Origin of the sequence: Oceanicaulis sp. UBA6590, assembly GCF_002433705.1 — a bacterium.
In the GTDB taxonomy this organism is placed as follows: domain Bacteria; phylum Pseudomonadota; class Alphaproteobacteria; order Caulobacterales; family Maricaulaceae; genus Oceanicaulis.
Genome location: NZ_DJIQ01000022.1, coordinates 127,757 through 180,513, shown reverse-complemented (window position 1 = coordinate 180,513; position 52,757 = coordinate 127,757). Strand labels below are relative to the sequence as shown.

The window sequence follows — 52,757 nt, the reverse complement described above, 5'->3', positions numbered from 1 at the left end:
CCACCGGCCAGCTTTCCAGCACCGCGCCCTGGGAATCCAGAACACGCGCGCTCAGCGGCACGGTCGGGCGATCGCCGCCTGTAATGTTCTCCAGAACGCCTTCGACATGGAGACCGCCCTCTTCAAAGCTGGCGGTCAGCATGCCCACTTCCAGCCCGTAAGGGTTGATGTCCATGCCCACAGCGGCATAGGCGCCGGCGGTGCGCGGCCAGGTCTGCACGATATTGACGCGGAAGATCACCGCGCCGATCAGCGCCACGGCCAGGCAGGCGGCGACGCCGGCCCAGCCGGCGCCTTCCACGGCCTTGCGCTGTTTGAGGCGTTGCTGTTCGGCGCGCGCGCGCACGGCGGCGGCGGGCTTTTCACGAATCGATGGCGCGGGTTCGGCGTCAGCTTGCGGCTCGGCCTCTGACGGCGCCGGAGACGGATCGAAAGAGGGCTCGACCGGCTCGTTCAGGGTCAGCCCCTCATCCTCCACGACCCAGGAGTGCGCACAGGCGGCGCACTTCACCTTGTTGCCGCGCGCGGCCAGGGCGTCGGCATCCACGCGATACTTCGCCTCGCAGCTGGGACAGGTCACGATCATGGACGGACGCCTCGCTTGTCCTGCATAGTCGACTTCGAATTCACGCCAAGCTGCGGTACGCCAGACCCATGAGCTCACACCCGAATGATCCGGCTCCAAACGCGCCCGCCTTTGAAACGGCGGTGCGGTTTGATTCCGTGGGCATGCGCTATGGTCGGGGCCCGGAAGTGCTCAGCGACCTAAGCTTTGAGTTACCAAGTGGAAGTTTCCATTTCCTCACCGGACCGTCCGGCGCGGGAAAGTCTTCACTGCTGCGACTTATTTATCGCGCCGAGCGCCCGTCCCGTGGCCTGATCAATCTGTTCGGACGCGACGCCTCGCTTCTGCCGCGTGACGCCCTGCCGGCTCTGCGCCGCCGGATTGGCGTGGTGTTTCAGGACTTTCGCCTGCTAGACCACCTGACCGTCTTCGACAATGTCGCCTTGCCCCTGCGCGTCGCAGGCCAGGCGCGCTCAAGCTATGCCGAGGATGTGGCCGAACTTCTGGCCTGGGTCGGTCTGGGCGAGCGCATGGACGCCTTTCCCTCGACCCTGTCGGGCGGAGAGCAGCAACGCGCCGCGATCGCCCGCGCGGTGATCTCCAAGCCCGACCTGCTGATCGCGGACGAGCCGACGGGCAATGTGGACCCTGAGATGGCGCGGCGCCTGCTGCGCCTGTTCGTCGAGCTGAACCGGCTGGGCGCGACGATCCTGATGGCGACCCACGACCTGACCCTCGTGAACAGCCTGAACGCGCCGGTGCTGGAGCTGTCCGAGGGCCGACTGGTGGGCAAGGTGCGCGCCGCATGAGCCAGGACAAGTCCAAAGCCCAACGGGTCGCGCCGCTTCTGCCGCCTGATTCGGGGCGGGACCGACCGCTCTTCGCCGTGGCGGCGATCCTGGTCTTTCTGGCCTGCCTGTCCGCCTTTGGCGCCGCGGGCGCCTGGCGCGCGGCGGATGGCTGGACCGATCAGCTGACCGCCGAGATCACCGTCCAGATCCTGCCCGGCGAGGATCGTGATGCGGATGCAGACGCCGTCGCCGCCGCCGAAGCCATCGCCCGCCTGCCCGGCGTGACCGGCGTGATCGCCATGGACCGGGCCGAAGCCGAGCGCCTGGTCAGCCCCTGGCTGGGATCGGCGGACCTGCCCGAAGACCTGCCGGTCCCCCGGCTGGTGGCGGTGCAGATCAATGCCGACAACCCACCGGCCAATGGCGCCATCGAGGCGCTGTTGGCGGACGAGCCCTATGAGATACTTGTCGACGATCATCAACGCTGGGAAGACGCTGTGCAGCGCGCCGCGAACGCCGTGCGCTATTTCGCCCTCGGACTGGTGCTCCTGCTGACCGTCGCCGCCGCGGCCGTGGTGGCCTTCGCCGCGCGCGCCTCGCTCGCCGCTCGCTGGGACGTGGCTGAAGCCCTGCATCTGGTCGGGGCGCCCGACCGCTATGTCACGGGCCTGTTTCAGGAACGGTTCTTCTTTCTGGGCCTCAAATCGGGTCTGACCGGATCCATCGCCGCGGCGCTCGCCGCCCTGGGGCTGGCGCAGGCCGGGGCGGCCTCTGGCGGCTTGTTCTTTGTGCCCACGCTGGAGCTGGGCTGGAGCGCGCTGATGATCCCGCCCCTCGCCGCCCTGATTGCAGCGCTCATCGCCGCCGTCGCCGCGCGCACGGCCGTCTCCAGCGATCTGAAGGCGCGATGGTCATGAGCGGCGGGCGGTTTCTAAGGCTGACCGCCTTCATCCTTCTGACCGCCTTCGTGGTGGGCTTTGCGCTGTTTGTACGCCAGGCCCGCACCTTCACCCCCGACGCCTCCGTGCGCGGACAGGCGATTGTGGTGCTGACAGGCGGTCCCAACCGCGTGAGCACCGCCGCCGCCTTGTTGCAGGACGGCTCGGGGCGACGCCTGCTGATCTCCGGGGTCAATCCGGACAGTCCGCCGGCTGATATCGCCGCCGCGGCCGGGGCGTCTCAGGCGCTCTTCGAATGCTGCGTGGATTTCGGACTTCAGGCCGCCGACACCATCGGCAACGCCGCCGAGACCGCCGCCTGGGCCCGCCAGCACGGCTATGACCGGATCATCGTCGTCACCAGCGACTATCACATGCCCCGCGCGCTACTGGAGCTGCAGGCGGCGATGCCGGATGTCCGACTGGTGGCCTATGGCGTGCCGGCGCCGGCGCCCTGGAGCGGCGGCCATGAAGCGCGGCGATGGCTGGTGGAGTATGTAAAATACGCCGCCGTCTATGGACGCGAACGCGTTCGCACGCTTTAAGCCCATCTGAACTGTCTAGGAGAGCTACGTGGCCGCACTCAGGTCTGCAATTTTCGTCGTCTGGATGTACGGGCTGATGGTGGTGATGGGGATTGTCTGCGCCCCGTTCCTGCTCGGCCCGCGCAGCGGCGTGAAAGGCTGCATGCGCGTCTATCTGGCCCTGGTCTTCGGCGGCCTCAGACTGATCTGCGGCATTCGCTATGAGGTCCGTGGACGCGAGCATCTGCCGAAGGGCGGCGCCCTCGTCGCCTCCAAGCACCAGTCCATGTTCGAGACCCTGGCCTTCTGGGCGATTCTGGATGATCCGGCGATCATTCTGAAGAAGGAGCTGGCCTATCTGCCCTTCTTTGGCTGGTACGCCATGAAGCTCAAGAACATCAAGGTAGACCGCTCCGCGGGCGCCAAAGCCCTGCGCGACATGCTCAAACAGGCCAGCCAGCGCGCCGAGGAAGGCCGTCAGGTCGTAATCTTCCCGCAGGGCACGCGCCTGGAGCCGGGTGAAAGCGACAGCTACAAACCCGGTGTCGTGGGGCTATACAAGGCGATGAAAACGCCCTGCGTCCCTGTTGCGCTCAATTCCGGCCTCTACTGGCCGCCCCATGGCTTCGTGCGCAGACCTGGCGTGATCATTGTGCAATTCCTGCCCGCGATCGAACCGGGCCTGAGCAAGGACGCCTTCATGGCTGAACTTCAAACCCGGATCGAGACCGCTTCGGACGCGCTTCTGCCGGCCTCCCATTCCGCCGAGGCCGCAGCATGACCGCCCAACACGCCCCGGCTCGCCCCCATTCCCGGCTCGGCCTGTATCTTCCCTTTGGCGCGCTCGCGCTGGCGATCGTCATCCACGCGGCCTACTGGGTGATCATGTCCGGCCAGATCCACACCGCCGCCGAGGCCTGGATCGAGGACAAGGTCGAGGCGGGATACGCCATTGACTATTCCACGATGAAGGTGCGCGGCTATCCGTTCCGCTTCACCATCCATCTGAGCGAAGCGGAAGTCAGCGCGCCGGCCACGGACGGAGGCTGGCGGATTTCCATGGACGCCGCCGCCGCCAGCGCCCAGTTCTACAATCTTGATCACTGGATCGTCACGCTGGGCCAGAACGCCATTCTGGATACGCGCATTGATGGCGAGCGCTCTCAGTACGCCCTCGTCAGTGAAAAGGCGCGCCTCAGCCTCATCACCCGCAAGGGAGTCACGAGCCAGATCGGCGCGGAAATCAACGCCCTGTCCATTGAGGCCCTGTCCGGACCCGAACCGATGATCGGCGCCGTCGAGCGCTTTGCAATGAACGGGCGCATGGCCGAGACAGGCGAATTCATCAGCGGGTTCGAAGTCGAAGGCATGCGGTTTCATGACAGCCAGCTCGACAATCCGCTTCAGTCCGCCTTTGGCGACACCGTCACGCTTGTTCAGCTTGATAGCGTGCTGACAGAATTCGACACCCTGTCCCTGGCGGGAGACCCGCTGGCCTGGTCCCGCGCCGGCGGCCGTCTTGTCATCCGGCAAACCCGGCTTGACTGGGGCCCGGCCGCCCTGACCGGGTCGGGCGAGATCACGCTGGATCGCGAGATCCGCCCTGCGGGTCGATTGAGCGTGGTGGTCTCCGACCCTGAAAGTCTGATTTCGGCGCTGGAAGACGCCCGCCTCGTCTATGACGAACAGGGCGCTGCGCTGCGTCTGGCGGCCATGATGGCGCCGCGCCGTGACGAGGGCATCGCCCTGCCCTTCCTGTTGCAGGATGGCGGCCTGTTCCTGGGGCCCGCCCGGATCGGCGAAGTCGGCGCACTGGACTAGGCGCCGCCGCAGACACGCAAAAGCCCCGGACGCCTGGCGTCCGGGGCTTTTTTCGACCGTTGAGCGCTGGCGCGCTTACGCCTTGGCGAAGGCCTCGAGCGCTTCAACCACGGCGCGGTTGTGCTCTTCCAGCCCCACCGAGATGCGCAGCGCGTTCGGCAAGCCATAGGGCTGCACGCCCCGCACGATCAGGCCGCGCTCGGCGAGGAATTTGTTCGCGTCATCGGCGGTCTTGCCCGGCGTTTCGGGGAAATGCACCAGCACGAAATTGCACACCGACGGCGTCACATCATAGCCCAGACCGCCCAGTTGCTGGGTCAGGAAGGCCAGCGAGCGGTCATTGTGCTCTTTGGACTTCTTCAGGAAGTCGCGGTCCTGAATAGCGGCGGTCCCAGCCTCGATGGCGGGCAGGTTGACGTTGAACGGGCCGCGCACGCGGTGGATCACATCCACCACGTCCTTGGGACCATACATCCAGCCCAGACGCAGACCGGCCAGGCCGTGAATTTTCGAGAAGGTGCGGGTCACGACCACATTGTCGTACTCAGCCACCAGCGCCAGCGGGTCTTCGTACTCCGGCGCATCGACGAACTCGCCATAGGCGCAGTCGATCACCAGCAGGGTGGAATCCGGTAGCCCCTCCCGCAGGCGACGGATTTCCGAGCCCGGGATCCAGGTGCCGGTCGGATTGTTGGGATTGGCCAGGAAGACGATCTTGGCGTCATCACCCGCCGTCTCGATCAGCGCGTCCACATCGGCGGTATAGTTCTTTTCAGGCGCAGACACGATCCGGGCGCCGGACTGCATCGCCACCAGACGATAGACCAGGAAGCCATACTGGCTCTGGACCACCTTGTCCTCGGGGCCGAGATAGGCCTTGCCGATCAGCTGCAGCAGCTCGTCCGAGCCTGCGCCGCAGACGATCTGTTCGGCCTTGAGGTTTTCCATTTTCGCGATGGCTTCGCGCAATTCGGTCGCGCCGCCGTCGGGATAGATGTGCAGCGAACTCGCCGCCGCCTTGAAGGCGTCCGCCGCCTTGGGGCTGCAGCCCAGCGCGTTCTCGTTCGAGGACAGTTTCACCGCCCCTTCCGGCGCGGCTGCGCCCGGCACATAGGGTTTGATGTCGAGAAGACCGGGACGGGGTTGGAGCGTCATGGTGCGCCTTTCTGCTCATCTTCATGCGGTGTGCGATCTGACCGAGGAGATAGCGCGGGCCTTGTGACGCCTTCAAGCGCCTTTCTGCGCACCCGCTGCGTCGCGCCGCCCGCGCGCACCGCGCCCACATGCTTGACCGCTTCACTCAGGATCAGTCCGCCAAAGGCCGGCCAGAGCCGCTCGCCCGCACTTTCAAACGCCCGCGCCGTCTTGGGTCCGCAAGTGAACCGCCAGGGCGGCGTGAACAGGGCGCGCGACCAGGCGATCGGTTCGAACAGGGAATCGCTGAGCAGGCCGGTGAGCTGGCTGCGCGTAAACGGTCGGCCATGACCGAAAGGAGTGGAATCTGCGCGCGACCACAATCCGGTCCGGTGCGCCGCGATCACCAGCAGGCGACCTTCCGGCGCCATCACCCGCCAGACCTCGCGCAGCAGGCGGGCGGGATCAGCCGCCTCTTCCAGAGCATGCACGAGGATCACCCGGTCAAAGAGCGCTTCCTTGAAGGCGAACCGTTGCTCGTCGCCCAGCATGCTCAACCCGCCCTTGCCCACACCGGGGGCGGGCCAGGGCACCGCGCCCTGGGCGGCGGGCATGAAAGCGATGGTGCGCCGCGCCCGCCCGCGGAAGGGCTCCAGATAGGGCGGCGCATAGCCAAATCCCAGCATGTCGAGCCCGTCCACATCCGGCCAGAGCGCCAGAATGCGACGCTGCACCATATCCCGCGCGGCCCGGCCCGGCGGGGTGCGGTAGAAGCGGGCGATATCAAGGGCGTCGGTTCGCATCGGTCAGCTCATGGCAAGCGGGTCGAGCCCCATGCTAGGCTCTTGACCTGATAAGGGTAAGACCCAGCTCTCGTTCAAGGGTTACACATTTGGGAGGCGGCCTGATGGCGCTTGAAATCCGGCAGTTCCCCTGCCTTCAGGACAATTACGGCTTTCTGATCCGCTGTTCGGAAACGGGCGCGACCGCCTGCATAGACACGCCGGAAGCGGATGTGATCCTGAAAGAATCCCAGACCCTGGACTGGCCGATCCGCGCCATCTGGAACACCCATCACCATTGGGACCATGCCGGCGGCAATGAAGCGATCCGGCAGGCGACGGGCGCCCGCATTGTCGCGCCCAGGGCCGAAGCGGCCACCATCGGTCATGTGGACCAGCCTGTCGCGGCCGGTGACGCGGTCGCACTTGGAAACCTGACCGCCCGGGTCATGGATGTCGGCGGGCATACGCTCGGTCATGTGGCCTACTGGTTCGAGGAGGCGGGCGTCGCCTTTGTCGGGGACAGCCTGTTCGCCCTGGGCTGCGGGCGGATGTTCGAGGGCACGCCCCAGCAGATGCAGGCCGGACTGGCGCGGTTGCGCGGTCTGCCGCCGGAAACCGTGATCTATTGCGCCCATGAATACACCCAGGTGAACGCCCGGTTTGCGTTGAGCGTAGATCCGGAGAACGCCGCGCTTCAGAGCTACGCCCGGCGCGTGGATGAGCTCAGGGCCGAGGACAAGCCGACAATCCCCACGGTTCTGGCCGCAGAATGTGAAGCCAATCCCTTCCTGCGTTGGGATGACGAGGGTCTGCGCGCGCGGCTCGGTCTGCAAGCGGCCAGCGATGCAGAGGTGTTCGCCGAACTGCGTCGGCGCAAGGACAGCTTCTGATCAGGCGGCCTTGCGCTGCTCTTCAAAGCTCAGAACGCTGTCATAATCGAGCAGGAGGGCGCGGCCTTCCGCAACCGGAAGCTCTGACGCCTTGCGATCACCCTGCCAGAACCGCCAGGACGCGCAGACATGCTGGATGCGGCTGATATCGTCGCCCATCTCGACAAAGAGTTCCGGAGCCGCATTCAGGAAGGATGACAGGGCGCCGCCATCACCGTGATTCAGAAAACGTGCGAACTGATCATGGTACTGCTGAAGCTTGGTCTGAACCCGGGCCCAGCGCTGCTTGGCCTCGCTGGACACGCCCGCCACCAGCTGGCGGTACTCGTCCCGGTCTGTCGCATGCAGCTGGCCCAGATTGAGGGCGTTGATCGCGGTCAGGAAGTCTGACAGATCCTTGCCGCAGGCCCCGGCGCGCCAGCAATAATACAGCGTGCCCTTCCAGCCATTCATGCTCAGCCGGTACTGATCCGGCGTCATGTTCAGCGCGCTGCGCAGCACATCCAGCTTCTCGGATTCATGGTCCTCGAAGAGGGTGTTCGCCAAACGACGCGCCTGCAGGAGCGAGCCGTCCTGGGCCGTGTTGAGCGCACGGCGCACCAGCAGATTGATCTGGCCCGCAACGAACTCGCTGATCTGGGAAACCTCCTGTGCGCTCATCTGGAAATAGGCGTCAGACACCTTGCGCTTGGAGCGACGGAAATGATCATAAAGCAGGTAGGGATCGAAGGACGGCAGGGCGCAGAGCTCGCGCAGGCGCGCAATATCCTCCCGGAAACGCGGCAAGGTCTTGGCGACGCCCAGATGGGTGCTGAGTTTCTCGGCGAGTCCCGGATCCTCGACAAAAATGCTGTGTCCGCCTGAATCGAGATTCGTCTCGGACATCGGAATGATGATCTTGGTGGCCGAGATGCGGGCGCCGCTGACCTGCTCGCGCTCCCAGGCGCGCAGGGTGTGTTTCACAATGAAGCTGGTGTTCAGGCGTTTGGTGTTGAACATGGAGGTCTTGCTGGTCAGACCCAGAGCGCCGGCGCTTTCCTGAACAGACAGCAAATCCATCACGCGGCTTGTCGAGCCACCCGATTTGAGCAATTTCAGCTTACCAAAGGTATTCTGGGTCATGAACCTGCGCCTGTTCTGTTCCGGGAATGCCTTGCAAAAATCAGGCCAATAGGAGCGCGCCATGACGCCATCCGGAGATATGGGAGTCAACGAGATCATCCGGATGCTGGGCATGAAGCCCCATCCCGAAGGAGGACACTATGTCGAGACCTGGCGGGACGCACCCGGACCCGATGGTCGGGCCCGCTTCACGGCGATCTATTTCCTGCTGGCGGCGGATGAAGTGTCCCGCTGGCACAAGGTGGACGCGGCCGAAACCTGGCTGTGGCAGGCGGGCGCCCCCCTGTCGCTAAGCTGGAGCGAGGATGCGACAACCGCCCGCCATCAAAGACTCGGCCCCAATCTGCGCGCGGGCGAACGCCCGCAACAGGTCATTCCCGCTCATGCCTGGCAAACGGCGGAATCCCTTGGCGCCTGGACGCTGGTCAGCTGCCTGGTGGCGCCCGGGTTCGAGTTCGACGGCTTCGAGCTGGCGCCGGAGGACTGGCGGCCGGGGCCGGACGGCGCGCCTGGCTAGGGTCTAGCGCGGCGCCGGGTTTTCAAAACTGCGACGGATCAGGGCCGAGCTGGGTCGCCCCCCATATCCCAGCGACGGGGTGATGGAGACATCCAGCACCTGCCCGTCATAGCTGACCTGGGGCGCCTCGCCGATGCCCAGCCGAACCACTTCAAGCTCGCGCACCGTGCGGCGCGGCGCCAGATCAGCGCCCCGGCGCACCATGCGCATGGCGTCGGCCATATACGCATTGCCTTCCGGGTCGAGCGCCGTGAGCTCCGCCAGCACCTCCTTGCGGGAAATCTGGGCCAGAGCATGCGCCATCTCGGTGGCCACGCGCTCAAGCGCTTCGCCATCCATGGGTTCGGCGGCGAGCGGCTGGGCCTGTCCCACGGGTTCGACGATCACGCCGTCGGGCCGGTCAGACGGGAAATAGGTCCAGCCGCCCAGATTGGACTGGCGCAGCAGCATGCGTCCGGTATCGGTGATCCAGACTTCGCCGCCCCCGGCCGCCCGCACCTGATGAACAGCCATGATCTCGTCATCGTCATCCGCGCGGATGAGCGGCATGGAGGCCGAACGATCAAATGTGAAGCCGCCGCGTCCGTCCGCGCGCTCGAACCATAACGAACGCTCTACGGTCTGGACTTCCTGCCCCAGCATGCGCCGGAACGGGTTGCTCTGTGCGACGCCTTCTCCGGTTCCGAGCGCCCACAGACCGGCGCTGAGAACGAGAAGGACAAGAATTCCACGTTTCATGAAGGCACAGTGTAATCCGCTTCACGGCGATTTCGAGGCGTGAGCGCGGCTTGTCTGCGCTCGGCCCGACCCTGTTGCCCTCAGGTCATATATTGCCCGCCATTCGCGGTCAGCGTCGCGCCCGTGATGAAGCCCGCATCGTCAGAAGCGAGGAACACCACGCAGCGGGCAATCTCGTCTGCCTCGCCCAGACGACCGGCGGGAATGGTCGCGATGATCTGGTTGCGGATCTCCTCGGGCACGGCCATCACCATCTCGGTCGCCACATAGCCCGGGCAGATGGCGTTCACGGTCACGCCCTTGCGCGCGCCTTCCTGGGCCAGCGCCTTGGTGAAGCCCAGATCCCCGGCCTTGGAGGCGGAATAATTGGCCTGGGCGAACTGGCCTTTCTGACCGTTGATCGAGGAAATGGTGATGATCCGGCCAAAGCCGCGATCGCGCATCCCGGACCAGACCGGATGGGTCATGTTGAAAACGCCATTCAGGTTGGTGTCGATCACTTCGCGCCACTGCTCGGGCGTCATCTTGTGAAACGGCGCATCACGTGTGATGCCGGCATTGTTGACCAGCACATCGACCGGCCCCAGAGCCTGCTCGACCTGACGGACGCCTTCCGCGCATGCGTCATAATCGGCGACGGACCATTTGAACGCCGGGATGCCGGTCTCTTCCGTGAACTGCGCCGCAACAGAGTCATTGCCACAATAGTTCGCGCCAACGGCGTATCCGGCGTTTTTCAAGGCAATTGAAATCGCACGACCAATTCCCCGCGTGCCCCCTGTCACCAAAGCTGTTCGCCGCATCTCGATTTCCCCTTTGTCCTTCGGGCCAAACTCGGGTTATGCTGCGCAGCATAACAATATGGCGCTCGCAGCAATCATGATGGGAGCGCCTGCCTTCGAGCCTTCGCGCCGCACTTGATTAATGACGTTGAATGCCAGCTGAGTCGAGCCGGTTATTCCGGAGAGTTCGAAGCAAGAGACCAGGGACCGCAGGGAGGACAACGCGTGACCGAGACCAAGACGTCTGACGCCGTGATCATCAAGAAATATGCGAACCGGCGGTTATATGACACGTCCGCCAGCCGCTATGTGACGCTCGACCATTTACGCGAGCTGGTCCGGGAAGGACGCGACTTCAAGGTCATCGACGCCAAGTCCGGTGACGATCTGACGCGGGGCGTTCTCGCCCAGATCATCTTCGAGGAGGAGTCCAAGGGCGAGACTCTGCTTCCGGTCGAATTCCTGCGCCAGCTGATCTCCTTTTATGGCGACTCCATGCAATCCATGGTGCCGAGCTATCTGCAGATGTCGATGGAGACCTTCGCGCGCCAGCACCAGGCCATGCGCGACAAGATGGCGGGCGCAATGGGCGAGGCCATGGGCGGCAATTCCATGGCCATGCTGGAGGAACAGGCCAAGCGCAACATGGCGATGTTCCAGCAGGCCATGTCCATGTTCACCCCCTTTTCAACCGGCGCCTCCATGGGCGACATGCCCGGCGCGCCCTCTCAGGAGTCCTCGGCCAAGTCTGACGACGTGCAGGCGCTGCGTGCGGAGCTGGACGCCATGCGTCAGAAGCTCGATCAGCTGGCCTCCAAGGAGTGATCCGTCCCGAACTGAAACGCGATCACGGTTAATGGCGCGTTTAGAGACGTAAACGAAGCGTTAAAACTGGCCTGGACCTTGCTCGGTCCAGGCCATGTTTGTTTATGGCTCACACTCCGCGCGCCGCCCCGCGCTCCCGGCTCCGACCTCTTCGCGTTCGGTGCAGGTGCACCCGACCGAGCGCACGCACGAGCGGCAGGAAGACCGTCGCGGCCCTGCGACCTCGGAGCGTCGAGGCCGGCGTCGCACGGACGCACCGGTCGAACCGGCGGTCGCCCGCATCACCAGCGCAACCGGCGTTCAGCTTCAGGCCGATTTTCCGCACCCGCGCCGCGGTCTGCGCGCCGACGCCAGCGAACGGGCCCGCTACGCTCGCGCGTATGACAATGCGCAAAGCCTGAGCGCGCCCGCGCCGAAGCGCGGTCAGGAGCGGTCCGCATGAGCGCGTTGTTCACCCTGGACAATATCGAACACCGGTTCAGCCCCGTCTGGGACGGGGTGTGGGTTCTGGCATTCCTGTTCGTGATGATCTAGGCGCGGCCTAGTGCGCCGGACTGTCGCGCAGCGCCAGCACATCCTGCGCCTTGCGATTGGCCAGCCAGGCCGTCGTGATTGACCCGCCAGTCTGCTGGGCCTCGATCCGGATCGCGGTGATGTCCGCCTGCAGGTTCACCGCCAGCTGCGCCGGGTCATGATCACCGGACACCTCTCCGGCCTGCTGCGCCTGACGGAAGCAGGTCTCGAACGCTGCGCGCATCTTCAGAAGATAGGCCTGCGCCCGGTCGCGCAATTCCGGTTCGTCCTCCGTCGCCTCGAGGGCGGTCTTGACCAGCATGCAGACCCGCACGGGCGTCTCGCTGGCCAGATGCTCCCTGCCGAAGGCGCGGACAAAGTCCGCCAACGCGTCAAGCACGGTGGGCGAGGCCTCGAGACGCGCATCCAATGCGGCCACCGTCTCGTCGAAATAGCGTTCCAGGCAGGTCAGGTAGAGGGCGTGCTTGCTCTTGAACGCCGCGTAGATGCTGCCCGGCTTCATATTCAGCGCCGCCTCGAGATCCTTCAACGAGGTGGCGTGATACCCCTTGCGCCAGAACAGGTCCTGAGCGGCCTTCAGCGCTTCATTTCGATCATATGGCGCGGCGCGTTGCATGACAGGCCCCCTTTCGCCCCAGTCTACTCCGGGAAAGCCCGCACAGCATAGCTCACATTTGAGTGATTGCTCAAATTTATTATTGAGTGATCACTCAAAGAGTCCTAGCTCTCGCTGGCCCCTCCGCCGGGGCCAGCGAAAGGATCACGCCATGACCGAGTTCACCCTTCACACCGCCGCCACCGCGCCAGAAGCCTCACAGCCCTTGCTTGAGAAGTCTCAGCAAGCCTTCGGCATGGTGCCGGGCCTTCACGCCGTGATGGCGGAATCCCCTGAACTGCTGGACGCCTATCAGCGCGTGCATGCGCTGTTTCAGAACACCAGCTTCAATGCCGAAGAGCTGACCGTGGTCTGGCAGACCATCAATGTGGAAAACAACTGCCATTACTGCGTGCCGGCCCACTCCTTCATCGCCAGGAGCATGAAGGTCGATGACGCCATCAACGAGGCCCTGCGCAATGAAACTCCGCTGCCGGACGCCCGTCTGGAGGCGCTGCGGACCTTCACCCTGAAGCTGATCCGTCAGCATGGCGTGATGTCGGATGAAGACATGCAGGCCTTCTTCGACGCCGGCTTCTCCCAGCGCAATGTGCTTGAGGTGATCCTGGGCTACAGCCAGAAGATCATGTCCAATTACACCAATCATGTGGCGCACACCCCGGTGGACGCCCCGTTTGAAGCCTTCGCCTGGTCGCGCAGGGACTGAGGTCCGGCTTCTCGCGCCAAAACGAAAACGGCCGGCTCGAGGATCGAGCCGGCCGTACTTCTGCGTCTCTGGCGGTCCGTCTAGCCGGCGCCGAGGTCGCGACGTGCGGAGATTGCCGTCACGGTGAAGCCCGCCACCACGTCGAGCAGGGCCATGACGATCAGCAGGAAGAAGGTCGAGGTCGCAAAGACCGGCACCAGCAGGAAGAGCAGGATGCCGATCAGCAGCGTCGCCATGGACAGGCCATGGTTCAGCAGCGACGAGGTTCCCGAACTGGCCGAACCGATCATCTCGATGAACAGCATCACAAGGCCCAGCGTCAGGATGAGGTCGGCCGCCGACACCGCCCAGTCGCCGCTGGGCAGGCCCAGGGTGAACAGCGCATTGGTGAGCATGGACGCGCCCTCGGCGCCGAAGAAGGCGTCGCTATAAGCCACCAGGGCGTAAATCGCCATCGGTATCAGAAGCTTCGGAAAAATCGTGAACATGTTGAGCCCCCCGCTCTGTTGAACTTGCGCTTCAGAGCTGGCGAGCCCCACAGCAACACCTGAACCCGTTGAATCGGCCATGGTCGGCCTCCTATCCCCGTCGCCCGTCCACCACCGGCGCCGGATTGGACCGGAGCCTCTAGATCTCGTCCCAGCCGCCGGGCTGACGCGCACGACTGTTGAGCCACATTATACCTAACATATCGCTCAACGAGGCGAAAAGACGGCCCAGATTGGTATATTTCGATTGTCCCGCCATGCGTGGCCTGTGGCCCACATCGCGGAACTCCACATGATAGCCTTCACGCTTCATGAGGGCGGGGAGGAAACGGTGCTGGTGATCAAAGAAGGGCAGGAGCAGATAGGCGTCCCGGCGGAAGGCCTTGAGCCCGCATCCGGTATCATCGGCGTCATCATTGAGAAGCGCCTTGCGCACGCCATTGCCGATGCGCGACGCCGTTTTCTTCCACTCGCTGTCCTGACGCCCGACCCGGCGTCCCGCCACCATGCCCGTGCCATCAGGCTCGCCGATCAGGGCGTCCACGAGCGTGGGGATGTCCGCCGGCGGGTTCTGACCGTCGCCATCCAGCATGCAGATGAAGGGCGCCCTGGCGGCCAGCACGCCCGTGCGAATGGCGCGCGATTGTCCCGCATTGCGGTGATGGGCGACAATGCGCAGCGTCGGAACGGTCTCCTTGGCGGCGATCAGTTCAGACAGCGTCCCGTCCGTGCTGGCGTCATTGATAATGACGATCTCGTGCGAGCGGTCCTTGAGAACGCCATAAATCTCTTCCACAAGGCGCGCGGCATTGCCCGCCTCATTGTGCATGGGGGCGATAATGCTCAGCTCAGGGCGGGAATCGGTCATGAAACGCTTCGTCTTGGACGGACTTGCTTGAAGAATATCTCGCCGCGTTTCATACCGATTATTGAGACAGACGCACGACCTTTTTCTGTTTTCCTGCGCCCGGGCCGTTCATGTTGTTGCAAGATCGCCTGATAAACACCGAACGGGCCCGCCTGTTCATTGCCCTGCTTGCGCTCGTTGCGAGCCTTGCGGGGGTGTTCACCCTGCCGGTTCTGGATCGGGACGAAGCGCGCTTCGCCCAGGCCAGCGCGCAGATGGCCCAGACCGGCGATATCATCGATATCCGCTTCCAGGATCAGCCCCGCCACAAGAAACCCATCGGCATTTACTGGATGCAGAGCCTGACCGTCGCCGTGACGACCGGACCCGCGGCGCGCGAGATCTGGACCTATCGCCTGCCTTCGGTGCTGGGGGCGATGCTGGCGGCGCTCAGCGCCTTCTGGGTCGGGCGGCGGCTGTACGACCATCGCACGGGCGTTTTCGCCGGCGCGCTCGTCTCGGTAAGCCTGCTGCTCGCCAGCGAGGGCGGTATCGCCAAGACCGACGCCATGCTGGCCGCCATGACCGGGCTGAGCGTGCTGGCGCTCGTTGAGGTCTGGCTGGCGGAAACGCCCGCCAAACGCCGCAAATGGGCGGTGCTGATGTGGGTGTTCGTGGCGCTGGCCGCCCTGATCAAAGGCCCCGTCACTCCGATCATGATGGGTTTGGCCGTGCTGGCGCTCTGCGCACTCGAGCGGCGCCTCGTCTGGCTGAAAGTCTTCTTCTACTGGCCGGGCCCCGTTCTGGCGGCGCTGATCATCCTGCCCTGGCTCATCGGCGTTCAGGTCGTTTCCGAAGGGCGTTTTCTGACCGAAGCGCTCGGCGGGGACATGGCGCCCAAGGTCACCTCGGGGCATGAGGGCCATGGCGCGCCGCCGGGCAGTCATCTCCTGTTGCTGCCGCTCCTCTTCCTGCCCGCCATCGTCAGCCTGCCCGCCGGGATCGCCAGCCTCGTCAAGGACTGGCGCGAGCAGACGCCGGACGCCCGGGCTGCGCGCCTGCTGGTCGCCTTCATCGCGCCCGCCTGGCTCTTGATCGAGTTTCTGCCCACCAAGCTGCCGCACTATTCCCTGCCGATCTATCCGGCGATCGCCGTGATCTCCGGGCTCGGATTTGTGCGGTGGGGACGGGTGGAGCGCCGCTGGCGTCTGCTGGGACTGGGCCTTCTGGCTTTGGGCGTCATTTTGGCTTCAGGCGTACTGATCGCCCTCGGCATCCGCTTTCACGGCGCGCTCTGGGCGGCCTATCTGGCGGCGGCCCTGATGCTGTTTTGCGGGCTGGCGGCGACCTTCGCCCTCTATATGCGGCGCTATGACCTGGCGCTGATCGCGCTCGTCGTCCTCGGGCTGAGCTGGCACGGGCTGGGCCGCGGCGTGGTCGCGCCCTCCGCCTCGATCCTCTTTCCCTCGGGCCCCGCGGCCCGGGAAGTGGCGGACCTGCGCACCCTTGTCCCCGACGCCCCGCTGATCTCCACTTACACCGAGCCCAGCTTCGTCTTCCTGACCCGGGGCGAGGTGGAATTGCGAGACGCCGACGCAATCGCTGCGCAACTGGCCAGCGGAGACCTCGATTTCTCCGCTCCGCGCCTTTACGTCTTTGATCTCAGCCGCTGGAGCGACTCCGCGGCCCAGACGCTTCGTCCACTTGTCCAGCGCGCCTGCGCGGTCCGGCTGGTGGACGGGTTCAATTATTCACGCGGCGACGACACGGTCCTGTTGATCGCCGCGACCGGCTGCAGCCCCGATGCTGCAACCGAGCCTTCAGGGAGTACGCCATGAGCCGCCCGATCGAGATTGTGGAAGTCGGTCCGCGCGACGGACTTCAGAACGACCCGGTCCTGCTGGACACCTCGGTCAAACTGGAATTCATCGAGCGGCTGATCGAGACCGGCGTGAAGCGCATGGAGGCGGCGAGCTTCGTCAATCCCAAGGCCGTGCCCAAGATGGCGGATTCCATCGAGGTGATGGCGCAGGTTCCGCGTGATCGCGGCGTGTCCTTCATCGGACTGGCGCTCAATGAGCGCGGCATGCGTCAGGCCATCGAATCCCGCTGTGACGAGATCAACTATGTGATGGTCGCCTCTGAAGGCTTCGGCAAACGCAACCAGAACGCCACGCCGCAGGACACCGCTGACCTTCTGGACCGCATCGCGGTGCTGGCCCATGACGCGGCCATCCCGTTGTCGGCCACCATCTCGGTGGCCTTTGGCGATCCTTTCGATGGCGAGGTGGACCCGGCCATTCTGGGCGAGCTGGCCGGACGCGCCGCCGCCGCGGGCGCGCAGGAAATCGCGCTCGGGGACACGATCGGCGTCGCGACGCCCTGGCAGGTGAAGAAGGCGGTCGACATTGTCCGGGACGCCGCGCCGAAGGCGCGTCTGCGCCTTCACTTTCACAACACCCGCAACACCGCCATCGCCAATGTCTTCGCCGCCGTCGAGGCGGGCGTTGATGTGATCGATGCCTCTGCCGGAGGGATTGGCGGCTGTCCCTTCGCCCCCAGAGCCACCGGCAATGTGGCGACCGAGGATGTGGTCTACATGCTCGAACGGGGCGGCTTCAGCACGGGCATTGATCTGGACAAGATGATCGAGACGGCGCACTGGCTCGAACAGGTCGCGCTCAAGCACCCCATCGAGTCCGCGCTCTCGAAGGCGGGGCCGTTTCCGCCCCGTTGAACCTCACATTCCCCGTCCAGTGGAACCGGACGCGAGATGCCTCGTTAGACAGTTTCTCTACTCGCAACTGACGAGGCCTGAGGCATGGACAGCAAGAGCAATTACTGGCGCTTCGCCGCGATGATCGGGACGTCGTCCCTGGTCATGTTCATCCTGATGTATTTCAATACCTTTGCGCTCGAGCATGTGCGCTGGAGCGAAACCCGCTTCTACATGACCTTCGTCATGGGCGCCGCCATGGCCGTGGTCATGCTGTCCTTCATGTTGGGCATGTACAGGAATGCGAGGATCAATCTCGGCATTTACGCCGGCAGCGCCGTTGTGTTCGTGCTGGCGTTGTTCCTGGTGCGCTCCCAGGTGACGGTGGGTGATCAGTCCTACATGAAGGCCATGATCCCGCACCACTCGATCGCCATCATGACAAGTGAACGCGCCGGCATCGAGGATGTGCGCGTGCGCGAACTGGCGGACGGGATCATTGAGGCCCAGCGCCGCGAGATCAAGGAAATGGAGTGGCTGATCCGCGACATTGCCGAGAACGGACCGGCGACCAGCCAGGCCGAGGCGGAGGCTCGCCCGATGCCTGAATTTGAAGGTCAGCTGAATCCGCAAGAGCCTGCCGGCTCGGATGTGCCCTAGACGATCGGTGATCTAGAGTTCGGACGCGGGCAGCTTGCCGGCGGTCCGGGCCTGGATCTGGAACAGCACCGAGCGCATCACTGCGCCCACCAGAAAGACCGGCCCGAGCACGAAACCCTGCAAGGGTCCGACCACTCCGCCATGCAGGGTGAAATAGCGCGCCAGACCGAGCGCCTTGAAGATCTCCACCTTGATCTGGCTGATCTTGGATGTGGAGCCCACATGGGCGATCTCGACGCGCGGCTCGAAAATCACTTCGCCGCCTGCATCACGGGCGCGCTTGCAGATGTCGATATCCTCGACATGCAGGAAATAGCCTTCGTCAAACCCCTCCAGCCGCTCAAACCCGCGCCGGGTCATCAGCATGGCCGCGCCCGAAACGGTCGGCATGGCGACCGGCCTGGATGGCAGCGGTTCATGCTCGCGGTGAAAGGCGCAGGACAGACCCAGGAAACCGGTCAGGGCCGACCCCAGCGTCAAGGCGCCGCGACGCGCGCCGCGCTGTTCCCGGCCGTCCGGCCCGATCAACCGGGCCCCTACTATGGCCGGCTCTGCTCGCCCCTGAACGGTCTTGAGAAGCCGGCTGGCGTCCCCGGGCTTGAGCACGGCATCAGGATTGAGAAAGAGCAGCGCATCCCCGCGTGCGGCCTGCGCGCCGATATTGCAGCCTTTGGAAAAGCCGAGATTTTCACCGGTATGCACCAGTCTCAGCTTGGCGTCGTGGCGGGCGCGTTGCTCAAGCTGCTCGACCATTTCGGGCGGATTGTCGTGATTGACGAGGACCAGTTCGTCAATGTCCGGGGCGGCGAGGACGGAATCCACGCATTCAAGCAGAACGTCACCCGTGCGGAAGGTCACGATGACGGCTGAAATTCCTGATCGGACTGGCTGATCCACGTCCGTTCCCCCGCTCACTCATCTTCCGGCGCATCATCCGCCGAAAGAATGTAGCCTTGTTTGTCGCGCGCCGGCCCCTCGCGTAGCGCCCAGACTTTCCACCACGCCGCACTGGGGCGGGGCGGAGGAGCCGGATCATACCCCCAGGTCCCGCCGGGCCGACACCGCAGAACGCGGCCCGCCGCCAGCCAGGAGCCGCGCCATAATCCCTGTTCGGTCACGCATCCCACTGCGTAATTCGAACAACTGGGCTGATGACGACATCGTACGCCAAAAGCGTAGAGCACCGGAGACAATCCGATCTGATAGGCGCGAAGCAGTACCAGTCCTACGCGAGTCGGCAAACGTGTAATTCCAGCTCGTTCGCACATTAGAGGCCCAGTTTCACACACGATCAATCCAAATCTGGCCGGGACCGGCTACGCCGCTCTCAGTCCTGCGACAACGCAGCTTCAAACGCCTGCTCGGCGGCGTCAAACGCCAGCATTATGGAGCCGTGCCGCTGACGATAGGATGCGGCGGGTTGAAGCGCCTTGAGGGCGGAAAAACGACCATTCGGCGCCGGGGCGCCCTCTTTCAGCATCAACCTAAGCGCCTCCCGCGTCACGCGAATTTCTTCAAGGTCAGCGCCGAGGGCCGCGCGGGCGAACACGCTGGCGCTGGCCTGGCCTAGGGCGCAGGCCTTCACCTCGAGCCCCAGATCGGCGATGCGGCCATCCGCGACCTTCAGATCCAGCGTCAGCTCGGACCCGCAGATGCGCGAAACCCTGCTGGCGCTGCCGTCAGGGTCCGGCAGGCGGCCGATATGGGGAATATCGGCCGCCAGCTCCAGAAGGTCATTGGTGTAGATCTCGCTCATGGCGATTATGTCCGCACCCCGGCGGGCGATTTCAAGACGTCAGTCCTTGAGCCGCCAGGTCGCCCCTTCCGGCCCGTCATCCACCTGGACGTTCTTGGCGTTCAGGATTTCGCGAATGGCGTCCGCCTTCTCGAAATCCTTGGCCTGACGCGCCGCCAGCCGTTCGGCCAGAAGCTGGTCGATCTCGGCCCGCAGCGCTTCATCAACCGTATCAAGACCGAACCAGGCGTCCGGATCCTGGTCAAACAGGCCCAGCAGGCGCCCCGCCGCCAGAAGCTCGCCCTTGGCCCGGGCCTGCGCATCCTCGCTTTCGGCCTTGTTGGCGCGCCCGGCGATCTCGAACAGGGCCGCCAGCGCCTTGGGCGTGTTCAGATCATCCAGCAGGGCGTCCATCACGGCTTCGGGCGCAGCGACATCGGCCGCCTTGACCCCTTTCAGGCGCCGCAGGACGCCATAGAGCCGGTCCATGGACCGCTGGGTGTTCTCCAGAAGCTTGGCGTTCCAGTCGAGCGGCGCGCGATAATGGCCGGTCATCAGGGCGTAGCGGATCACCTCGCCCTTCACCCCGTTCTGCAAGAGGTCATTGGGCTTGATCACATTGCCGAGCGATTTGGACATCTTCTCGGACGCCATCGACAGAAAGCCGTTGTGCAGCCAGTAGTTCGCCAGAGGCGCGCCCGCATGGGCGCAGACGGACTGGGCCACCTCGTTCTCATGGTGCGGAAAGACGAGATCGCCGCCGCCGGCGTGAATGTCGATGGTCTCGCCGAGTGTGGCCTCGATCATGGCCGAGCACTCCAGATGCCAGCCCGGACGGCCATCGCCGAAGGGCGCTTCCCACACCGGCTCACCGGGCTTGGACGGCTTCCACAGCACGAAATCCGCGGGGTCCTTCTTGTAGGGCGCCACTTCCACGCGCGCGCCCGCGATCATGTCGTCGAGCGAACGCCCGGACAACTTGCCGTACTTGTCGTAGCTGCCGACCGAGAACAGCACATGCCCTTCGGCGGCGTAGGCGAAACCGTCCGCGATCAGCTTTTCGATCATGGCGATCATCTGGGGCATGTGCGCGGTCGCCGCCGGCTCGAGCGTCGGCGGGGTGATGTTCAGCGCCGCGCTGTCCTCGCGATAGATCGCCGCGTACTTGTCCGTGATCACGGAAATATCAACGCCGGCGTCAGAGGCCGCCTTGTTGATCTTGTCATCCACGTCCGTGATGTTGCGCGCATAGACCACATGCTCCGCGCCATAGATGTGACGCAGCAGCCGGAACAGCACGTCAAACGCCACCGGCGGGCGGAAATTGCCAATATGGGCCTCGGAATAGACCGTCGGACCACACACATACATCGTCACCCGGTCGGCATCGATGGGGACGAAGTCGCGCTTCTTGCGCGCTGCGGTGTCGTAAAGCGTGAGGACGGTCATCTGAACTTTTCCAAAGTCTGAGCGCAGCGCAGGGATTTGCGTTGCACCAAGGCGCCGGTCTACAACGTCGTCCGCTTGGGAAAAAGACTTGTTACGGCATTGGACTTTTGAAATGCCGAAACTAACTAAGCGCTGGACGCGGTGAAACCCGCTTCCCGGAGGATAACATCTAGACCCGGCGCGCGCCGACGGCTTCCCCGTCCCGCCCTGCTGGATCCGGAAACCGGTACTTCGTCGTTCTGTCCTGCGCAGGACGGCGCCCGTCAACGAAAGGATCCGCCATTCATGGACGCCATGACTGACAAGAAAACCCTGGCCAACCTCCCTGAGGACGCCATCGTTCGCCCGACCCGTGAAGAAGCTGAAGAAGCAGTGCGCACCCTGCTGCGCTGGGCCGGCGACGACCCCCGCCGTGAAGGCCTTCTGGAGACGCCCAAGCGTGTCGTGAACGCCTATAACGACTGGTTCCGCGGCTATGACGAAGACCCGCACAAGATTCTCGGCAAACGTTTCGAGGATGTGCAGGGTTATGACGACATGGTCATGCTGACCAATATCGATGTGGAGTCTCACTGTGAGCACCACATGGCGCCCATCCTGGGCACGGCCTGCGTCGCCTATCTGCCGGACCGCGCCGTTGTCGGCATCTCCAAGATCGCCAAGGTGGTCGAGGCCTTCTCCAAGCGCCTGCAGACCCAGGAGACCATGACCGCCCAGATCGCCGACGCGATCGAGGACGCGATGAGCCCGCTGGGCGTCGCCATCTTCGTGGACGCCAAGCACCAGTGCATGACCACGCGCGGCGTGCACCACCCGAACGTCTCCACGATCACCACCATGTTCCGCGGCGAGTTCAAGGCGAACGCCGAACTGCGCCAGCGCTTCATGAATCTGTGTGAGCAGTCCAAGCGCTAGGCGCAGGCTGATCCGCAATCAGGCGAAAGCCCGGGAGATCCTCTCCCGGGCTTTTCTTTTACAGACGCCCGCCCAGGGCATTGGCGCGCTCCAGCGCCGCCTGCATGCTTGCTTCAAAGCGATCATCGGCGAACTCCTGATACTCCACCCCCACATGCTCGAACCGGTCCGCGCCCAGATAGCCCGATACCGCCTTTACATGGCCTGTCAGATGGCCCTGCCCGTCCCGGACGCCGCCCGGCTCAAAGCCGAACTCGCCACAGGCCGTCGCAAGGACCAGTGTCTTGCCGGACAGGACGGGCTGGAGCGGGAAGTCGCCCCGCGCCAAATCGAAGGTGAAGGTCTCGTCCTTGCGCACCACGCTATCCACCCAGGCCTTCAGACCCGCCGGCATGCCGTAATTGTACATGGGCGCGGTGATCAGGATGATCTCCGCCTGACGCAATTCGGCGATGGCCTGATCACTCTGCGCCAGAAGCTGTGACTGCGCCGCGCTTCTTTGCGCCTTCGGCGTAAAGGCCGCCGCCACCCAGTCTGAGGTGATGAGAGGCGGCGGGTTCAGGCCCACATCGCGTTCGGTCACTGTCATTGCAGGATGGGTTTCGCCCAGCGCCTGCAGGAAGGCGTCTCCGATCTTGCGGCTGAGCGAGCCTGGCTTGCGCACGCTCGCATCCACTCTCAGGACATGCATGTTTCTCACCTCTCAGATTGTCAGGTTTCAAAAGAGGCGTCTGAATTTCCTCATATTGGCGTCATGCGCTATAGAGATGACTTCACTCCGTAATGAGATTTTCTCATGTCAGCCCATATCTCCCACCGGGCCATGCGAGCCCTTGAAGCAGCGATCCGTCACGGAAGCCTGGCGGGCGCCGCCGGGGAATTGCGGGTGACGCCCACCGCGCTCTCGCATGCGATCAAGACGCTGGAGGGTCAGCTGGGTCTGACCTTGCTGATCCGGTCCCCGCGCGGGGTGAGCGCCACGGCGGAGGGCCAGCACCTGGCCGAGCGCCTGTCCGGCGCCTTTGCCGAGATTGACCTGGCCGTGGCCGAGCTGAAAACCCGGTCCGGCCGCCTCACCCTGGCGGTGACGCCGGCTTTCGCCAGCCTGTGGCTCGCGCCCCGGCTGGCCCGGCTCGCCGCCGACCTGCCCGACCTCAACGTGCAGATCGAACCCTCCTACGCGCCTGTGGACCTCAAGCGCGCCCCGCAGATCGATCTCGCGATCCGCTATGGACCTGCGCAGGAGGGCGATGAGGTTCTGGTCGAGGATGAGTTCGGCGCTTTCGCGACGCCCGCCTTGCGCGACAAGGCGCTGGCGGGGCGCAGCGTGGACCTGCTCAGCCCGAGCTGGCGCATGCCCATCGGCGCGGCGCCCACATGGGCGGACCTGTCGCAACAGACGGGCGCATCGCTCAAGATCGCGCAGGACCGCGTCTTCGAGGATGAGCAATACGCCGTCCAGTGTGCGCTGGCGGGGCAGGGCGTGCTGCTGGGCAGCCCCTATCTGCTGAGCCTTCTGGTCGAGCGGAACCTGCTGGTTCCGGTCGGCCCGGCAGCCCGGCTCAAGGGGCCCGCCTACAGGATTGCGGGGCGTGAAGAGGCCCTTCAGTCGAGCAAGGTGCGCAAGTTCCTCAGCTGGCTCCGCCCCCAGTTCCAGCCCTGATCACGAAAAAGGCCCGGCTGAACCAGCCGGGCCTTTGCGTTTGCAGTCTGCGTCGCCTAGTGCGCCGTGCGGAACGCCGTGCACTCAAAGCAGGTGGCGTAGATGCCGTTGGGATCGTTCATCATGTTGATGGTTTCGATCTCGGCCTGGGCGCCGCGGGCCATATCGCCCAGCAGCCCCGAACCCAGCAGGCCCTCGCCGAAGACCGCAACGCCGGCGCTCTGACCGAACATCTGCAGGAACTGATGGAACGGATCCACCTCGTCACGGAATTCGATGACGCGATAATCGCCCTCTTCCAGGCCCGCACGGGCGGCCGCGGCGGCAATCGCCTCGTCATACCCGCCAAGCTGGTCGACCAGGCCGCGATCGAACGCCTGCTGGCCAGTCCAGATGCGGCCCTGCGCCACAGCATCCACCTCGTCGCGGGTCATGTTGCGCGATTCCGCCACGATGGACAGGAAGCGCTCATAACCGGCCTCGATGGAGGATTGCAGGATCGTGTCCCATTCCTCGGTCACGCCGCCGAACTGGGAGGGCTGACGCGCCGTCTCGGTCAGGGCGATGCCGTCCTCGTAGACGCCGATCTCGGCCAGGCTGTCCTCAAAGGTCGGAATGAAGCCGAAAATGCCGATCGAGCCGGTGATGGTGGTCGGCTCGGCCCAGATCTCATGCGCCGGAGTGGCGATCCAGTAGCCGCCAGACGCCGCCACGCCGCCCATGGAGGCGATGACGATCTTGCCCTCGAGGCGCGCCATTTCCAGCTCCTCGCGGATCAGTTCGGACGCGAAGGCCGAACCGCCGCCGGAGTCGATGCGCAGCACGATGGCCCGCACATCGTCGTCCAGACGCGCGCGACGGATCAGCTCGGCATGCTGATCGCCGCCGATCACGCCGCCATCGCCATTGCCGTCCACAATGCCGCCGACAGCCTTGATCACGACGATCTTGTCGCTCGGGATCAGGTTGAACTCACGATTGGCCTCGACATAGTCGAAGAAGTCGCTGGCGACGAAGCCCAGGGAATCCTCGCTCTCATCGCGGCCGAACCGCTCTTCGAGCAGGTCACGGTAATGACCGCGGCCGATCACTTCATCCACCAGGCCTTCGTTCAGGGACACCGCCGCCGTATCGCCGCCCTGGGCGACCAGCAGCTCGGGGAACTGGTCGGCATAGGTCTGGAGCGCGCCGTCAGACAGGCCGCGCGCCGCTTCCACGCTATCCTGATAGGCGTTCCACAGATCGCCGAACACATAACGGTTGGCTTCTGCGGCCGGCTCGGACATCTCGTCGCCCAGATAGGGCTCCAGCGCCGACTTGAAGGTGCCCACGCGGTAGACGTTCACGGTGACGTTCAGGCGCTCGAGCAGGGAGCGGAAGAAGGTGCGATAGACCGCATAGCCGTTCACATTGGCGCCGCCCATATCGTGCAGATAGATCTGGCTGGCGTGAGACGCCAGGAAATAGCCGGTCATGGAATAGTTATCGCCATAGACGATGATTTCCTTGCCCGCATCGCGGAAGGCGTCCATCTCGTGCGCGATCTGGTGCAGGGCGGCCGGATACCCGCCGCCAAAACGCTCCAGATTCATCACGATGGTGGTGACGTCGTCATCCTCGGTGGCGCGACGGAAGCCCTCGACCACATCGCTCAGAAGCACTTCGGACCCCGGACCGCCGCCCAGCAGGGACGCCGTGAAGGCGTCATTGGGAGAGATGGTGGTGGGTTCCTCCACGACCGGACCTTCGGGCGCGAAGATCAGGACGCCGCTGTCCGCCAGCTCGAACTCGTCGTTCGACAACAGGCCGCCAATGAAGACGATCAGCAGGAAAAGGATCACGAAGATCCCGAAAATGCGCAGAATTCCGTGCTGGAATGCGCCGATATAGCGCCAGATGCGCGCCACGATGTTTTCGTCAGACGACATGGGAACCCCTTATTTCACCCCCGAATTGACCTTCAAATTGGCCCAGCTGCACAGCCCTGTCTAGGCGCGACCGCCTTAAAAGACCGCAACGGTGAATGCGATCAGCCCAGACGCTCGACTTCGGCCACAGGTCCGCCGAGGGCCGGCGTGACCCGCCAGCGACTGTCGAGCCCGGCCTCGAAGGCGGTGTCCTTGATGGTGGAGACCGAAACGAAGTCCGCCACCGCCTCATCCGGCGTCAGGGTCAGCAGCACGAACCCCTTCGCGTATACGCTGTGATGCAGGATGTGCGGATTGGCCTTCAGCGTCATCTGGCCGAAATCGACGCTCGGCGCGTTGACGAACTCATAGTCGGACGGGCTGGTCACGGAGGTCACGCCGAACTCGACGCCGACCCGTTCACCGCCTTCGGTTTTCAAATCCACGGTCCAGAAATTATGACTGTCACCGGTCAGCACGATGAAATCGGCGTTCGCCTCGCGCGCCGCGCTGAACAGGCGTTCGCGCTCGGCCGGAAAGCCATCCCAGGTGTCCAGCGTCATCGGCACGCCGAACTGGGTCTGCCGGGCGAAATCCCAGATCTGCCCGCCCGCCAGACGCATGCCCCAGCGCAGCCAGAGCGGCGGCTCCTTGGTGTAATCGGGCGCGGTGGCCGAGCCCATCAGCACCTGGTTGGCGAAAATCCGCCAGGGCTTGCCGGCTGCGACCGACTGCTCGAGCGTGCGGATGACGAAGTCGAACTGCTCGGCGCCCAGCAAGGTCCGGTCCTCGCCGCCCACCCGCGCCTGCAGCCAGTTGCGCACGGTCTCCTGCACGAGAGGATCCTCGGGATCGGAATCGAGCGGCACCGGGAAATCATCCAGCGTCATCTCGTCAGAGCGCGCCAGCAAACGGCTTTCCAGGAAGATGAGCGTCGCCAGATCCCCGATCTCGAGCGCGCCATAGCGCGCCCGGCGATCCTGCGGCTCACGCACCGGCAGCCAGCCGTAATAGGCGCGCAGCGCGGCGTCCACACGGTCAGACCAGGCGCCCTCGCCCTCCTCCGGGTCGTGGTTCTCGGCGCCAGTGAGATGGGCGTTGTTGGCGGTCTCGTGATCATCCCAGATGGTCAGCCAGGGGGCCGCCGCCTTGAGCGCCTTCAGGTCCGGGTCCGCGCCATACTGGGCGTAGCGGGTGACATAGTCCTCATAGGTGACGATCTCGTGGGCCGGTTCGACCACCCGCCCCAGGCGCTCGTCATCCTCCATGGCGTAACCGCCGCGGCCATATTCGTAGAGGTAATCGCCCAGATGCACGACAAGATCGATATCGCCGCGATCCGCCGCGGCCCGGTAGGCGTTGAAGAAGCCCGCCGGATAATTCGAGCAGGAGAAAGCCGCGATGGTGAAACGGTCCACGCCGGCTTCAGGCAGGGTGCGCGTGCGCCCCGTCTCGCTTGTCGCATCGCCGAAGTGGAAGCGATACCAGTAGTCCCGCCCCGGCTGCAGCCCGTCTGCGAGCAGCTTGAACGGGGTCATGCCGTTCACGGTCGCCGCGGCCGGCGCCGCCTCGGCCTCGAGAAGGATCGAACTGAAGGCGTCATCCTCGGCGACCTCCACCCGCACCGGCGCGTCCAGCGCCTCGGCGGTGATGGCGGTCCACAGCATGATAGAGCTCTGGTCCGGATCCCCGCTGGCCACGCCATGCTTGAAGGGACCGTCAGCGGGCGGGCGCGGCGCGAAGCTCGGCTCTTCGCGGCTGCAGGCCGTGGCGGCCAGGCCGAGCCCTGCGGCGCCCGCCAGCGCGGCGCGACGCGTCAGCTTGAATTGCTGTGACATGTCATCCCCCTGTGATCGGCTCGATCGAGCGAGCTCGGGCAAAGTAGAAACCAAACAAGAAGGCCGGCGCAAGGCCCCTCTCCCCGCGCCGGCCACAGCCCCGTCCCCCCGGACGAGTCTTGATGCGTCAGCCTAGAAGCTGGCGCCGATGCGGAAGCCGTAAGTGCGCGGCGCGCCGGCGATGAAGGTCGGCAGACCAAAGCCCGCGCCGGTGTTGCCGGCGTCGATCAGGTATTCCTGATCAGCGATGTTGTTGCCGTAGATCTCCGCAAAATAACGCTCGGACGGATCGTCATAGCGCACCCGGGCCCGCAGCAGGCCGTAGGAGTCCTGACGCACCCCGACAAAGCGGTCATTGTCGTTGTCGGTGAAGACATGGGACTGCCAGGAGAAGCTCGGCAGGATGGTCACCGTGCCCCAGGGCCGGGTCAGGACTTCCCAGCGCGCGCCCAGCGAGAAGGAGTGCTCGGGCGCATACCGGAACCGGTTGCCGCCCAGCTCCTGAGCCACGCCGTTCGAGGTCTTGTCGAACTTGGCGAGGTTGTAGGAATAGGTCGCCATCAGGTCGAGCGTGTCGGTGATGCGGAAATCGCCCTGCAGCTCGAGGCCCCGCTGGGTCGCGGAACCGGAGTTCTGCGGCACGAAGGTGCTGGTGAGCGGGTCGAACACCGAGGTGCGGAAGTTGTCGTACTTGGACTCGTAGATGGAGGCGGTCAGCGTGCCGCGATCCAGCGTGAAGAAGGCGCCCACTTCCAGGGAGTCCACGATCTCGGCCGGAGAGGTGCTGAACAGGGTCGGCGAATTGGAGTCGATCGAGATCAGATCCGGGCTGCGACCGCGGGCATAGCTGACCCAGGCGTTCATGCGATCGCTCACCTCGTAGGCGGCGTTCACGCGATAGGTCCAGTCATCAAAGTCCGCGCTGGAGCTGATTTCGGCGCCGTTCGGCGAGCTGGTCAGGATCAGCGCCTGGCCAAAGGTGACGCGGTTCGGCCCCATGCTGGTGCCGCCATAACCGGACGCATTCTTGCTTTCGTCGGTATAGCGAAGACCGGCCGTCACGGTCAGGCGGTCAGTGACGTCAAAGGAGGCGTCGGCGAAGAAATCGAGCGCCTCGGTCGAACCAGCGTTCGCGGATTCCTCGGTGTAGTTGGGGCGCAGCGGCACCAGGCCCATGCCCTGGGACAGGGCGGCGATGGAATACGGGAACGGGTTGGCGAGATCGGTCAGCGCCGAAGCCGGAACACCGAGCAGGCCGGCGAGCGTGTTCACATTGCCGAACTGGCCCAGACGCACGAACAGGGCCTGGGTGACGGCCTCGTTGTAGATCGCCGGGATGCGCTGGGTGTTGGCTTCGTAGAAATAGGTGACGCCGCCAAACGCGGTGAAGCGGCCGCCATTGTCAAAGCTCAGGCGCATTTCGTGGCTGGTCTGGCGACCGGTCGCGTCTTCGCCGAAGTTCAGGGCCTCGAAGCCGATGCCGAGCGGGTCGAAGATCTCGACCGAGTCGTATTCGCGATAGCCGGTCACGGTGGACAGGTTCCAAGACGGGTTGATGTCCCAGCTGGTCAGGGCGGTGATGCCCCAGACTGTCCGGTCCAGACCCAGGCCCTGATTGCTCTCAAACCCGTCGATCACGCGCAGATCGGCTGCGGAATACGGATTGGTGCTGCCGCCTTGCGGGGCGATGACGCCCGATTTGAACGAGCTGCCCGGACCGCTGTCCTGCTGCCAGTTGCCGATCAGGTCGAAGCTGAAAGAGCTGGTCGGCTCGCCGGAGAACACCACCCGGCCCGCCAGAACGTCCCGACCCTGCAGGTCGTCGCCATCGCCCAGATTGGGGATGTAACCGTCGCGCACGCGGTTCACTGCGGCGACGCGCAGGCCGTAAGTGTCGGCGATGGCGTAGTTCACATGGCCGCCCACTTCATAGGCGTCGTAATTGCCGAGACCCGCGAAGACGCTGGCGGAGTTCTCGAACGCCGCCTTGTTCTGGATGATGTTGATGCCGCCGATCAGCGCGCCGCGACCGAACAGGGTCGGCTGCGGGCCCTTGGCGACTTCCAGCCGCTCGATGTCGAACAGTTCCACATAGGAGCCGCGCGAGCGGGAGATGGACAGGCCGTCCTGGAACATGGCCACGCGCGCTTCGGCGGTCGAAACGCCGCTGTCGGTGGTGATGCCGCGCAGGGAGTAGCCGGTATTGTTCGGGCTCTGCTCCTGGATGACGAGGCCCGGCGTGAACAGGGCCATGTCTTCCATGTTGCGGATGTCGAGACGCTCGATCAGCTCCTCGTTGAACGCCGACACGTTGATCGGAACGTCAGCGAGGGATTGCTCGCGGAACTGGGTGGTCACGGTGATCACGTCGGCGACCTGCTCATTGACCTCGGTTTGCGCGAAGGCGGTCGAGGCCGGTGCGAGGGCGAGAAGAGCGGCGCACGCAGACAGGCGAGCTTTGAACGTCATTGTAAGGACCCCTGAACTTGTTACATAGCGCACACGAGATGTGCGCAGACCGGCTGCTGGTAGGGGTCAAGTGTGACGCTTCGCTAACGACTCGAACAAAGAATGGTTACGGTTCGGCGTAATGCAGATGACGTTACCCAAATGCCACTGGATATGCATATACGAATAGGTCAATTCATTTGAAAATGAACGCCAAGACTTCACGAGAACAGATTGCAACTTCCGCTGACGCCGGTGAGCGGCTTGATCGCTGGATGGCCGCGATCTGGAAGGATCTGTCACGCTCACGCTGCAAGGCGCTGGTCGAGCAAGGCTGCCTGTTCGTCGATGGAGAGGCGCTTACGGATCCCTCCGCCAAGGTGCGCGAAGGCGTCTATCGCCTTGATGTGCCGGCTCCGGTGGAAGCCACGCCCAAGCCCGAGGACATCCCGCTCGAGGTCCTGTTCGAGGATGACCATCTGATCGTCATCAACAAGCCCGCCGGCATGGCGGTGCATCCGGCCGCGGGCAACTGGACGGGCACGCTGGTCCACGCCCTGCTGTTTCACTGCGCGGGGTCCCTGTCGGGAATCGGCGGGGTGGAGCGCCCCGGCATTGTCCATCGCCTCGACAAGGACACCTCCGGCGTCATGGTCGCCGCCAAGACCGACAAGGCGCATCAGGGCCTGTCCGCACAATTCGCCGCCCACACGGTCGAGCGCGCCTATCTGGCGTTCACCCGTTCCGCCCCCCAACCCCGAACAGGCCGGATCGAGACGCGACTGGCGCGATCAAGCCATGATCGCAAGAAGATGGCGGTGATCGATGCGCCCGGCTCTCAAGCCGGCAAGCACGCCATCACCAATTACGAGACGCTGGCGACCTTTGGTCAGGAGCCCGGCAAGTCTGTGGGCCACCCCATGTGCGCGCTGGTCCGCTGCCGGCTGGAGACCGGACGCACCCACCAGATCCGGGTGCACATGGCCCATATCGGCTGCCCGCTGCTGGGCGACCCGGTCTATGGCCGGGGCCGCTCCACGCCGCTCGCAAAGCTGGACAGCGGCAAGGACTTCAAGGATTTCCGCCGCCAGGCGCTGCATGCCGCCGTGCTGGGCTTTGACCACCCGGTGACCGGCGAACAGGTGCGGTTCGAGACCGAGCTGCCCAAGGACATGCAAAGACTGCAAGGGTTTCTGGAGCGGCTCTAGAGCGCCATATTCCGTGCACGGAGAGCTGCCTTCGACCAGCGCCGCGCCCACAGGATGAACAGCCCGGCCGTTGCGAACATCATCAAGCCATAGATGGCGGCGGGCATGGCGTAGTCGATATCGCCCAGCAGCGAGCTCGCCACCACGATCGCCAGCGTGGCGTTCTGCAGGCCGCATTCCAGCGTCAGGGCCACGCGCTGGCGCATCTTGAAGGCCATCCAGCTCGACACCGCGAACGCCACCGCCATGGCGGCGACATTCAGCGCCAGCGACACCGCACCCGCCTGGGTGAGACGCCGCAGGGTCTCGCCAATCCCTTCATTGAGCACGGTGGCGATGACCACCGCGGTGAAGACCAGCCCGGACATGAAACGCGAATGACGCTCCAGCGCCACAGCCGGTTTCGGCGCCAGCTTGCGCAGGATCATGCCCAGTCCGACCGGTATGACGGTCAGTGCGAAGATCACCACGCCCGTTGAGACCATCCCCACCTGCGGCGCGTCCGGTCCCATGAACAGGGCGAGCGCGACCATCAGCACCACCGGCACGGTCACCACCGAGGCGAGCGAGGTGATCGCGGTCAGGGAGACCGACAGCGCGACATCGCCGCGCGCCATGTGCGTGAGCAGGTTCGATGTCGTGCCGCCCGGACAGGCCGCCAGCAAAACCACGCCGACCTTGACGATGGGCGGGATGGGCAGGAAGGCCACGAGTGCGATCGCGATCAGCGGCAGGGATATGAATTGCAACGCCGTGCCGACGAGAAAGGCCCTGGGCTGCAAGGCGATGCGTTTGAAGTCCGCCGGCGTCAGCCCCACCCCGAGAGTGAACATGATGAACGCTAGGGCGAGCGGGAGCAGAACTTGCGCAAACAGAGTATCCATGCGCCAACCCTAAAGCGCTTAAGAGAGCGCATAAAGTGACAATCGGATTAGGGGCTTGAGCACCCTTTCAGGCTAGACGCCCAACGCCAGCACCCAATCGTCATAGATGCGTCCGCCCACATCGAACTGTCGCGTGCCGATCTTGTCGAAGCCCATGCGCTCATAGAAGGCGAGCGCCCGTTCATTCCCCTGATACACCCCCAGCAGAAGTCGCGACGCCCCCTCTGCGCGGGCATGGTTGACCGCCTCGGCGATGAAGCGGCGCCCCAGGCCCGAGCGGTGCAGGCTCGCCAGTACATAGATGCGCTTGATCTCGAGATCGTCAGGCCGTGTCTCGACCGGAAGGTCCGGCGGGGTCAGGTGCAGATAGCCCACGGGCGCCGCGCCCGGCGCCATCTCGGCCAGCCAGAGCGCATGACTGCGCGTTTCAAGCGCCTGTCCGTAGACCTCCGGCGTGTGACGCTCGGCGCAATGACGGATGATCGCGCCGCCGTCGACGACGCCCGCATAGCTTTCCAGAAAGGTCGTCGCCCCCACAAGGGCGAGGGCGTCCTGATCGCCCGATCGGGCCTGTCTCACGGTAATGCTCATGAGGTCAGTTTTCGCGGGCTTTCGCGCGAGAGCAATACATTGTTTCCGCTGAGAGCCTTAATCTGGGCGCCGTTTTCTGGTTTATTGCAGGATGTGTCAGATCGGGTTTCAGCTTCACTGGCTTGTGACCCCTACCAATCTGCAAATCGGCTACCTAAATGAACGCGGCGCTGGTCATTCCGTCGGCGCCAAGGGCTCACTGGGGAGTGACAACCATGGCAAACATGAAAACGGCGCTGACCATGTCGCCCGAAGCCGGTCTGTCGCGATATCTCGCGGAGATCCGGAAATTCCCCATGCTGGAGAAGGATCAGGAGTTCATGCTGGCCAAGCGCTGGCAGGAACACGAGGATTCTGACGCCGCCCACCAGCTTGTCACCTCGCACCTGCGTCTCGTGGCCAAGATCGCCATGGGCTATCGCGGCTATGGCCTGCCGATCGCCGAGGTGATCAGCGAGGGCAATGTGGGCCTGATGCAGGCGGTGAAGAAATTCGATCCGGACAAGGGCTTCCGCCTGGCGACCTACGCCATGTGGTGGATCCGCGCCTCGATCCAGGAATACATCCTGCGCTCCTGGTCGCTGGTGAAAATGGGCACCACCGCCGCGCAGAAGAAGCTGTTCTTCAACCTCCGCCGGATGAAGAGCCAGATGCGCGCGCTGGACGAGGGCGATCTGCGCCCCGATCAGGTCGAGGAAATCGCCACCAAGCTCGGCGTCACCGATGACGACGTCATCTCCATGAACCGTCGCCTGTCCGGCCCCGATGCGTCCCTTAACGCGCCGATGCGCGCGGATGGCGAGGCGGAATGGCAGGACTGGCTGGCCGATGATGATGCGGATGACGCCGAGGACGAGCTCGCGGAATCCGATGAATTCTCCATGCGCATGACCCTCCTGCAGGAGGCCATGGGCGCGCTGAACGAGCGTGAGCAGAACATCATCCAGGAACGCCGCCTCACCGAGGAGCCGAAAACGCTCGAGGATCTCGCCCAGGTCTATGGCGTCAGCCGCGAACGCATCCGCCAGATCGAGGTGCGCGCGTTTGAAAAGCTGCAGAACGAGATGAAGCGGCTGGCCGAGGAACGCGGCCTGATGCCGGCCTAAGCCGCCGGCTCAGCCTTCCGCCCCGTGATCGCCTGCAGCGCCCGCGCGCGAACCACGCCCAGGGTCAGGCAGAGCTGCGCGCCGTAATAGGTGGCCCAGACGATGACGCCGCCCCAGTCGAGCCCGTTCTCGAACACGAGCACGCCGCGGAACCAGCGCATGGCCAGCACCGAATCCGACACCACGAACAACAGGGCCCCGATCACGATGAGATTGGGGCCTTTGATCATCCCTGCGGCCATGGCCATCACCAGGATGATGCCCAGATAGATGCTGGCCGGCGCAATCAGCGCGCCCATGCCGCCATTGAGCCACAGCCACATCGCCACGCCATAGACGAACAGGCCGCCCGCCAGCACTAGGCCCTCGCGCTTGATCCCGCCCTTCAGGACCATCAGCGCGAAAATGGCGATGTAGGTGAGATGTGCGGCGCCAAAGAAGCCGATCCCGGCTTCCAGTTGAGGGGGCCGCATGGCGAGGGCGTAATCCCCACCCGCCGACAAGAGCAGCGCCACAGCCAGCACAGGCGCGCGTTTGAGCAGCGCATAGACGCCCAGCAGGATGATCCCCAGCGCCTTGGTCAGCGCCAGCCCCGGCATGGAGGCCGTCGTCAGGTCCAGGCCCAGATAGATCACCGAGGCCGCGACCGACACCCACAAATAGATCGGGGCCGCCCAGTCGGGAAAGAGCGGTTCGGTGCGGGCATAACGGTCAGCGACTGGGTCGGTCATTTCAGATCTCGTCACAAAGGAGCGCCAATGAGGTCAAAGGCGTGCCGCGTTCCTGCGCAAGCGTCAAGGCATACGGCAGTTTTACAGGCTCAAGGGTTTGTTTCCCCGTCCGAATGTGTTTGTTTTCCTATCCCCGCCCGGAGCCTGATGCATGATCCTGTCCGCCTTTGCTGCTCTTACCCTCGCCGCTGCGCCGGCGGAAGGCCTCGAACCCCCTTTCCAGGAGCTCTTGGCGGCGGCTGCGGCGGAGGATGACGAGGCGGTCTTCACCAACGCCATCCATCTGCTGTCCCTGACGCAATCGGCGGAACGGATCGCAGTTGGCGCCGCGCGCCTGTCTGATCATCACGCGATCATAGCCCGCAGAACGCTGGGCCTGCCGGTCGCGCCCGTGACGCCTGTTCCGCCCCCCGCCATGATCGCGGTGGACGCCGAGCTGCAAGAGGCGGCGGTCGAGAACGAGCTGACCTCCAGGGTCGACCCGTTCTGGATCGCCGCCCCGACCTCCGCCGTCCTGCTGCTGACCCAGGCTGAATCCGAGCTGTGGACCGGCAAGGTCCGGCTGGGCGTGCGCGCTGACAGCGGAGACACCGATCGGCTGGACTATACGCTGGGCCTGGATGCGGAGCGCGAACTGGTCGGCTGGGGCTTTGAATCCAGCATCATCTATTCCTATTCCGAAGTAGACGACAATGTGGGACGGGACGAGCTGATCCTGAAAGCGCGCGGCGAGCGCGAGGCCGGTGACCGCTGGACCCTGTTCACCAATACAGAATGGGAGCGCGACCAGGTCTCGGGCTTTGACTGGACGGGTTTCATGGGCGTCGGCGCCGGCTATCGCGCCCTGCAGCGCGACAAGGCGGAATGGACGATCCGCGCCGCACCCGGCCTGAGATACATACAGGAAGCGGACAACGGTTCCTATTATGAGGGCGCATTCGACCTGCTGTCCGATGTCGAGCTTCAGCTCAGCGACAGCATGCGGCTGGAATCCGAAACCCGGTTCCTGGCTTCCAACAATGCGCGCGCCGACCAGCTCTTCAAGCTGAACACCGATCTTGGGGATCTGTGGTCGCTGGAGCTGCGCTACCGGTATCGCTACGAATTTGACCCCGAGCCGGGCTTCGAGGCCGGTGACAGTCGCACCGACCTCGCCCTCGTCCGGGAGTTCTGATCACGCCTGCGGCTATTTCTTGATCGGCTCGGGCTTGCCAGGCTTGCCCGGCCCGCGCGGACGCAGGCCGCCATTTCCGATCCGTCCCGCGGCGAAGTCCGCCACCAGCGGAACCCAGCGATCCGACCGCGCCGCGATATAGATGAAGGGTCCGTCCGGATTGGAGCGGAAATTGGAATCGGTCGCCACCACGCGCCACTCGCCATTGCGTTCGATCATGAAGGGGGATCCGGAATCCCCGCGCGTGGTGTCGCAATTGTGCGCCATGGTGTTGTCGTCGAAGACCTCGACCATGCGGCAATCAAGATTGCCCGACAGATGCTCGCCGGTGTCCCAGGAATATCCCGCCTGACGGATGGGCGCACGCAGGGCCGCGCGCGGGCCCTCGACATCCACCAGCGCCTCGAAACCCACATGACCCAGCTCCGCGCCCAGCGGCTGGTCAATGCGCAGCATGGCCCAGTCCGTGCCGTCGCGGTCATCGCCGGCATTGAAGACCTCTTCATCCCATTCGGAATCCATGAGGTAGTCGATTACCCGGGCCGAGCGACCGCCGCCCGGCAGGTTCTCGCCGGTATGGAACACGCCGGCTGCATTGATGCGCCCGTTCTCGGAAACGCAATGGGCCGCCGTGATCAGCACATCCTCGTCAATGAGAGTGGCGGTGCAGGTCCCGCCAGCGTCAAAGACGATGTAGCCCACAACGCTCCACGGGAAGACGCCCGTATCCATCAGCACCCGGTCATCATGACCGAAATAATGATCCTGAATGGTCATCGGGCGCTCGCGACCGATGCAGTCGGCGCGGTCGGTCCGCGCCTCGCAGGCGCCATTGCCCACGCCCGGCTCCTCGCAAACGCCGTTGAAAGCCGTCTCGCACTGGTCATTGCGGAAACGCAGCTCGATCAGCGCGCCGCAATCGGTGCGGTCCGTGGCCTGGGTGCAGGCGCCCGTGCCGAAGCCGGGCTCATCACATTCGCCGTCATTGGCCCACTGGCAGGAATCATCCTCGACGCCCGCCATCAACCGCCAGCAATCGGAATGATCCGTGCCAGCCACGCAGGCGCCGGTGCCCAGACCCGGCTCGTCACACTCATTGTCATTGGCGTATTGGCAGCTGTCATCGCCGGCAATGGCGCTGGCTCCGGTCGCGGGACGCGCCCCGGGCTTGGTCACCTGGTGCAGGATGTCCTGATAGTCCCGGCTGGTGAACGTCTCGCCCTGCGGCCAGCTCAATTGCTGGGCGACGGCGCCGCCCGCCAGCATCACAAGTCCGGCGGCTGCAGCCAAAACAGATTTAAGCATAGGATCCCCAATCACTTTTGGCGCACGCCCCCTTGCGCCGGTCAAGCTCAGTATCGTTCATCTGGTTGAATAGAACATGAAAGCCTAGCCCAGCATGCGTTCAGGCGCGATGCGTCATTGTCGTCCCCATCAGGCCGGAAGGCCAAGGATGAAGGAGACACACAATGCAACTGTTCGCAAAACTGGCTGCGGCGGCCGCCTTCGCCGGACTTGCCGCCACCGCCCTGCCCGCCGCGGCGAACGCCGCCGATCTGACCGTCTCGGTCAGCACTGCGGCAACGGCTCAGGCCCATGGCCACCGCCGCGGCTATGAGCCCCATCATCGCGGGTATCGCTGGAACGGCCCGGAGGGCCATTTCGTGGTCTACGCCAATGCCTGCCCGGATCTGCGTGAGGACCGCCGCGACCGCCGACGCGATACCGGCTGGCGGGATCGCCGCGAGGACCGCCGGGACAGCCGGATCATCGATTGCCCGGACCGCGCCTGGGATTACGTGCCCAGCCGCCGGGAAGCCCGGGACGGCCGGACCGGCGATCGCCTGCGCCCGGATCGCGCCTATCTTGATCGTCGCACGGGCGGCTATTACGCCGAGACTCGCTGGGGCGCGGTGCCCGTGCAGGTCGTCCACGGCCGTCGCGGATACGACCATTATGGTCGCGGTCATGGCCGCGGACGCGGTCGCGACCATTACGGCCATGGCCGTCACTAGGACCTAGAGCCGGATCACCCCGTCCAGATAACGCAGGGCGGACCCGACGAGCAGAACACGGCCCGATGCCCCGGCGCGCACCTCGAGCGCGCCGGAGCGCGGGCCGACCTGCCGCGCCTTCAGCGCGGTCTTCTCAAGACGCTGGAACCAGTACGGCGCCAGCGTGCAGTGCGCGGAGCCCGTCACCGGATCCTCGTCCACCCCGCTGGCGGGGCCGAAGAAGCGGGACACGAAGTCCGACGCCCGTCCCGGCGCCGTGGCGATCACATTGGTGCGGGCGGCCTCGAGCGCCTTTATGTCGGGATTGAGCCCCACCACGGCGGCTTCATCGGCGAACACCAGCATCTGATAGCGATTGCCGTGCACGCGTTCGATCTCGTAAACGGCTTCCGGCTCGCCGCCGCCCAGCGCGTCAACCACGGCGGGATCGGCCTTGCCCGGCTCATATCCGATCACCGGGAAATCCATCTGGTACCGGCCATCCTCCAGACGCGAGACCTTCAGCAATCCTGACAGGGTGTGAAAGCGCGCCTCCGGTCCCACCACGCGGCCGGTTTCAAACAGCCAGGCGGCCGAGGCCAGCGTGGCGTGTCCGCACAGCTCGACCTCCAGCCCCGGCGTGAACCAGCGCAGAGACCACTGATCCTTCTCTCCCATGGGCTTGAGATAGGCTGTCTCGGACAGGTTGTTCGATTGCGCGATCCCCAGAAGGTCGGCATCCGACAGATCACGATGCAGCAGGACAACCCCGGCCGGATTGCCCGAATGCGGCTTGGGTCCGTCGGGAAAGGCGTGAATCTCTGCGTAGGAAAATTCCATCAATGCTCCTCCCGGTAGCGTTGCAGGAAGCGGCCGTCGAGCCAGCGCTTGAGCGTGAGGGCCGGTTTGCCCTGAAAGGCGAGATCGCCATAGCGGGCCAGGCCCGTGCCGTCGCCCACATCCAGGATCGAGAGCCAGCGCGATTGCGGCGTATACCGCCGACGCGTCGTACGACCGCCCGCCGCATTGATCAGATTCTGGATCAGGATGGGCGCCGCGCGCACGCCGAACACGCCCAGCCTGGGCCGAGGGTGATCCACCATGCGCGCGCAATCACCCACAGCGAACACCGAGCCATCGCCCGTCCAGGACAGGTCTTCATTCACCGGCAAGCCGTCACCGGACGCGTCAAATCCGTCGGGAAGATTGGCGCTCAGCCCGGTCGCGGCCACCAGAATGTCCACGGGCGCGACCCTGCGTTCCCCGAAATGGATGAGACCCATCGACAGATCCTGCACTCTGCGGGGCACATACTCGACACCACAGCGCGCCATCGCGTCGCGCGCCAGGTCGCGCGCCTTGTCCGGCCAGCCCGGCAACAGATCCGGGCCGGCAAGCACCATTTGCGGGTGCGCGCCCAGCCGGCGCTGCAGGCTGGCGAGCGACAGCGCGATCTCCAGCCCTGTCGCACCGGCGCCGGCGACCGCAAGACGCAGGCGCCCTCCGGCGGTTTCGACCGTCGCCCGAAGCGCGGCGAGCGCACTGACCGGTTTGGCGGGAATGGCGCCCGCCTCCAGAAGCGGCGTGTGGGCGATATGGCTGCCGGTATTCAGCGACAGCACATCATAACTGAGTTCCAGGCCGTCCTCGAGCCGGACCGTCCGGGTCACAGGATTCACCGAGGCGACCCGTTGGCGCACATGCAGGAACGGACCAGCCATGTCCGCCGGATTCAGTCGCGCCGCAGCGGGATCAAGCGCTCCGGAGAGCACGCCCGTGGCGGCGCCGGAATACCAGAAGGCGCCCGGGTCAATCAGCGTCAGCGTCAGGCCCGCATTGGCGAAGCGCTTTGACTGGCGCAGCGCCTCCATATGGGCATGACCCGCCCCGATCAGAACGACTTGACGGGTCACGGGGCGGGAACCTCGGCGTACACGGCGAGAAAGTCGGCGAATTCCTGCGGTCGGCGCGAGCGGGCGGTGCGCCAGTCATAGGCGCCGCCCGCATTCACCACGCGGCCATCCGCATCGGCCACCACGATCGCGGGCGCCCCCTCGATCTTCTCCAGTCCATAGCCCGCCGCCAGATCGATATTCCTGTCATAGCGACCCACATCAATCAGCACGATCTCGTAGCGCTCGGACAGGAAGTCCTGCAGCTGCGGCAACGCCAGCACGCTCGCGAAGCGCCGCGCGTCCGGGCACCAGTCCGCGCCGAACACCGCCAGCACCCGCTTGCCGTTGCGGGCCGCGTATTCCGCATTCCCGAGTGCGCCTTTCGGTTCTGGGGCGGACGCATAGGGCGTTTGCAGATCGGCGATCGCGATGTCATCGGGCAGAAAGGGGCGGGTCATGCGGCGCTCCGGATTCACTCTTGTCACTGGACCGGGAAACTGCGCTCTTCCGGCTCAAAGGTCCAGATTGATCGGGTGCGACCGGTCTTCACGCCTGTGTCAGGGCCGGAAAACTTCAGCTCGGCGCCAAGCGCCTGCTTGCCCCTCACGCGCTCGGTCCGCTACCACCTCGGGCAGAGACGACGCATCGCCCGCTCGCCGCTGGTCATCGCACCGGCGCCGGGCCATATAGGGCCGTAAGAGACGAAGAAGGATATCCACGCATGGCGGCGAAAGAGACCGGCCTGAGCTTCTCCTGGGAAGACCCGCTTCACCTTCAGCAGCAGCTGAGCGAAGAGGAGCGCATGATCGCCGACAGCGCCCGCAGCTATTGCCGCGAGAAGCTGCAGCCGCGCGTGGTCGACGCCTATCGTGAGGAAAGCTTTGATCGCAACATCATGACCGAGATGGGCGAGATGGGGCTGCTGGGCGCCACCGTGGCCGAGGAATATGGCGGCGCGGGCCTGTCCCATGTGGCCTACGGCCTGATCGCGCGCGAGGTGGAAGCGATTGATTCCGGTTACCGCTCGGCGATGAGCGTGCAATCCTCGCTCGTCATGTATCCGATCGAGGCCTTCGGCACGGAAGAGCAGAAAAAGAAATACCTGCCCAAGCTCGCCACCGGCGAATATGTGGGCTGTTTCGGCCTGACCGAGCCCGATGGCGGTTCGGATCCGGGCGCCATGCGCACCACCGCCAGGAAGGCCGAGGGCGGCTATGTGCTGAACGGCGCAAAGATGTGGATCACCAACTCGCCGATCTCCGATCTGGCGGTGGTCTGGGCCAAGCTGGACGGCGAGATCCGCGGCTTCATCGTCGACAAGGGAACCGAAGGCTTCGATTGCCCCAAGATCGAAGGCAAGCTGTCGCTGCGCGCCTCGATCACCGGCTCGATCTCGCTCAATGACGCCTTCGTGCCCGAAGAGAACCTGCTGCCGCATGTGAAGGGCCTGCGCGGTCCGTTCTCCTGCTTGAACAAGGCGCGCTACGGCATCGCCTGGGGCGCCATGGGCGCGGCCGAGTTCTGCCTGCACGCCGCCCGCGACTACGCCATGGAGCGCGTCGTCTTCGGAAAGCCGATCGCCGGAACCCAGCTGGTGCAGAAGAAACTCGCCGACATGCAGACCGAGATCGCGCTCGGCTATCAGGGCGCGCTGGCGCTCGGCCGCATGCTCGATCAGGGCGCCTGGATCCCTGAAGCGATCTCCATGATGAAGCGCAACAATTGCGGCAAGGCCCTGGCCATCGCCCGCGAGGCGCGCGACATCCATGGCGGCAACGGCATCGCCGAGGAATACCACATCCTGCGCCACGCCATTAATCTTGAGACCGTGAACACCTATGAGGGCACCCATGACGTGCACGCCCTCATTCTGGGCCGCGCCATGACCGGGATTCAGGCTTTCTCTTAAGCCTGATCTCCTTCGCGCTCGCACAACAAAAAACCCCGGCGCCAAGGCGCCGGGGCTTTTTTGTTTCGGGTCTGTCGCCGTGGAAAAGCGCGTTAGCGCGTTTCCCAGTACGGACGCCGTGCCGTCAGGTTCAACGCCAGCGGGTCAGGCCGTGTCAGCCGTCCCGTTGCGAAGAGCACGACCAGGGTCAGCGCCATGCCGACCAGGGCCAGGATGCTGGTCACTTCAGCGGACGCCAGACGCGGCGCCAGCAGTGCGAAGGCCAACCAGGCGGCAATCAGACCCACACCAACAAGATGAGACATGTGGACCTCCTGTATTGCTCACCGTTATAAAAGTGTCACCTTTCGCGGTCGGCGTCAAGTTTTTTGGCAGGGTACGGATAAATTTTTTCCCGCGAAGACAATCCGCCTCACCCCTAATTTCTTGACGATTCACCACATTCAGGCGCAAACAACGCCCCAGGCAGGATGCAGTTCCGGGGCAAAGCCATGCATGCAGAACAGATCTATCTTTCCCGTCACGGCGAAATTGCATCGCTGGTGCTCAATCGCCCGTCCAAGCACAACGCCCTGACCGAGGCAATGTGGCGGGAAATCCCCGACCTGCTGGCTGAAGCGGAAGCCGATCGCGACATCCAGGTGCTGATCGTCCGCGGCAAGGGCGGCGCCTTTGCGGCGGGCGCGGATATTTCCGAGTTCGAGGAGGTCTACGCCACCGCCGAACGCGCCGCCGCCTATTCGCGCGCCATCGGAGAGGCGCTAGACGGTCTGGCGCGTTTTTCCAAGCCCACGATCGCCGCCATTGAAGGGGCCTGCGTGGGCGGGGGCTGCGCGCTGGCGCTGGCGTGCGATCTGCGGTTCGCGGCCCAGGGCGCGCGGTTCGGCGTCACTCCGGCCAAGCTGGGCCTGGTCTATCCCTTCAACGACATGCGCCGTCTCGTCAGCACGGTGGGCGCGTCCGCCGCCAAGGACCTTCTGTTCACCGCCCGGCTTGTCGATGCAGAGACGGCGCTCCAGATGGGCCTGATCAACCGGCTGATGCCGCAGGGCATTCTCGCCGAGGCGGTGGAGGAATATGTCAGCCATATCACCCAGACCTCCAGCCATACCGCGAAGATCACCAAACAGATGATCGCCCTGATCGAAGCGGGTCAGGACGAGGATTGCGAGCAGACCCGGCAGCTCTTCCTCGAAGCCTTTTCCGGCGAGCATTTCCAGGAAGGCTATCAGGCCTTCCTTGAGAAACGCCGTCCGAATTTCCCCAAGCCCTGAGCCTCTGGTTCTTTGTTGCTCTGCACCATGCAGGCGCAACTCGCATTCCTAGTGGCAACGACTATGTTAGCCCCGTCTTTTGAAGGCGGGAGGATCCTGTGTCCGATCATTCAGGCGTAGAACCGGTCTCCAGCGCGCCGCGCTACATGACGCTGGCCGAAACCCTGCGAGCGGGCATCGCCGCCGGCAATCCGGCCGTGGGTGAATTGCTGCCCACCGAACATGCCCTGACAGAACAGTATGGCGTGTCCCGCCACACCGTGCGCGAAGCGCTGCGCATGCTGGCGGAAGCCGGCCTGATCGCCCGTCGCCGCGGCGCCGGGACGGTCGTGGTGGCGTCCGAAGCCCGCGCGGGGTTCGCCCAGCGCCTGGGCGGGGTGGATGATCTGATGCAGTATACCCGCACGGCGCGCCTGAAGCCGCTGCGCCAGCATGTGGGCCCGCTCGATCCCGCCGTCGCCCGCGCCTTCGGCGTCGCCCCGGGGGGAGACTATCTGCACGTCCACGGCCTGCGCGGTCAGCCCGATCGCGCGCCTGTCGCCCTGACGGACATGTATATCCGCGCTGATCTCGCCCCGCCGGTGGATGTGTTCGTCGAGCTCAATGGCGGCGTCACCGAATGGATGGCCACCGAGCGCGGCGCCCCGACCGCCCGGATCGAGCAGACCATTGCGGGCGGACTTCTGACCGACAGCGAAGCGGACGTGCTGGACGCCGAGCCGGGATCCGCCGTGCTGCGGACCATGCGGCGCTATTACGACAAGGGCGGGCGCATCATCGCCCTGTCCGACACCGTGCACCCGGCCGATCGCTTCACCTATGAAATGACCATGCAGCGCGAAGCGGACTGATCACTCCGCCGCCCGGTCCCCGGGCTTGTCGCTGAGCATCTCGTCGAGAATGTCCCGGGTATCCTCGCCCAGCTTGGGCGCCCGGCAGGAGGGCGCGTTCTGTCCGTTGATCCGGACCGGATCGCGGACCAGTTTCAGGCCTTCGGGCTTGTCGGGATGGGAGACCGTTTCGATCCTTGACCGGGCCTCCGGCGCCCCCAGCGCGCAGGACATCGAGTTGACCGGGGCCGCCGGAGCCACCCCGCCCAGACGCGCCATCCACGCCGCCGTGGTGCGGGTCGAGAGGAAGGCGTCGAGCTCGTTCTGCAACTTCTCGCGATTCATCCGGCGCGCCGCCATGTCGGCATAGGCCGGATTCGCCAGCAGGTCCTCGCGTCCGATCGCCTTGCAGAACGCGCCCCAGAATTTGGGCGCCTGGCACATCACGAAGATCCAGCCATCCGCCGTGCGGAAGAGCTGGCTGGGCGCGACGGACGGATGGGCCGAGCGCTCCTGACGCTCCGCGCACTTGCCTTCATTGAGATACCAGGTAGCCGGATAGGAGAGCTGGTTCAGCGCGACATCGTAGAGCGACACATCCACATCGCAGCCCCGCCCGGTGCGTTTGGCGCCCAGCACCGCCGAGACCAGGCCGAGCGCCATCATGGCGCCGCCCATATAGTCGATCATGGACATGCCGAAGCGGGTGGGCGGCGCATCGGGCTCCCCGGTCATCGCCATCAGCCCGGCTTCGGCCTGCATCAGATAGTCATAGCCGGGCCAGTGCGCCCGCTCGCTGTCCCGGCCATAGGCGGAGAGGTGCGCGCAGACGATGTCGGGCTTTATCTTACGCAGATGGGCGTAATCGACCTGCAGCTCCGCCGGCAGGTCGCCCCTGAGATTGTTCGCACAGGCGTCCGCTGTGGCCAGGAGCCGCTCGAAAATACGGCGGTCGCCACGATCCTTGAGATCGAGCGCCATGGAGCGCTTGCCGCGGTTGAAGGTCTGGAAGAACTCGCTGTCATACTCGCCGAGGAAGTAAGGACCGGCGCAGCGCCCGCTATCGCCGCCCGTGGACGGGTTCTCGATCTTGATGACGTCCGCGCCGAGCGAGGCGAGCAGTTGCGTGCCATAAGGCCCCGCGCCGTCCTGCTCGATGGTGAGAACCCGAAGGCCGCTCAGAGGCTGATGCATGCAAGACTCACAGCTCAGTTTCCACTTTCCGCAAATGTTAACGAAAAGACAGACTCTGTCCAAGCCGATCTACGACTTTAGAGTGAGTATCCTGGAAACCACACGCTTTGACAGTGAGTTGAGGCTCAGCTGAACAAGGACACAGGGTCGCATTCCCCCCGCTCCATCCGCCTGACAGTCTGGTTTCAGACCCAGCAAGGGGAGGAGAACGCGATGAACCACAAACACCGGAAAACCCTGCATGCCCTGTTCGCACATCCCGAGCCGGCCAATCTGTCGCCCGCCGAGGTCGAGCATGTGCTGACCGATCTGGGCGCCGAGATCAGCGAGCGGTCGGGCGCGAAATTCGCCGTGAGCCTGAACGGACATACCGCCAATTTCCATCACGCCTCTCACTCCCTGCCCAAGGATGAAGTGCGCCAGCTGCGCAGCTTCCTTGAAACGGCGGGCGTGAATCCGGAGCGCGACTACCCGCTCTAGCCCGACACGGACGGGCCGGGTCCGGTCAGTCGCCCAGAAGGCGGCGCGGCCCCGGCCCCTGCACGCCCAGCCGGTCCTGCGGGTTGTAGAGCTTGCAGGTTTCCAGCGAGAGGCAGCCACAGCCGATACAGCCGTCCAGACGTTCGCGGATGCGTTCCAGCTCGGCGATCCGCGCCTCGACCCGCCTCCGGATGCCGCCGGAAATCTGAGACCAATCGGCTTTTGTCGGCGTGCGCCCGTCAGGCAGACGCTGAAGAATGGCCCCGATCTCTTCCAGGCTGAGCCCCAATTGCTGGGCGATCAGGATGAAGGAAACGCGCCGGATGTCCGCGCGCGCGAAGCGGCGCTGTCCGGCATTGGTGCGATAGGGCTGGATCAGACCGGCATCAGCGTAATAACGCAGGGCCGACACCGGCACCCCCGTGCGCGCCGACAGCTCCCCGATTTTCAGAAGTTTCTGTCGCCGCATCACCACATTGATATTCCTGGATTTTATTTCCTTGATCTCAAGTTAGCTTGAGAAAGTAGGCTTGCCAATATCAGACCTTGATCACTGGAGCCTGCCCACGACCGCCCCCCTCGACTTCGCCCTGCCTGCGCCCCGGAACTGGCATGCCGACCGCGCCCTTTCCCAGGCCGCCGGCAGCCTTCTGAAATCCCGTCCCGACTATTCCCGGCTGGACGCCGCGCTGACACGGCTGGACACCGTCTCGCCCGCGCTCGCGAACGGTTACTACAACCATGCCCCCATGGTGATGGAGGCCCTGTGCGCCATGGGACAGGGCGAGCAGGCCCTGGGCTGGCTCGAACAGGAAATCCCCGGCTTCACCCCGTCCGGTCCGGCTCCGGGGCGGCTCGATCCTGATGACTGGCGGTCGCAGATCGGAACACAGGATCACGACGCTGAGTGGCGCGCCTATTTCCGCGCCGAGCTCGAGGACAAACCCTGGCGTGAAGTTCTGAGCCTCTGGGTTCACCGGCTTGTGGACGGCTTTTCCACCTCGGCCTGCCACGCGGTTCTCCAGACCGCCCATATGAGCCGCGCCCTGCAATCGGAAGTGAGTTCAGTGCGCCTTAACGCCCTCGCCAATGCGCTCGCCGCTTGGGCGGACCGCTACACGCCCCTGCCCGTCGGAACGCACGCCAACCAGGGCGTGCTGGACTTTCGCGCGACCCTGAGCTGGATCACGCCCCTGCCCGATGCGCATGCGCCTGGCGAAGGCGCAATCACGGCGGGCTATGCACGGCTCGCGCACGCCGCCGACTTCGCCGAGGTGACGAGCCTGGTGGACCTGTCAGGCGATCTGGCGATGCGGTTTGACGCGCTGATGCTGGAGATGACACGCCTGTTCCTGCATCATGCGCGCACCCCGTTCACCGTGATCGTCTTCACCCATGCGGTAACGGCGACAGCAGCGGCGCGCACCCTGTCAGAGCAGGTTCCCGACGCTCTGGGCCGCCGCTTGCTCTTCAGGGCGTTCGAACATGGCGCCGCGCTTCTGGCGGCCTTCTCGCCGCTGGCCTTGCAAAGCCCCGAACCGATCAGGGCGCTCCCGCCCAGCCACCCGGCCCATCGCGCCGCCCGGCATGGGGATGATCACATCATCAAGCTGACCGAGGCGCTTTGCAGCGCCTATCAGCGCAGCGCGAACCCGGCCTATCTTGACGCCATAGCCCAGGCCTTTGCGGTTCTGCCCGCCTCTGACCGGGATTGATCTGTCCGGCTGACTTGGCGAATGCGGGCAGGGAGGGGATAAGGGCGGTATGGTCGCCGTCTTCAGCCCCCTCCTGACCCTCGTGCTTCTCGGCGCATTGATCACCCTGTCGGTGATTGACGCCCGGCGTTTCATCCTGCCCGACCGGATCACCTTGCCATTGATTGCTGGCGGCGTGGTTGCAGCCGCCGTGCTGGGCGGGACGGTCTGGCTGCACGCACTGGGCGGCATTGTGGGCTATTCCGCGCTCGTCCTGATCGAGAAGAGCTATGAGCGGGCGCGCGGGCGTCCCGGGCTCGGCCGCGGGGACGCCAAGCTGTTCGCGGCCGGGGGGACGTGGTGCGGGGCGCTGGCCCTGCCCGCCATCCTTCTGTTTTCGAGCCTTGCAGCGCTCGTCTTTGCGCTGACGCTGAAATACGTTTTCCGCAAGGATGTGACCGGAGACAGCATGATCGCCTTCGGACCGTTCCTGGCGTTCGGAATCGGACTGGTCTGGGTGCTGCAGCAGACGGGCCTGTCCGGTCCCGCCGGATTCTAGAGCCGGCCCGGAGCGGTGCGGTTCGAACCGTCGCGGCAGGAATAAACCCCGCCCAGCGGCCTGACGGTCTCTGATCCGTCAATCGCCCGCGTGCGCAACAGAACATTCTCAAGGCGCGGCCCGGACCCCGTCTCCTCGCCCACTTCGCCGGTCAAGGTGAAGACGAGATTGCTCGCCTGATCGAGATAGACCCGGCGGAAGCGTTCCCCCTGCACGAAGGCGCCCGGTTGCGGCGTGACGCCCAGCTCATGGATGACGCCCTGATGCAGGATCAGCGCGCGTCCGGCGCGGTCATTCTCGAACACCACAAAGGGATGCCGGTCGCCCATGCCGAACAGGAAGATGCCGCACTGACCGTCCGGCAGGTTCTGCGGCGGCAGGCTGTCGGCGCGATCGGGCGCATTGCGCGCCTGATCGATCAGCTGAGCCCGTTCGGGAGACGACGTGGCGGAGCAGGCGGTGACGCCCACCGCACACAAGCCAGCCAGAAACCAGCGCATCATCAGCCCTCTCCCATCTCTTCACTGTCCGCGATCCAGCGCGCCCCGTCCGCGCGGAAGCCCATCAAGGATAGCACCCGCCCGCCCTCGGGGTCATGAGGCGTCGCGACGATCCGGTAGGACGGCGCTTGCGCATCAAGGCGAATGACGCCTTCCAGATCCACCGCCGGGCTCTGGCCCGAAAGATTGAGCGCCAGCACATCGCCTGCGCAGAAGACACTCATGTCCAGGATCGGCAGGGCCACATCATAGCGTGCGCCCGCATCGGCCAGGGCCGGGCTCATCACGGCGCCCTCCGCACTGATGCAGCGCCCCGCCTGATCGAGCGAAACGCTCACCCCATCGAGCCGCGCAAAGCTGTCCGCCGGCGTTGGCAGCCCCGCCAGCAGGGGCAATGCCCGGACCGAGACAAGGCCTTGCGCTTCCTCGATCCGGATTGCGTCTCCGGCCGCGCGCAACCGGGCGTCAATCTGGATCTCGGGATCGGTCACCCGCATGGACATTGCCGGGCTCAGCGCCAGCAGGGACGCCGGCTCCAGCCCGGTTTCAACCTGTTGGACAACCCGTCCGCCCAGACGCACACGCAGCGCCTGCCCGCGCCAGACGCTGCCCTGCACCAGTCCTGCTTCCACCCCTGACGGGGCCAGCGCATCATAGACAAGCCGGGTCGGAGCGGTGACCGCCAGTCCCGCGACAAGCGCCAGCACAAAGCCGAGGATCAGAATAAGACGCATCAGCCCGCTCCTCCGGCGCGCACCAGGGTGAGCTGGGCGCGAACCCGGGTCTCGCCCTCGCGATCCAGACTCACACGCTCGGCGTTGACGCCATGCTCGCGCGACAGAAGGCTCAGCCAACCCATCAGGGAGTCCGCGTCCGCCTGCTCCATCCAGACGCCCAGTCGTCCGTCCTCAAGCGGCTGGACGCGGCTGATCGCCAGCCCACGCTCGCGCGCGGTACGATCGGCCAGCGTGCGCAAGGGCTCACGATCATCGGCATTGACCGCCTGTGCGGACAGGGCGCGATACTCGGACGCCTGAACCAGAATGCTCTCATAGCCTTCCGCAGCGTTGGCGTATCGGCGGGCCGCATCGGCGCGCCAGCTCATCGCCGGCGCCAGAACGCCGAACCAGGCGATCGTCAGGACCACCAGCACGGCCAGTCCGGCCAGAAGCGCCTGCTCGCGAGCCGTTCTCGCCTGAAAGGCCTTGATGAGCGGAGTGAAGAGCGTGGTCTGGCTCATGGCAGCCTCACAATGAATTCGCCTGCAACTCCCGCCGCGCTCTGCCGCGCGCCGCCATCCTCAAGCACCGCGCCCCGCGCTTCAGCCGCCATGCGCAGGCGTTCAAAGTCGCCGAACCCGGAATAGAGCGCCGTCACAGAGAGTTCGCCCCGGCTGGCGTCATAGCGCAGGGAGTCCACCCGGACGCCGTCCACATCGCTCAGCGTCTCCGACAGCACCGTCGCCAGCGGCAGGAAGCCCGCCCCGCTCACAGCCCCGCCGCTGACGCTGTTGAGCGCCTGGCGCATCTGGGCGCTGACATTCACGATCCGCGCCTCGGGGAACAGCATGCGGAATTCCGCCTCCTGCGCCGCCTGATACCGACTGGCGCGATCCTGGAGATAGGCGGCCTGCCCCACCATGAGCCCGGAAGCCGCCAGCACCGCCGTCAGCCCCAGAACCGCCGCGGCGCGCCAGGGCTTCAGGAGCGCCGCCCAGTCCAGCTTCGTTGCGAAGGCGTCACCAAAGATCGCCGGCAGGGCGTCCAGCGCTTCCGGCGGCAGAGAAGCCGCCGCGATCCGCAGATCCGGCGCATCAATGCGTTTGACGGCGATCGGCTTGCCCTCGGGCGCGAGCGCTGAGGGGTCGAGCGCGGTGCTGATCAGGACCCGCTTGGGAGACAGGCGACGGCCCAGCCCCGCCAGCACCGGGGTCAGGAGATGGGGCTCGATCGCACCGCAGACCGGGTCGGACAACGCGGCGTCGAGATCACGCGCTCCATCCTGGCTGTCTGAGAGCGCACCCAAGTCGCCGGACCGGGTCTGGAACACTACCCTGTCGCCATAGCCCATCACGGTCAGATCGCCGCCATGCCCCGTCAGCACCATGCCGTCAGGAACAGTATGGTGCTGGGGGGCATCCAGACTGGCCAGCATCTCCCGCCAGGTCTTGAGCTGGTCACGATCCACCGCCGCGAGCCAGCGCGCGCCATCTGCGCCAACCGGACCGAGGCTCACTTCGACATCGTCCAGAGGCTGGGCGATCTGGTCCTCGATCAGGAAGGGGGCGGCCCGTCGCGCATCGCGTTCGGACTGGCCCGGCACCGGAAGGCGCCGGATGAACACATCTTCGGACGGCAGGACCACCACAGCCCGCTCGATCACCGTTCCGGCAGGGGGCTCGACCGTTGCGCCCGGCCCCGTCACGCCCTCGGCGATGACCGCCCCGGCGCGGATCACGCTCCAGCGGGCGGTCTGCTCCGCCATTGCCGAGGAGGGCGGCTGAAGGATCAGCACGTCAGTCATCAGAAGGCTCCAAAGCGCTGGCTGTGACGGCGCAGATCGCCGCCTTCATTGAGTTCAGCCAGCTCTGTCATGTGAAAGCGGGTCTCCGCCAGCTGCACGCGCACCGCCATTTCGAACCACCGGCTGCGCAAGGTCAGCCGCGTCTTCTCTGCATCGCTGAGATCAAGCTGCGCCATCAGCGGGTCCGCCCAGACATCCTCAGCGCTGTCATAACCGGCAGGCGGCCTGCGGAAAAGCACGGTCTCCGCATCCGCAGGGTCCAGATCCTCATGCACAAGCGCGGACAGCAATAGGCTCTGGTCCAGCGACAGCGTGTTGATGTTCAAGGGCGGCTGCTCGGCCAGAGGCAGCACACACAAGACAGGCTGGTACACGGCGTAGAGCGAGGGCGTCATCACCGGCAGGGCGCGCAATTCCTCCAACTCCACGAAAGGCTGGTTGGCGGCGCGATAGGGCTGAGCATAGGCGCCATAGGTGCGATCCTCGGCTCCTCCCGGTTCCGCGGACTGATCCGCATCAATCCAGTCGGTGATCTGGGCCAGCAGAGTCTCGGCTTCGCCCGCGGGAACCCCGAGCTCCAGGGACAGGGACAGGAACGCCTGTCGCAGCCATTGGATGTCAGAGCTGCGCGCCTCGCGCTCCAGCGGGTCATCGCCGTCTGTATCCGGCGCGACCAGCGCGTTGATGTTCAGACAGTTGTTCCGGTCATGGATCTCGCCCACCACCTGCCCGTTCTCCAGCGGAAACACGACCGGTCCGGCCAGCCACAGCTCATCGGATCGCATCACAGAGCGGCCTGGAGCGCCGGCATTCAGGAAGGCGGATTCGGCCAGATCACGCGCGCCCCGCGCCATCCAGACCGCCTGCGCACGCTGGTCGATCTGGGCGGTGCGGAAGGCGGCAAAGCGCGTCACATCCATCAATTGCACCGCCACCGCCGCCATCAGGGCGACCAGCAGGAGCGCCGCGATCAGCGCCGTGCCGCGTTCTGACGTCCGCGCCCTCATCGCCCCACCTCTGCGGTTGGTGAGAGCGCCACATGCTCCATCTCGCCCAGCGTGGACTGCACATAGGACAGGCGCACCGCGCGCGGGGCCTGAGCCGCCGCTTCGCCATTGCGGCCGGGCCGTAATTCGACCACCCCGGTCCAGACCCCGGTCATCATCGCCTCGATCTGAAGATCCGAGATCCCTTCCGCAATCATCTGGCGGACAGGCGCGGCGCCCTGCGCCAGATCGGGATAGAGACTCGTTTCGCGCCACAAATGATCGCCGTCATAGATCCAGGCGACCCGCTGCAGGCCCGAGCGCGGCTGCACCCCGCCGGGATTGGCCCAACCCGAACGCGTCAGCACCAGGATCTCGCGCGGCTCGCCTTCGCGGTCGGGGTTCAGGGGATCGGCGCCCTGAACATCGAGGGCGAACACGCGCGGATCGGTCAGGCCATCCTCATCGCGCACCGGGCGCATCACCATCTGGCCGATGTCTTCGCTGAGCAGGGCCTGAATGCGCTGGACGGCGGCAAGGTCCGCCATCACGGCTTCAGAGGTTTCCTTCGAGCGCAGGGCGGTCGTCAGAAGCCCGACGCTGATCGCGCTGATCAGGGCGAAGACCATGACCGCCGCCATCACCTCCACAAGGGTGAAGCCTGCTTCGTGACGCCGTTTCATGACGTCCTCCGCAGGGTTTCCAGCGTGTAGAGGACCGTGTCCGCGTCCGCCTCGGAAATCACGAGGCGCAAGCGCAAGAGATCCGGTTGGCCGGCATCATCGACTTCCAGCGCCCAGTCAAAACTCTGCCCGCCCAGCGCATACTCGCCGCGTTGATCGCGCATTGCGCCGGGACCAGCGTTCAGCAAGGCCTCGCTGAGAAGGTTCTGCGCCGCGATCTGCGCCAAAGTCATTTCGCGCGCCAGCGTGGCCGAACGCGCGGACGTGCTCAGCGCATTCATCAACGCGATCCCGGCAAGCGCCAGAATGGCGAGTGCGGCCAGCATCTCGATCAGCGAGAACCCGTCCTGACGCTGCGCTCTCATGACGGCGTCTCCGCCGCGTTCGGATCGAAAAGGCTGAGCCGCCCCTCGCCATCGCGCTGGATGATCCGCACGGCATCCGGACCGCGCAATTCAAAGGCGAAGGGCTGGTCAAAACCGGTGGGGTCGAACCAGACTTCGGGACCGTTCAGCGCCTCGGCCGCGTCATCACGCGCGCCCTCGCTCCGGCGGCTGATCGCGCCGGACTGCACGCTCAGGATCAGGT

60 protein-coding genes (2 of these 60 running past the window's edge) are annotated in these 52,757 nt (G+C 65.0%); 25 read left to right on the top strand and 35 right to left on the bottom strand.

Features of this window, described 5'->3' with window-relative positions; translation table 11 throughout:
- Window positions 1–586 carry the 5' portion of a zinc-ribbon domain-containing protein gene (locus B2Z70_RS04605; RefSeq protein WP_292981573.1) on the bottom strand. 359 nt of this gene lie to the left of the window's left edge, so the window shows 586 of its 945 coding nt (coding positions 1–586); the start codon lies at window positions 584–586; its stop codon lies off the left edge, out of view.
- A 68-nt stretch (window positions 587–654) separates the two neighbouring features.
- Between B2Z70_RS04605 and ftsE the strand changes: the two genes are divergently transcribed.
- Genes ftsE through B2Z70_RS04580 form a run of 5 tightly spaced genes read left to right on the top strand, consistent with a single transcriptional unit; the run spans window position 655 to window position 4,639 of the window.
- Window positions 655–1,374, top strand: coding sequence for a cell division ATP-binding protein FtsE (gene ftsE, locus B2Z70_RS04600; protein WP_292981570.1), 720 nt, complete (start codon window positions 655–657; stop codon window positions 1,372–1,374).
- On the top strand, window positions 1,371–2,273 hold the full coding sequence (locus tag B2Z70_RS04595; RefSeq protein WP_009802849.1) for a cell division protein FtsX: 903 nt from the start codon (window positions 1,371–1,373) through the stop codon (window positions 2,271–2,273). The genes ftsE and B2Z70_RS04595 overlap by 4 nt, the downstream gene beginning before the upstream one ends.
- Window positions 2,270–2,839, top strand: a complete 570-nt coding sequence (locus B2Z70_RS04590) for a YdcF family protein (RefSeq protein WP_241760708.1) — start codon at window positions 2,270–2,272, stop codon at window positions 2,837–2,839. Before B2Z70_RS04595 ends, B2Z70_RS04590 begins: the two co-directional genes overlap by 4 nt.
- Before the next feature lie 28 nt (window positions 2,840–2,867).
- Window positions 2,868–3,599 (top strand): lysophospholipid acyltransferase family protein, encoded by a 732-nt coding sequence (locus B2Z70_RS04585; protein ID WP_292981565.1) that lies wholly within the window; start codon window positions 2,868–2,870, stop codon window positions 3,597–3,599.
- Window positions 3,596–4,639: a DUF2125 domain-containing protein gene (locus B2Z70_RS04580; RefSeq protein WP_292981562.1), complete on the top strand. Its 1,044-nt coding sequence runs from the start codon at window positions 3,596–3,598 to the stop codon at window positions 4,637–4,639. The genes B2Z70_RS04585 and B2Z70_RS04580 overlap by 4 nt, the downstream gene beginning before the upstream one ends.
- A 75-nt stretch (window positions 4,640–4,714) precedes the next feature.
- Here the strand turns inward: B2Z70_RS04580 and hisC are convergent, their stop codons facing one another.
- Together hisC and B2Z70_RS04570 are read right to left on the bottom strand one after the other, a co-directional pair.
- Window positions 4,715–5,794 carry a histidinol-phosphate transaminase gene (hisC, locus tag B2Z70_RS04575; protein WP_009802845.1) on the bottom strand — a complete coding sequence of 360 codons (1,080 nt, stop codon included), beginning with the start codon at window positions 5,792–5,794 and terminating at the stop codon, window positions 4,715–4,717.
- Window positions 5,791–6,576 carry a class I SAM-dependent methyltransferase gene (locus tag B2Z70_RS04570; RefSeq protein WP_009802844.1) on the bottom strand — a complete coding sequence of 262 codons (786 nt, stop codon included), beginning with the start codon at window positions 6,574–6,576 and terminating at the stop codon, window positions 5,791–5,793. The genes hisC and B2Z70_RS04570 overlap by 4 nt, the downstream gene beginning before the upstream one ends.
- A 104-nt stretch (window positions 6,577–6,680) precedes the next feature.
- On the opposite strand from B2Z70_RS04570, the gene gloB reads away from it, so the two are divergent.
- Window positions 6,681–7,448: a hydroxyacylglutathione hydrolase gene (gene gloB, locus B2Z70_RS04565; protein ID WP_292981557.1), complete on the top strand. Its 768-nt coding sequence runs from the start codon at window positions 6,681–6,683 to the stop codon at window positions 7,446–7,448.
- On the opposite strand, the gene B2Z70_RS04560 is transcribed toward gloB, so the two are convergent.
- Complete coding sequence (locus B2Z70_RS04560) at window positions 7,449–8,570, bottom strand: hypothetical protein (RefSeq protein ID WP_009802842.1); 1,122 nt, start codon at window positions 8,568–8,570, stop codon at window positions 7,449–7,451.
- A gap of 61 nt (window positions 8,571–8,631) precedes the next feature.
- Here B2Z70_RS04560 and B2Z70_RS04555 point away from each other — a divergent pair, with 61 nt between their 5' ends.
- On the top strand, window positions 8,632–9,087 hold the full coding sequence (locus tag B2Z70_RS04555; RefSeq protein WP_156776235.1) for a cupin domain-containing protein: 456 nt from the start codon (window positions 8,632–8,634) through the stop codon (window positions 9,085–9,087).
- A 3-nt stretch (window positions 9,088–9,090) separates the two neighbouring features.
- Here B2Z70_RS04555 and B2Z70_RS04550 read toward each other — a convergent pair whose 3' ends face one another.
- Together B2Z70_RS04550 and phbB are read right to left on the bottom strand one after the other, a co-directional pair.
- Window positions 9,091–9,825 carry a DUF4908 domain-containing protein gene (locus B2Z70_RS04550; protein ID WP_040612686.1) on the bottom strand — a complete coding sequence of 245 codons (735 nt, stop codon included), beginning with the start codon at window positions 9,823–9,825 and terminating at the stop codon, window positions 9,091–9,093.
- An 80-nt stretch (window positions 9,826–9,905) separates the two neighbouring features.
- Window positions 9,906–10,628, bottom strand: coding sequence for an acetoacetyl-CoA reductase (gene phbB / locus B2Z70_RS04545; protein WP_292981550.1), 723 nt, complete (start codon window positions 10,626–10,628; stop codon window positions 9,906–9,908).
- A gap of 204 nt (window positions 10,629–10,832) precedes the next feature.
- Between phbB and phaR the strand changes: the two genes are divergently transcribed.
- Both phaR and B2Z70_RS04535 read left to right on the top strand, forming a co-directional pair.
- Window positions 10,833–11,432 (top strand): polyhydroxyalkanoate synthesis repressor PhaR, encoded by a 600-nt coding sequence (gene phaR, locus B2Z70_RS04540; protein ID WP_292981547.1) that lies wholly within the window; start codon window positions 10,833–10,835, stop codon window positions 11,430–11,432.
- 94 nt (window positions 11,433–11,526) lie between these two features.
- A complete protein-coding gene (locus tag B2Z70_RS04535) occupies window positions 11,527–11,874 on the top strand; it encodes a hypothetical protein (RefSeq protein ID WP_292981544.1) in 348 nt (115 codons plus the stop codon).
- Window positions 11,875–11,973: 99 nt separating this feature from the next.
- Here the strand turns inward: B2Z70_RS04535 and B2Z70_RS04530 are convergent, their stop codons facing one another.
- Window positions 11,974–12,582 (bottom strand): TetR/AcrR family transcriptional regulator, encoded by a 609-nt coding sequence (locus B2Z70_RS04530; RefSeq protein WP_292981541.1) that lies wholly within the window; start codon window positions 12,580–12,582, stop codon window positions 11,974–11,976.
- A 151-nt stretch (window positions 12,583–12,733) separates the two neighbouring features.
- Here B2Z70_RS04530 and B2Z70_RS04525 point away from each other — a divergent pair, with 151 nt between their 5' ends.
- Entirely contained in the window at window positions 12,734–13,288 is a 555-nt protein-coding gene (locus B2Z70_RS04525) for a carboxymuconolactone decarboxylase family protein (protein WP_292981538.1), read from the top strand.
- A gap of 80 nt (window positions 13,289–13,368) precedes the next feature.
- Here B2Z70_RS04525 and B2Z70_RS04520 read toward each other — a convergent pair whose 3' ends face one another.
- Together B2Z70_RS04520 and B2Z70_RS04515 are read right to left on the bottom strand one after the other, a co-directional pair.
- Window positions 13,369–13,857 (bottom strand): hypothetical protein, encoded by a 489-nt coding sequence (locus tag B2Z70_RS04520; RefSeq protein ID WP_083783271.1) that lies wholly within the window; start codon window positions 13,855–13,857, stop codon window positions 13,369–13,371.
- A gap of 58 nt (window positions 13,858–13,915) precedes the next feature.
- Window positions 13,916–14,644 (bottom strand): glycosyltransferase family 2 protein, encoded by a 729-nt coding sequence (locus B2Z70_RS04515; protein ID WP_292981535.1) that lies wholly within the window; start codon window positions 14,642–14,644, stop codon window positions 13,916–13,918.
- 110 nt (window positions 14,645–14,754) lie between these two features.
- On the opposite strand from B2Z70_RS04515, the gene B2Z70_RS04510 reads away from it, so the two are divergent.
- From B2Z70_RS04510 to B2Z70_RS04500, 3 genes are all read left to right on the top strand, one after another.
- Entirely contained in the window at window positions 14,755–16,461 is a 1,707-nt protein-coding gene (locus tag B2Z70_RS04510) for an ArnT family glycosyltransferase (protein ID WP_292981532.1), read from the top strand.
- Entirely contained in the window at window positions 16,458–17,360 is a 903-nt protein-coding gene (locus B2Z70_RS04505; protein WP_292981529.1) for a hydroxymethylglutaryl-CoA lyase, read from the top strand. The genes B2Z70_RS04510 and B2Z70_RS04505 overlap by 4 nt, the downstream gene beginning before the upstream one ends.
- Before the next feature lie 84 nt (window positions 17,361–17,444).
- Entirely contained in the window at window positions 17,445–17,999 is a 555-nt protein-coding gene (locus B2Z70_RS04500; protein WP_009802829.1) for a DUF305 domain-containing protein, read from the top strand.
- A 12-nt stretch (window positions 18,000–18,011) separates the two neighbouring features.
- Here the strand turns inward: B2Z70_RS04500 and B2Z70_RS04495 are convergent, their stop codons facing one another.
- The 4 genes from B2Z70_RS04495 to cysS are packed head-to-tail and all read right to left on the bottom strand — an operon-like array spanning window position 18,012 to window position 21,183.
- Window positions 18,012–18,896, bottom strand: a complete 885-nt coding sequence (locus B2Z70_RS04495; RefSeq protein ID WP_162010994.1) for a glycosyltransferase family 2 protein — start codon at window positions 18,894–18,896, stop codon at window positions 18,012–18,014.
- A 14-nt stretch (window positions 18,897–18,910) separates the two neighbouring features.
- Window positions 18,911–19,267 (bottom strand): membrane protein insertion efficiency factor YidD, encoded by a 357-nt coding sequence (gene yidD, locus B2Z70_RS04490; RefSeq protein ID WP_292981524.1) that lies wholly within the window; start codon window positions 19,265–19,267, stop codon window positions 18,911–18,913.
- Window positions 19,268–19,326: 59 nt separating this feature from the next.
- Complete coding sequence (locus B2Z70_RS04485) at window positions 19,327–19,755, bottom strand: iron-sulfur cluster assembly scaffold protein (RefSeq protein WP_292981521.1); 429 nt, start codon at window positions 19,753–19,755, stop codon at window positions 19,327–19,329.
- A gap of 39 nt (window positions 19,756–19,794) precedes the next feature.
- Window positions 19,795–21,183: a cysteine--tRNA ligase gene (gene cysS, locus B2Z70_RS04480; RefSeq protein ID WP_292981518.1), complete on the bottom strand. Its 1,389-nt coding sequence runs from the start codon at window positions 21,181–21,183 to the stop codon at window positions 19,795–19,797.
- 285 nt (window positions 21,184–21,468) lie between these two features.
- On the opposite strand from cysS, the gene folE reads away from it, so the two are divergent.
- On the top strand, window positions 21,469–22,098 hold the full coding sequence (folE, locus tag B2Z70_RS04475) for a GTP cyclohydrolase I FolE (RefSeq protein ID WP_292981515.1): 630 nt from the start codon (window positions 21,469–21,471) through the stop codon (window positions 22,096–22,098).
- Window positions 22,099–22,156: 58 nt separating this feature from the next.
- Here the strand turns inward: folE and B2Z70_RS04470 are convergent, their stop codons facing one another.
- Entirely contained in the window at window positions 22,157–22,789 is a 633-nt protein-coding gene (locus B2Z70_RS04470; RefSeq protein WP_292981512.1) for an FMN-dependent NADH-azoreductase, read from the bottom strand.
- 105 nt (window positions 22,790–22,894) lie between these two features.
- Between B2Z70_RS04470 and B2Z70_RS04465 the strand changes: the two genes are divergently transcribed.
- Window positions 22,895–23,761, top strand: a complete 867-nt coding sequence (locus tag B2Z70_RS04465; RefSeq protein ID WP_292981510.1) for a LysR family transcriptional regulator — start codon at window positions 22,895–22,897, stop codon at window positions 23,759–23,761.
- 56 nt (window positions 23,762–23,817) lie between these two features.
- Here the strand turns inward: B2Z70_RS04465 and sppA are convergent, their stop codons facing one another.
- The 3 genes from sppA to B2Z70_RS04450 all read right to left on the bottom strand — a co-directional run bounded on the left by sppA (window position 23,818) and on the right by B2Z70_RS04450 (window position 29,975).
- Window positions 23,818–25,689 carry a signal peptide peptidase SppA gene (gene sppA, locus B2Z70_RS04460; protein ID WP_009802821.1) on the bottom strand — a complete coding sequence of 624 codons (1,872 nt, stop codon included), beginning with the start codon at window positions 25,687–25,689 and terminating at the stop codon, window positions 23,818–23,820.
- Window positions 25,690–25,790: 101 nt separating this feature from the next.
- Entirely contained in the window at window positions 25,791–27,506 is a 1,716-nt protein-coding gene (locus B2Z70_RS04455; protein ID WP_292981505.1) for an alkaline phosphatase D family protein, read from the bottom strand.
- A gap of 132 nt (window positions 27,507–27,638) precedes the next feature.
- Window positions 27,639–29,975, bottom strand: coding sequence for a TonB-dependent receptor (locus B2Z70_RS04450; protein ID WP_292981502.1), 2,337 nt, complete (start codon window positions 29,973–29,975; stop codon window positions 27,639–27,641).
- 185 nt (window positions 29,976–30,160) lie between these two features.
- Here B2Z70_RS04450 and B2Z70_RS04445 point away from each other — a divergent pair, with 185 nt between their 5' ends.
- Window positions 30,161–31,162, top strand: a complete 1,002-nt coding sequence (locus B2Z70_RS04445) for an RluA family pseudouridine synthase (RefSeq protein ID WP_292981499.1) — start codon at window positions 30,161–30,163, stop codon at window positions 31,160–31,162.
- Here the strand turns inward: B2Z70_RS04445 and B2Z70_RS04440 are convergent.
- Together B2Z70_RS04440 and B2Z70_RS04435 are read right to left on the bottom strand one after the other, a co-directional pair.
- Window positions 31,159–32,046: a bile acid:sodium symporter family protein gene (locus B2Z70_RS04440; RefSeq protein WP_009802817.1), complete on the bottom strand. Its 888-nt coding sequence runs from the start codon at window positions 32,044–32,046 to the stop codon at window positions 31,159–31,161. The genes B2Z70_RS04445 and B2Z70_RS04440 overlap by 4 nt on opposite strands.
- A 72-nt stretch (window positions 32,047–32,118) precedes the next feature.
- The gene (locus B2Z70_RS04435; RefSeq protein ID WP_292981496.1) at window positions 32,119–32,637 is read right to left on the bottom strand and encodes a GNAT family N-acetyltransferase; all 519 of its coding nucleotides are present in this window, start codon (window positions 32,635–32,637) and stop codon (window positions 32,119–32,121) included.
- Window positions 32,638–32,852: 215 nt separating this feature from the next.
- Between B2Z70_RS04435 and rpoH the strand changes: the two genes are divergently transcribed.
- The gene (rpoH, locus tag B2Z70_RS04430; protein WP_009802815.1) at window positions 32,853–33,743 is read left to right on the top strand and encodes an RNA polymerase sigma factor RpoH; all 891 of its coding nucleotides are present in this window, start codon (window positions 32,853–32,855) and stop codon (window positions 33,741–33,743) included.
- On the opposite strand, the gene B2Z70_RS04425 is transcribed toward rpoH, so the two are convergent.
- Window positions 33,740–34,474, bottom strand: a complete 735-nt coding sequence (locus B2Z70_RS04425; protein WP_009802814.1) for a lysoplasmalogenase — start codon at window positions 34,472–34,474, stop codon at window positions 33,740–33,742. The genes rpoH and B2Z70_RS04425 overlap by 4 nt on opposite strands.
- A gap of 151 nt (window positions 34,475–34,625) precedes the next feature.
- Between B2Z70_RS04425 and B2Z70_RS04420 the strand changes: the two genes are divergently transcribed.
- Window positions 34,626–35,648 carry a DUF481 domain-containing protein gene (locus tag B2Z70_RS04420; RefSeq protein WP_292981490.1) on the top strand — a complete coding sequence of 341 codons (1,023 nt, stop codon included), beginning with the start codon at window positions 34,626–34,628 and terminating at the stop codon, window positions 35,646–35,648.
- Window positions 35,649–35,660: 12 nt separating this feature from the next.
- Here the strand turns inward: B2Z70_RS04420 and B2Z70_RS04415 are convergent, their stop codons facing one another.
- Entirely contained in the window at window positions 35,661–36,953 is a 1,293-nt protein-coding gene (locus tag B2Z70_RS04415; protein WP_040612675.1) for a trypsin-like serine peptidase, read from the bottom strand.
- Between the two features lie 164 nt (window positions 36,954–37,117).
- Here B2Z70_RS04415 and B2Z70_RS04410 point away from each other — a divergent pair, with 164 nt between their 5' ends.
- Entirely contained in the window at window positions 37,118–37,663 is a 546-nt protein-coding gene (locus tag B2Z70_RS04410; protein ID WP_009802811.1) for a hypothetical protein, read from the top strand.
- A 3-nt stretch (window positions 37,664–37,666) separates the two neighbouring features.
- Here the strand turns inward: B2Z70_RS04410 and B2Z70_RS04405 are convergent, their stop codons facing one another.
- The 3 genes from B2Z70_RS04405 to B2Z70_RS04395 are packed head-to-tail and all read right to left on the bottom strand — an operon-like array spanning window position 37,667 to window position 39,995.
- Complete coding sequence (locus B2Z70_RS04405) at window positions 37,667–38,482, bottom strand: PhzF family protein (RefSeq protein WP_292981483.1); 816 nt, start codon at window positions 38,480–38,482, stop codon at window positions 37,667–37,669.
- Window positions 38,482–39,555 (bottom strand): NAD(P)/FAD-dependent oxidoreductase, encoded by a 1,074-nt coding sequence (locus B2Z70_RS04400; RefSeq protein ID WP_292981480.1) that lies wholly within the window; start codon window positions 39,553–39,555, stop codon window positions 38,482–38,484. The genes B2Z70_RS04405 and B2Z70_RS04400 overlap by 1 nt, the downstream gene beginning before the upstream one ends.
- The gene (locus B2Z70_RS04395) at window positions 39,552–39,995 is read right to left on the bottom strand and encodes a thioredoxin family protein (protein WP_009802808.1); all 444 of its coding nucleotides are present in this window, start codon (window positions 39,993–39,995) and stop codon (window positions 39,552–39,554) included. The genes B2Z70_RS04400 and B2Z70_RS04395 overlap by 4 nt, the downstream gene beginning before the upstream one ends.
- A 263-nt stretch (window positions 39,996–40,258) precedes the next feature.
- Between B2Z70_RS04395 and B2Z70_RS04390 the strand changes: the two genes are divergently transcribed.
- On the top strand, window positions 40,259–41,446 hold the full coding sequence (locus B2Z70_RS04390) for an acyl-CoA dehydrogenase (protein ID WP_292981475.1): 1,188 nt from the start codon (window positions 40,259–40,261) through the stop codon (window positions 41,444–41,446).
- Between the two features lie 92 nt (window positions 41,447–41,538).
- Here B2Z70_RS04390 and B2Z70_RS04385 read toward each other — a convergent pair whose 3' ends face one another.
- The gene (locus B2Z70_RS04385; protein ID WP_009802806.1) at window positions 41,539–41,751 is read right to left on the bottom strand and encodes a hypothetical protein; all 213 of its coding nucleotides are present in this window, start codon (window positions 41,749–41,751) and stop codon (window positions 41,539–41,541) included.
- A gap of 186 nt (window positions 41,752–41,937) precedes the next feature.
- On the opposite strand from B2Z70_RS04385, the gene B2Z70_RS04380 reads away from it, so the two are divergent.
- Together B2Z70_RS04380 and B2Z70_RS04375 are read left to right on the top strand one after the other, a co-directional pair.
- Window positions 41,938–42,720, top strand: a complete 783-nt coding sequence (locus tag B2Z70_RS04380; RefSeq protein WP_040613590.1) for an enoyl-CoA hydratase/isomerase family protein — start codon at window positions 41,938–41,940, stop codon at window positions 42,718–42,720.
- Between the two features lie 98 nt (window positions 42,721–42,818).
- Window positions 42,819–43,571: a GntR family transcriptional regulator gene (locus B2Z70_RS04375; RefSeq protein ID WP_009802804.1), complete on the top strand. Its 753-nt coding sequence runs from the start codon at window positions 42,819–42,821 to the stop codon at window positions 43,569–43,571.
- Here the strand turns inward: B2Z70_RS04375 and B2Z70_RS04370 are convergent, their stop codons facing one another.
- Window positions 43,572–44,744 carry a CaiB/BaiF CoA transferase family protein gene (locus B2Z70_RS04370; RefSeq protein WP_292981469.1) on the bottom strand — a complete coding sequence of 391 codons (1,173 nt, stop codon included), beginning with the start codon at window positions 44,742–44,744 and terminating at the stop codon, window positions 43,572–43,574.
- Between the two features lie 213 nt (window positions 44,745–44,957).
- On the opposite strand from B2Z70_RS04370, the gene B2Z70_RS04365 reads away from it, so the two are divergent.
- Window positions 44,958–45,224 carry a hypothetical protein gene (locus tag B2Z70_RS04365; RefSeq protein ID WP_009802801.1) on the top strand — a complete coding sequence of 89 codons (267 nt, stop codon included), beginning with the start codon at window positions 44,958–44,960 and terminating at the stop codon, window positions 45,222–45,224.
- 25 nt (window positions 45,225–45,249) lie between these two features.
- Here B2Z70_RS04365 and soxR read toward each other — a convergent pair whose 3' ends face one another.
- A complete protein-coding gene (soxR, locus tag B2Z70_RS04360; protein ID WP_292981464.1) occupies window positions 45,250–45,693 on the bottom strand; it encodes a redox-sensitive transcriptional activator SoxR in 444 nt (147 codons plus the stop codon).
- A 61-nt stretch (window positions 45,694–45,754) separates the two neighbouring features.
- Between soxR and B2Z70_RS04355 the strand changes: the two genes are divergently transcribed.
- A complete protein-coding gene (locus B2Z70_RS04355; RefSeq protein ID WP_292981461.1) occupies window positions 45,755–46,939 on the top strand; it encodes a questin oxidase family protein in 1,185 nt (394 codons plus the stop codon).
- 49 nt (window positions 46,940–46,988) lie between these two features.
- Complete coding sequence (locus B2Z70_RS04350) at window positions 46,989–47,477, top strand: prepilin peptidase (protein ID WP_292981458.1); 489 nt, start codon at window positions 46,989–46,991, stop codon at window positions 47,475–47,477.
- On the opposite strand, the gene B2Z70_RS04345 is transcribed toward B2Z70_RS04350, so the two are convergent.
- The 8 genes in view from B2Z70_RS04345 to B2Z70_RS04310 are tightly spaced (each overlapping or abutting the next) and all read right to left on the bottom strand, a layout consistent with a single transcriptional unit that may run on beyond the window.
- Entirely contained in the window at window positions 47,474–47,980 is a 507-nt protein-coding gene (locus B2Z70_RS04345) for a hypothetical protein (RefSeq protein ID WP_009802797.1), read from the bottom strand. The two genes, B2Z70_RS04350 and B2Z70_RS04345, sit on opposite strands and share 4 nt — an antisense overlap.
- A complete protein-coding gene (gene gspN, locus B2Z70_RS04340) occupies window positions 47,980–48,711 on the bottom strand; it encodes a type II secretion system protein N (RefSeq protein ID WP_292981454.1) in 732 nt (243 codons plus the stop codon). The genes B2Z70_RS04345 and gspN overlap by 1 nt, the downstream gene beginning before the upstream one ends.
- The gene (locus tag B2Z70_RS04335; protein ID WP_009802795.1) at window positions 48,711–49,217 is read right to left on the bottom strand and encodes a type II secretion system protein M; all 507 of its coding nucleotides are present in this window, start codon (window positions 49,215–49,217) and stop codon (window positions 48,711–48,713) included. The genes gspN and B2Z70_RS04335 overlap by 1 nt, the downstream gene beginning before the upstream one ends.
- On the bottom strand, window positions 49,214–50,500 hold the full coding sequence (gene gspL, locus B2Z70_RS04330) for a type II secretion system protein GspL (protein ID WP_292981448.1): 1,287 nt from the start codon (window positions 50,498–50,500) through the stop codon (window positions 49,214–49,216). Before gspL ends, B2Z70_RS04335 begins: the two co-directional genes overlap by 4 nt.
- Window positions 50,500–51,507: a type II secretion system minor pseudopilin GspK gene (gene gspK, locus B2Z70_RS04325; protein WP_292981445.1), complete on the bottom strand. Its 1,008-nt coding sequence runs from the start codon at window positions 51,505–51,507 to the stop codon at window positions 50,500–50,502. Before gspK ends, gspL begins: the two co-directional genes overlap by 1 nt.
- Window positions 51,504–52,169 carry a type II secretion system minor pseudopilin GspJ gene (gene gspJ, locus B2Z70_RS04320; protein WP_009802792.1) on the bottom strand — a complete coding sequence of 222 codons (666 nt, stop codon included), beginning with the start codon at window positions 52,167–52,169 and terminating at the stop codon, window positions 51,504–51,506. Before gspJ ends, gspK begins: the two co-directional genes overlap by 4 nt.
- Window positions 52,166–52,534, bottom strand: a complete 369-nt coding sequence (gspI, locus tag B2Z70_RS04315; protein ID WP_292981440.1) for a type II secretion system minor pseudopilin GspI — start codon at window positions 52,532–52,534, stop codon at window positions 52,166–52,168. The genes gspJ and gspI overlap by 4 nt, the downstream gene beginning before the upstream one ends.
- Window positions 52,531–52,757 carry the 3' end of a GspH/FimT family pseudopilin gene (locus B2Z70_RS04310; protein ID WP_292981437.1) on the bottom strand. It continues 316 nt past the right edge of the window, so 227 of the gene's 543 nt are visible here — the last part of the coding sequence; its start codon lies beyond the right edge, outside the window; its stop codon occupies window positions 52,531–52,533. The genes gspI and B2Z70_RS04310 overlap by 4 nt, the downstream gene beginning before the upstream one ends.

What these genes read in the sequence shown, in the direction of transcription:
- ftsE (WP_292981570.1), top strand. Translation starts at nt 655, where the DNA reads ATGAGCTCACACCCGAATGATCCGGCTCCAAACGCGCCCGCCTTTGAA.
- B2Z70_RS04595 (WP_009802849.1), top strand. Translation starts at nt 1,371, where the DNA reads ATGAGCCAGGACAAGTCCAAAGCCCAACGGGTCGCGCCGCTTCTGCCG.
- B2Z70_RS04590 (WP_241760708.1), top strand. Translation starts at nt 2,270, where the DNA reads ATGAGCGGCGGGCGGTTTCTAAGGCTGACCGCCTTCATCCTTCTGACC.
- B2Z70_RS04580 (WP_292981562.1), top strand. Translation starts at nt 3,596, where the DNA reads ATGACCGCCCAACACGCCCCGGCTCGCCCCCATTCCCGGCTCGGCCTG.
- hisC (WP_009802845.1), bottom strand. Translation starts at nt 5,794, where the DNA reads ATGACGCTCCAACCCCGTCCCGGTCTTCTCGACATCAAACCCTATGTG.
- B2Z70_RS04570 (WP_009802844.1), bottom strand. Translation starts at nt 6,576, where the DNA reads ATGCGAACCGACGCCCTTGATATCGCCCGCTTCTACCGCACCCCGCCG.
- gloB (WP_292981557.1), top strand. Translation starts at nt 6,681, where the DNA reads ATGGCGCTTGAAATCCGGCAGTTCCCCTGCCTTCAGGACAATTACGGC.
- B2Z70_RS04560 (WP_009802842.1), bottom strand. Translation starts at nt 8,570, where the DNA reads ATGACCCAGAATACCTTTGGTAAGCTGAAATTGCTCAAATCGGGTGGC.
- B2Z70_RS04555 (WP_156776235.1), top strand. Translation starts at nt 8,632, where the DNA reads ATGACGCCATCCGGAGATATGGGAGTCAACGAGATCATCCGGATGCTG.
- B2Z70_RS04550 (WP_040612686.1), bottom strand. Translation starts at nt 9,825, where the DNA reads ATGAAACGTGGAATTCTTGTCCTTCTCGTTCTCAGCGCCGGTCTGTGG.
- phbB (WP_292981550.1), bottom strand. Translation starts at nt 10,628, where the DNA reads ATGCGGCGAACAGCTTTGGTGACAGGGGGCACGCGGGGAATTGGTCGT.
- B2Z70_RS04535 (WP_292981544.1), top strand. Translation starts at nt 11,527, where the DNA reads ATGTTTGTTTATGGCTCACACTCCGCGCGCCGCCCCGCGCTCCCGGCT.
- B2Z70_RS04530 (WP_292981541.1), bottom strand. Translation starts at nt 12,582, where the DNA reads ATGCAACGCGCCGCGCCATATGATCGAAATGAAGCGCTGAAGGCCGCT.
- B2Z70_RS04525 (WP_292981538.1), top strand. Translation starts at nt 12,734, where the DNA reads ATGACCGAGTTCACCCTTCACACCGCCGCCACCGCGCCAGAAGCCTCA.
- B2Z70_RS04520 (WP_083783271.1), bottom strand. Translation starts at nt 13,857, where the DNA reads ATGGCCGATTCAACGGGTTCAGGTGTTGCTGTGGGGCTCGCCAGCTCT.
- B2Z70_RS04515 (WP_292981535.1), bottom strand. Translation starts at nt 14,644, where the DNA reads ATGACCGATTCCCGCCCTGAGCTGAGCATTATCGCCCCCATGCACAAT.
- B2Z70_RS04510 (WP_292981532.1), top strand. Translation starts at nt 14,755, where the DNA reads ATGTTGTTGCAAGATCGCCTGATAAACACCGAACGGGCCCGCCTGTTC.
- B2Z70_RS04505 (WP_292981529.1), top strand. Translation starts at nt 16,458, where the DNA reads ATGAGCCGCCCGATCGAGATTGTGGAAGTCGGTCCGCGCGACGGACTT.
- B2Z70_RS04500 (WP_009802829.1), top strand. Translation starts at nt 17,445, where the DNA reads ATGGACAGCAAGAGCAATTACTGGCGCTTCGCCGCGATGATCGGGACG.
- yidD (WP_292981524.1), bottom strand. Translation starts at nt 19,267, where the DNA reads ATGTGCGAACGAGCTGGAATTACACGTTTGCCGACTCGCGTAGGACTG.
- B2Z70_RS04485 (WP_292981521.1), bottom strand. Translation starts at nt 19,755, where the DNA reads ATGAGCGAGATCTACACCAATGACCTTCTGGAGCTGGCGGCCGATATT.
- cysS (WP_292981518.1), bottom strand. Translation starts at nt 21,183, where the DNA reads ATGACCGTCCTCACGCTTTACGACACCGCAGCGCGCAAGAAGCGCGAC.
- folE (WP_292981515.1), top strand. Translation starts at nt 21,469, where the DNA reads ATGGACGCCATGACTGACAAGAAAACCCTGGCCAACCTCCCTGAGGAC.
- B2Z70_RS04470 (WP_292981512.1), bottom strand. Translation starts at nt 22,789, where the DNA reads ATGCATGTCCTGAGAGTGGATGCGAGCGTGCGCAAGCCAGGCTCGCTC.
- B2Z70_RS04465 (WP_292981510.1), top strand. Translation starts at nt 22,895, where the DNA reads ATGTCAGCCCATATCTCCCACCGGGCCATGCGAGCCCTTGAAGCAGCG.
- sppA (WP_009802821.1), bottom strand. Translation starts at nt 25,689, where the DNA reads ATGTCGTCTGACGAAAACATCGTGGCGCGCATCTGGCGCTATATCGGC.
- B2Z70_RS04455 (WP_292981505.1), bottom strand. Translation starts at nt 27,506, where the DNA reads ATGTCACAGCAATTCAAGCTGACGCGTCGCGCCGCGCTGGCGGGCGCC.
- B2Z70_RS04450 (WP_292981502.1), bottom strand. Translation starts at nt 29,975, where the DNA reads ATGACGTTCAAAGCTCGCCTGTCTGCGTGCGCCGCTCTTCTCGCCCTC.
- B2Z70_RS04445 (WP_292981499.1), top strand. Translation starts at nt 30,161, where the DNA reads ATGAACGCCAAGACTTCACGAGAACAGATTGCAACTTCCGCTGACGCC.
- B2Z70_RS04440 (WP_009802817.1), bottom strand. Translation starts at nt 32,046, where the DNA reads ATGGATACTCTGTTTGCGCAAGTTCTGCTCCCGCTCGCCCTAGCGTTC.
- B2Z70_RS04435 (WP_292981496.1), bottom strand. Translation starts at nt 32,637, where the DNA reads ATGAGCATTACCGTGAGACAGGCCCGATCGGGCGATCAGGACGCCCTC.
- rpoH (WP_009802815.1), top strand. Translation starts at nt 32,853, where the DNA reads ATGGCAAACATGAAAACGGCGCTGACCATGTCGCCCGAAGCCGGTCTG.
- B2Z70_RS04425 (WP_009802814.1), bottom strand. Translation starts at nt 34,474, where the DNA reads ATGACCGACCCAGTCGCTGACCGTTATGCCCGCACCGAACCGCTCTTT.
- B2Z70_RS04420 (WP_292981490.1), top strand. Translation starts at nt 34,626, where the DNA reads ATGATCCTGTCCGCCTTTGCTGCTCTTACCCTCGCCGCTGCGCCGGCG.
- B2Z70_RS04415 (WP_040612675.1), bottom strand. Translation starts at nt 36,953, where the DNA reads ATGCTTAAATCTGTTTTGGCTGCAGCCGCCGGACTTGTGATGCTGGCG.
- B2Z70_RS04410 (WP_009802811.1), top strand. Translation starts at nt 37,118, where the DNA reads ATGCAACTGTTCGCAAAACTGGCTGCGGCGGCCGCCTTCGCCGGACTT.
- B2Z70_RS04405 (WP_292981483.1), bottom strand. Translation starts at nt 38,482, where the DNA reads ATGGAATTTTCCTACGCAGAGATTCACGCCTTTCCCGACGGACCCAAG.
- B2Z70_RS04395 (WP_009802808.1), bottom strand. Translation starts at nt 39,995, where the DNA reads ATGACCCGCCCCTTTCTGCCCGATGACATCGCGATCGCCGATCTGCAA.
- B2Z70_RS04390 (WP_292981475.1), top strand. Translation starts at nt 40,259, where the DNA reads ATGGCGGCGAAAGAGACCGGCCTGAGCTTCTCCTGGGAAGACCCGCTT.
- B2Z70_RS04385 (WP_009802806.1), bottom strand. Translation starts at nt 41,751, where the DNA reads ATGTCTCATCTTGTTGGTGTGGGTCTGATTGCCGCCTGGTTGGCCTTC.
- B2Z70_RS04380 (WP_040613590.1), top strand. Translation starts at nt 41,938, where the DNA reads ATGCATGCAGAACAGATCTATCTTTCCCGTCACGGCGAAATTGCATCG.
- B2Z70_RS04370 (WP_292981469.1), bottom strand. Translation starts at nt 44,744, where the DNA reads ATGCATCAGCCTCTGAGCGGCCTTCGGGTTCTCACCATCGAGCAGGAC.
- B2Z70_RS04365 (WP_009802801.1), top strand. Translation starts at nt 44,958, where the DNA reads ATGAACCACAAACACCGGAAAACCCTGCATGCCCTGTTCGCACATCCC.
- soxR (WP_292981464.1), bottom strand. Translation starts at nt 45,693, where the DNA reads ATGCGGCGACAGAAACTTCTGAAAATCGGGGAGCTGTCGGCGCGCACG.
- B2Z70_RS04350 (WP_292981458.1), top strand. Translation starts at nt 46,989, where the DNA reads ATGGTCGCCGTCTTCAGCCCCCTCCTGACCCTCGTGCTTCTCGGCGCA.
- B2Z70_RS04345 (WP_009802797.1), bottom strand. Translation starts at nt 47,980, where the DNA reads ATGATGCGCTGGTTTCTGGCTGGCTTGTGTGCGGTGGGCGTCACCGCC.
- gspN (WP_292981454.1), bottom strand. Translation starts at nt 48,711, where the DNA reads ATGCGTCTTATTCTGATCCTCGGCTTTGTGCTGGCGCTTGTCGCGGGA.
- B2Z70_RS04335 (WP_009802795.1), bottom strand. Translation starts at nt 49,217, where the DNA reads ATGAGCCAGACCACGCTCTTCACTCCGCTCATCAAGGCCTTTCAGGCG.
- gspL (WP_292981448.1), bottom strand. Translation starts at nt 50,500, where the DNA reads ATGACTGACGTGCTGATCCTTCAGCCGCCCTCCTCGGCAATGGCGGAG.
- gspK (WP_292981445.1), bottom strand. Translation starts at nt 51,507, where the DNA reads ATGAGGGCGCGGACGTCAGAACGCGGCACGGCGCTGATCGCGGCGCTC.
- gspJ (WP_009802792.1), bottom strand. Translation starts at nt 52,169, where the DNA reads ATGAAACGGCGTCACGAAGCAGGCTTCACCCTTGTGGAGGTGATGGCG.
- gspI (WP_292981440.1), bottom strand. Translation starts at nt 52,534, where the DNA reads ATGAGAGCGCAGCGTCAGGACGGGTTCTCGCTGATCGAGATGCTGGCC.